Below are 57,671 nucleotides of genomic sequence, written 5' to 3'. Positions count from 1 at the left end.
GGCCTACCAGATCCAGAAGGTGAGCTTCAATACGTAATGAATGCCGTTCGTCAGATCCGTAAAGACCTGAAAGGCGAAGTGCCACTGATTGGTTTCTCTGGTAGCCCATGGACTCTAGCGACATACATGGTTGAAGGTGGAAGCTCTAAAGCATTCACTAAGATCAAGAAGATGATGTACGCAGAACCACAAACGCTGCACCTGCTTCTAGATAAGCTGGCTGACAGTGTTATCGAATACCTGAACGCGCAAATTAAAGCGGGTGCTCAATCGGTAATGGTATTTGATACATGGGGTGGTGTACTGACTCCTCGTGACTACAACCTATTCTCACTGCAATACATGCACAAAATCGTTGATGGCCTAATCCGTGAAAACGAAGGTCGTCGAGTACCGGTTACTCTGTTCACTAAGAACGGTGGCATGTGGCTTGAGTCTATCGCAGCAACAGGTTGTGATGCGGTTGGTCTAGACTGGACTATCAACATCGCAGATGCAAAAGCTCGCATCGGCGACAAAGTTGCTCTGCAAGGTAACATGGATCCTTCAATGCTTTACGCTCAGCCTGAACGTATTCGCGAAGAAGTGGGCAGCATCCTTGAAGGCTTCGGCGACGGTGGTACCGGTCATGTATTTAACCTAGGCCACGGTATCCACTTAGATGTACCGCCAGAGAACGCTGGTGTATTCGTTGACGCTGTTCACGAATTGTCTAAGCCTTACCACAAGTAATTCTGAGTAAGATTATTGAAAGCGCTGTTGGGAAACCAACAGCGCTTTTTTATTGCCTGAAATTGGCATTTGATGGCGGTTTAATCTTGTTGTGTGCAGTTAATTAGGTATTTGGATCATGGTAGGCCAAATGCTCAGAGATGTGTTTCCTGATATAAGGAATGACTTCACTTTCAAACCAAGGGTTCTTCTTGAGCCAGATATTATTGCGTGGCGAAGGGTGGGGTAATGGCAAAAACTCAGGCGCCCACCTTTGCCAATCACGCACGGTTTCGGTCAATGTGCTGGTGGTTTTGTTTGTTAGGTAATGGTTTTGTGCGTACTGGCCAATCAGCAGTGTCATTTGAATATTGGGTAGAGATTGCAGCACTTTGTTGTGCCAAAGCCCCGCGCACTCTTTGCGTGGTGGGAGATCGCCACTTTTCCCTTTCCCCGGATAACAAAACCCCATAGGCACAATCGCGACTTTTTGCTCGTCGTAAAAAGTATCGCTATCTACCCCTAACCATTCTCTTAGTCGTTCACCACTGGCGTCATTCCAAGGTATCGACGACTCATGCACCTTGATACCCGGCGCTTGGCCTATGATCAGCAAGCGCGCGTTTGGATGCGCTTGAATCACCGGGTTGGCACCGTGTGATAGGTGAGGCTCACAAGCTCGGCATTGTCGAATCTCTTTAAGTAACGAAGAGGACATCAGTAACCTTTATCAAAATCGATGACATGATTAAGTGTAAAGCCATCTCGCCACTGTTTGTAATTCTCTGCGAAGATCTCGACTACTTGTCTTGGCTCACTGAGTGCAGCGATGTGTGGAGTGATGGTGACTTGCGGTAGTTTCCAGAAAGGATGTTCCTGAGAGAGGGGTTCACTTTCAAACACATCTAAAAATGCGTGTTCTACCCATCTGTTTTTTATGGCGAGCAACAAGGCTTTATTGTCGATGCTTTCCCCTCGACCGACATTAAACAGCAACACATTAGAGCAGTAACCTAACGTGGTTTGGTTCAACAGCTGATAGGTTTCAGCGGTTGATGGCAAGGTGTTGACCACAATATCGGTCTGCTTAAGGGCAGCCTCTATCTCATTGATGTGGAAAGTCTCTTTAAAGGTTTCTTGTTTGGATGGGATGCCGGTACGGTTGACACCTATGGTATGAATACCAAAAGCCGCCGCGGTTTTTGCCAAATGACTGCCGATTGAACCTGTTCCTAAAATCACCATAGTTTTGTCAGTTAGGCTAGTATAAAGCTGTGGCTGCCAGTTTCGTTGTTGTTGATGCTGGTGGTAATGAGGGAAGTGTCTACAGTGACTGATTGTGTAACCCAATACGTATTCTGCGATAGCCGGACCAAAGATGCCTTTGACGTTGGTTAGCGTATAGTCCTGACGCAGATCTGGCTGAGTGAGTTTATTGATTCCGGCATAGGTACTCTGTACCCAGTCTAGCTCTTTAAACTCGCCGAGGCGCTCTGCGATTAGAGGTGGTGACGCCAAGACAATCTGTGCTGATTTGGGGTTTTGAGTGATTTCTAGGTCGGGTAAATCCTGGTTTAGAATCAGTTGCGTATAGGTATCGTCATGCTCAGTAAGAATATAGAGCTTATTCGTAAAATTGTTCATCGGCTTACCTTTTCCCCCCAGGGTTTATCAAGTACACTTTCGCTGTCTTTTTCTGCAATTATTGAGTGACTATGCTTCAGAATCCACTGCAGGTTCGTCTTGAAAAGTTAGAACCTTGGCAACAAATTACCTTTATGGCGTGTCTATGTGAGCGTATGTACCCTAACTATGCCATGTTTTGTGAGAATACAGAATTTGCGGAAGCTCGAATCTATCGTGATGTTTTGGATAGCATTTGGGAAATCCTGACGGTTAAAACAGCAAAGGTGAACTTTGAGCGTCAACTTGAGAAGGTTGAAGAGCTATTCCCTAGCGGTGATGATTTTGATTTTTATGGTGTTTACCCAGCAATGGACGCATGCCAAGGCCTAGCAACGCTAATTCATGGTCTGCTTGACCGTGAACATATGTTGGAAGCGGTAATTAAAGTGAGTCAACAATCGGTGAAGACGGTTGCTGAGCTTGAGTTTGCTCAAGGCGCTGAAGAAGTGACGAACGAAAACCAGAAAGAAAACGAAGCGGTGTGTGAAGAGTGGGACGTTCAGTGGGCCATTTTCCGACCTCTACGTGAAACGACTGAGCGTGACTTAGAGCTGATCAAAGACCTACGCCACGAACTGCGTGAAGACCCAGTCAGTAACATTGGTGTTGCGCTATAATTCGCAATTGCACCAAGGTACGAATAAAAACAAAGGCTCCCTAGGGAGCCTTTGTTGTATCTGACGGTATCAAATTTAGATTAAGCGTCTTTTTTGTCTTCGTTCTACACTTTGTCTTTTGATGCCTTATCTTTTGATGCGTCGTCGTCATTCGTTGATTTTGCATCTGAAGAGTCGTTGTCTGCTGGAGTTTCTTCCTCGTCCTCGTCATCGCGGTTTTCGATAACACCGTGTGTCTCTTTCCACTTCTCCCAGCGTTGGAACGCCAGTTCTTGCATATCAGTCGTCTTATCCGCTTCATCGACAATCTCTTCGCCCACTAGGTGCTCAAAGATGTCTTCTAGGGTGATGATGCCCTGAATAGTGCCGTATTCGTCCACAACTAAAGACAGTTGCAGGCGGTTTGCCATCATCTGGTCAAAGGCCTTAGCCAAGCCCATGTTGTTCAGCAACACGTGGATAGGGCGCATTACTTCACCCAAAGCTTTCTCACCACAACCGGCTTGCTGCAATCTAAACAGCTCTAAGCGGTGAACAAAACCGATGATGTTGTCACTCTGCTCGCTGTAAACCAGCGGACGTGAGAATGGCGTGTCTTTATGTTGTTCTAGGAACGTATTCACACTCATTTCCGCATCAACACGGAATACCACTGGGCGCGGCGTCATTACCTGAGTCACGGGTACATCTTGAATACCCAGTAGGTTGCTCAGGATTTTTGACTCGCCTTCTGCAAATTCACCGCTCTCTTTTGCCAAAATCGCCATTGCAGATAACTCATCACGCATTTTTGGTGCTTGGTGGCCACGAGCAAGACGTTTGGTGATCTGTTCTGAGAACCATACAAACGGTGTTAGGAAGAACACCATCCAACGAAGCACGCTTGCCGAAGCAGGAGCAAGTTGACGCCAGTAGGTTGCACCAATGGTCTTTGGAACAATCTCAGATAATACCAAGATACCTAGCGTTAGCACGGCAGAGAAGACACCTAACCATTGGCTACCAAAAACGACAGCCGCTTGTGCACCTGCTGTCGCAGCACCGATAGTATGGGCGATGGTGTTGAGCGTTAAAATTGACGCAAGCGGGCGGTCAATATCTGTTTTCAGTTTGTCTAAAGACTCTGCTGCAGGGTGCCCATTTTGTTTTAGTTGAGCAATGTAGCTCGGACTAATACTCAAAAGTACAGCTTCCAAAACAGAACAAATGAAAGAAACTCCAATAGCAATGGAGACGTAAATAGATAGCAGCAGCATGTTTGCCCTTAAATTAAATTGTACGCTTTAGCAGCGATTCAGCGTGGATTATAGTGAAAAAGTAGTGGCTAGGTCATCATTAATTTTGCTCTCAGCCCCTTTTAAACAAGGGCTTGCTTAATAAAATCAGTAACAAATTGTGAGTTATTACTCATATTATGGCTAAAACTACGGCATTAGAGCTAAAGATCGACGACAAACCTTTGCCAGATGGGGCATTTATGTTTTAGAGTGAATTGAATTCAAAAATACAAAGAAGGGAAACCTAAAATGAACAAGACTCAATTAATCGACTTTATTGCTGAAAAAGCGGACCTTTCTAAAGCACAAGCTAAAGCTGCTCTAGAAGCGACTCTTGGCGGTGTTACAGATGCTCTTAAAGATGGCGATCAAGTTCAGCTAATTGGTTTTGGTACTTTTAAAGTAAACCACCGTGCAGCTCGCACTGGTCGTAACCCAAAAACTGGTGATGAGATCCAAATCGCTGCTGCAAATGTTCCAGCATTTGTTGCAGGTAAAGCGCTGAAAGATTCAGTGAAATAATCTAAACTGTACCGAGGTAGTCGTATTCCACCTCGGTACAGGTTTTTATGAAAAAAGCATTTCTTCTCGTTTCACTATTATCTACATTTCTTATTGGCTGTTCTTCAACAAGCCCTCGCAAAAACCTAGAGCAATTTGAAACTCACACTGGCGGCCAAGTCATGGGCGACGCGACGAGTTTCTACTGGGTTACAAACAAGCTAACACAACCTCATACTTCAGCTGACTACGTCACTGTCGGCGATTACGGCTGGTACCAAACTGATTATGCTTGGTCAGAAGGCGTGCTTCGTGAATTCATTCGTGAAGGCGAGCAGCGTAACTCTTCTAATGAGCTGGTTCCCTATCGAGTCCATGTGCGTTTCAATAAGTCAGGCGAAGCTGTGTATCAACAGTATCGTATTGATAGCAAAATCTTACCTATCCAAGCCAAGCAGCTTGAAAACTATCAGAAAGAAGCGACGTCGGTTCTAGAGACCACAACGAAGCAGCATGATGAAGGGCTTAGGCTGATTCAGGGTTACTGGAATGGCAGCTCTTTTAAAACGTGCGCTGGTGGTGAGTTTGATCGCATTGAATTTAACCAGACCTTGCCAGGCTTCGTGATTGACCGATTGGCGTCTGTGGAAAGCTATGCGGCGTTTCTTGGCAGTGATTCACTGGGTAAGATGAGCGTGGAAGAGTTACTGATGCTGGCTGAAGACAGCCATGATTGTGTCGTTAGGCCATCATTGTTGAAAGAATAGCGAGTAATCAAAGGATTGAGAGTATTTGGCCTACTGTAGGCCAAGTGCCTATTTGTCTGTACAAATACAGATTCTTGTGTAAATGAGATAATAAAAGGCGCCTATTGAGGCGCCTTTTTCTGTTATTCACTTGCTGTCATTTGCTTACTGTTATTGGAAAGTAAGCGAGCAACAAGATTGTTTACTGCTCTTGTTCGCGCGCAATCGCACGGTAACCAATATCATTGCGGTGGAACATACCATTCCAGCTAACTTGCTTCGTCAACGCGTAAGCGCGCTCTTGAGCCTCAGAAACCGTATTGCCCAGTGCTGTTGCACAAAGTACACGACCGCCGTTTGTCACAACGTCGCCAGCTTCATTATTTGTCGTACCCGCGTGGAAAACCTTTTGGCCTTCAACTTCGCTTGTTGGTAGTGAAATAACGTCACCTTTTGCGTAGTCAGCAGGGTAACCGCCAGCCGCAAGAACAACACCGATAGAAGCGCGTGGATCCCACTTCGATTCTGCTTCGTCGAGCTTCTCGTCGATAGCCATTAGGCAAAGTTCAACAAGGTCTGACTCCATACGCATCATGATAGGTTGCGTTTCAGGGTCGCCAAAGCGGCAGTTGTATTCGATAACTTTAGGTGTGCCGTCAGCATCGATCATTAGGCCAGCGTAAAGGAAACCTGTGTAAGGTGCGCCTTCTGCGTCCATACCACGTACCGTTGGGTAGATAACTTCCTCAAGGATACGGTTGTGGATTTCTGGAGTTACAACCGGCGCAGGAGAGTAAGCACCCATGCCGCCCGTGTTTGGCCCAGTGTCTTTGTCGCCAACACGTTTGTGATCTTGGCTGGTGGCCATAGGAAGCACGCTAGAGCCGTCAACCATTACGATGAAGCTTGCTTCTTCGCCTTCGAGGAACTCTTCGATAACAACGCGGCTGCCTGCTTCGCCAAAGGCGTTGCCCGCTAGCATGTCTTTGATTGCGTCTTCTGCTTCTTCAAGGGTCATCGCAACGATAACGCCTTTACCTGCCGCAAGACCGTCAGCTTTCACTACGATAGGAGCGCCTTGCTCGCGAACGTAAGCGATAGCTGGCTCAATCTCAGTGAAGTTTGAGTAGTAACCTGTTGGGATATCATGACGAGCTAGGAAGTCTTTAGTGAATGCTTTAGAGCCTTCAAGCTGTGCTGCAGCTTGAGTAGGGCCGAAGATTGGCAAACCTACTTCGCGGAATGCATCAACCACACCGATAACCAATGGTGCTTCAGGGCCCACGATAGTCAGTTCGATTTTTTTATCTTGAGCAAACGCGACTAAACCAGCGATGTCTTCAACGCCGATGTTTACGTTCTCTAGTTTTGGCTCAAGTGCAGTACCTGCGTTACCTGGAGCGATGAATACTGTTTCAACGTTTGGGTTTTGTGCTGCTTTCCAACCTAGTGCATGCTCACGACCGCCAGCACCAATAATCAATACATTCATGTTTTAAACCTTCAATCAAAATTGATAGTAGTAGAACTAAAAAATGTCTGAGCAACACTAAATGATAGTGTTGCTCATCTCGGAGCGCAGCGTTCTCGTTTCCCGTAGCGAAGCGCTCTCGTATCTTTTCTTTCTAGTGGCGGAAGTGACGCATGCCCGTAAAGATCATCGCCATGCCGTGTTCGTCTGCTGCTGCGATAACTTCGTCATCACGCATAGAGCCGCCCGGTTGGATAACACACTTGATGCCAGCCTCTGCAGCCGCATCGATACCGTCACGGAATGGGAAGAATGCATCTGATGCCATCACACAGCCTTCAACCTGTAGACCTTCGTCTGCAGCTTTGATGCCTGCGATTTTCGCAGAGTAAACGCGGCTCATTTGGCCAGCGCCAACACCAATTGTCATGTCGCCTTTCGAGTAAACGATAGCGTTAGATTTAACGTATTTCGCTACTTTCCAGCAGAATAGAGCATCTTTCAATTCTTCAGCTGTAGGTTGGCGCTTAGAAACCACTTTAAGGTCATCTTCAGACACCATGCCTTGGTCGCGGTCTTGAACTAGCAAACCACCGTTAACGCGTTTAACGTCAAAGCCAGTTGTCTTCGTTGTCCACTCACCACACTCAAGTAGGCGAAGGTTTTTCTTAGCCGCTACGATTGCTACTGCTTCAGCAGAAACTGATGGTGCAATGATAACTTCAACGAATTGACGCTCAGTGATAGCCGTTGCTGTTGCAGCGTCTAGCTCACGGTTGAAAGCGATGATGCCGCCAAATGCAGAAGTTGGGTCTGTTTTGAATGCACGGTCGTAAGCTTCTAGGATGTCTTCACCTAGTGCAACACCACATGGGTTAGCGTGCTTAACGATCACACATGCTGGCTGGTCGAACTCTTTCACACACTCAAGTGCTGCGTCGGTGTCAGCGATGTTGTTGTAAGAAAGGGCTTTACCTTGAATCTGGCGAGCTGTAGAAACTGATGCTTCTTCAGGGTTTGCTTCAACGTAGAATGCGGCTGCCTGGTGGCTGTTCTCACCGTAGCGCATGTCTTGCTTTTTCTCGAACTGTTGGTTGAACGTGCGAGGGAATTTGCTCTTGTTTTCAGGAGAAGGTTCGTCACCTTCTTTGTTCTCACCGTAAGATGGAACCATAGTGCCGAAGTAGTTTGCGATCATGCCGTCGTAAGAAGCGGTGTGCTCGAATGCTGCGATAGCGAGGTCGAAGCGAGTCTCTAGTGTTAGAGATTTATCGTTCGTGTCCATTTCAGCGACAACGCGCTCGTAGTCGTGTGCGTTAACAACGATCGTTACGTCTTTGTGGTTTTTCGCTGCAGAGCGAACCATTGTAGGGCCGCCGATGTCGATGTTCTCAACAGCATCAGCAAGGGTACAACCTTCTTTAGCAACGGTTTCTGCGAATGGGTATAGGTTTACAACAACCATATCGATAGGGTTGATACCGTGAGTTTCCATCACGTCATCATCTTGGCCACGACGGCCTAGAACACCACCATGAACTTTTGGGTGCAGAGTCTTAACACGGCCATCCATCATTTCTGGGAAACCAGTGTAGTCAGATACTTCTGTAACAGAGATGCCTTTTTCAGCAAGCAGGCGAGCAGTGCCACCGGTAGATAGGATATCTACACCACGGTTAGCAAGAGCTTGTGCAAATTCAACGATACCAGTTTTGTCTGATACGCTGATTAGAGCGCGGCGAATTGGACGAGCGTTATTCATGCTTCCATCTTCCTCAAATTCATGGGGTTAAAATAAAGATATTTGCCAAAAAAGAACTTGTTTCTATCTTCTTAGCGTGGATTATCTTAGATACCAGTAAGAGATAAAATATTGGCCAGTTTTGGTAAAGACCTTTTGGGTTAGTCTTATGATTAAGCTATAAGATAACCAACTCCAAATTTGATGGCGCAGATTCTAACTAATTTATTACAAAAAAGCTCGCGCAATCGTTTGGCATCTCAAAATTAATTATGAAAAGTGCCATTTCAGCCTGAAAAGTAACGATAAGGTTAATTGTGGAATGGACGAAACAGTAGGAAAAAACATGTTTCAGATCGGTGAATTAGCGAAGCGATGCGGTGTGACAGCCGATACCTTGCGATTTTATGAGAAGAATAACCTGATCGCGCCAGCCAGTCGCAGTGACTCGGGTTATCGCCTATATGATGAAAATAACCAGAAACAGGTGACGTTTATTCTCAAATCTAAAGCGTTGGGGCTGAGTTTGGACGAGATTAAAGAATTGCTTGAGATTCGCCTCGAGGCCACACAGCACAGTTGCGCTGAAGTGAAGTCGATTACCTCAGCAAAATTAGAGATGATTGATGAGAAGATCACTGAGTTAACTAAGATTCGCACCGCACTTAAGAAGATTAATGATGCGTGTTGCGGCCACGTAGACGACGATGCAAGCCATTGTTCGATTCTGGCAGCCTTGGATTCCGCAAACGTCGACAAAGGGCGCTGTTGTCGCACTGGAGAGTAATCAGCCACTATCACGGATCGACAAGCCAAAAAAAAGCCAAACTCAACAATGAGCTTGGCTTTCAATTCAATAAATTACGAAAGAACGATTAGTTCATGCCGTATTTTTTAAGTTTCTTGCGAAGAGTACCGCGGTTAATACCCATCATGGTTGCTGCGCGAGTTTGGTTACCGCGAGTGTACTGCATGATAGTGTCTAGTAGTGGCTGTTCAACTTCAGCTAATACTAATTCGTATAACTCGCTGACTTCTTGACCGTTTAATTGAGCAAGGTAATTTTTCAATGATGCTTTAACTGAGTCACGTAGTGGCTTCTGCGTGATTTGGTCTTGTGATGTAACTGTAGTTACTGTCAATGCTTCTGAAGTCAGATTTTGTTCGAACATATTCGGTCTAGCTCTTCTCGTAATTATGGTGCAACGTTATCAAAAAAACCTTCTAGCGCTTCAAGCTGCAGATCACCTGCTTCGAATGCGTTGAAGGTACGGCGAAACTCACTCGCTTGTTCATGTTCTTTTAGATACCAACCCACATGCTTACGAGCGATGCGAGGGCCTAAAAACTCTCCATAAAATTCATGTAGAGCGTGCACATGACCAAGCATGATGTCTTTCACTTCCGAAATCGGGAGTGGGTCCATCGTGGTGCCGTTTTCCAAATAGTGTAGGATTTCGTTAAAAATCCAAGGACGTCCTTGGGCAGGTCGACCTATCATTAAAGCATCAGCGCCGGTGTACTCCAGCACAAACTTCGCTTTTTCCGGACTATCGATATCACCGTTAGCGATAACCGGAATAGATACTGCTTGTTTCGCTGCTTTAATGTGTTTGTATTCTGCCTCACCTTTGTACATACAAGCGCGAGTTCTTCCATGGAGCGCAAGAGCTTGTATGCCGCAGTCTTCGGCTATTTTCGCGATTTGGACACAGTTTCTATTGTCTGTATCCCAGCCTGTGCGCGTTTTCAACGTTACTGGAACGTCGACAGCATTTACCACCGCTTTCAGAATGTCTTCAATGAGTTCTGGATGCTGCAGTAAGGCTGAGCCCGCAAGCTTCTTATTCACTTTTTTGGCTGGACAACCCATGTTGATATCGATGATTTGCGCACCGTTATCGACATTAAATTGAGCAGCCTCGGCCATAAGCTGTGGATCTGCACCAGCGATTTGTACTGAACGAATGCCCGATTCGCCTTCATGTACCATACGCTGCTGAGACTTTGACGTTTTCCAAACTTTCGGATTGGAGGACATCATTTCACTGACTGCCATCCCCGCCCCGTAGCGAAGACACAACTCACGGAATGGTCTATCCGTTACGCCAGCCATAGGAGCGACGATTAGATTGTTCTTAAGTTGATAATTTCCGATTTTCAAAAATGTCATCACAGTTCTGTACCAGCAAGGGCGCGCATTTTACGCATTTTTTCGCTGCGTGAAAAGACTAATATTTGAGCATTTACAATTTGTTTTTGTAATTTGTTTAAATTTCAGTCAATTAGCGCCCAAAGTCTTGTCTAGCCTTGCTTGCGACCTGAGATTCGACACCATTCTTGTTGTTCGATGATCGGATCAATGTGAAGCTCATCACGATAATAAGTGGCAACATCTTCTGCTTGTGTATCTAAAACACCCGACATCGCAAGTACACCATTTGGCTTAACTAGGCCCTTGATGATGCCAGAAAGGTCGCGTAATGGACCCGCAAGAATGTTGGCAACAACAACGTCTGCTAGCAAACCTTCCGGTTGATCTTGTGGCAAGAACACCTCTAGTTGCTCAGCAACGCCATTGCGTTGTGCGTTGTCTTTTGATGCAAGCAGAGCTTGAGGATCAATGTCGATCCCGATAACTTTTGCTGCGCCTAGTTTGATCGCAGCGATCGCTAGGATGCCTGAGCCACAACCGAAGTCGATCACGGTTTTGCCTGCAAGGTCTAAGCCTTCAAGCCACTCAAGACACAATGCCGTTGTCGGGTGAGTACCTGTACCAAATGCAAGGCCAGGGTCTAGCATTACGTTAACAGCGTCAGGTTCAGGGATATCGCGCCAGCTAGGGCAGATCCATAAACGCTCACCAAACTTCATTGGGTGGAAGTTGTCCATCCATTCACGCTCCCAATCCTTGTCTTCAATTTGCTCTACTTTATGAGCAAAGTCTGCAGGGAACATGTTGCTTGCTTTAATCTGCGCTAGAACGACACCAGTATCAGTCTCAGCGTCGTAAAGCGCGAGAATGTCAGTATCACCCCAAAGGCGAGTTTCGCCTGGCAGAGGCTCAAATACAGGGGTATCTTGTGCATCCAGGAAAGTTACAGAAAGAGCACCAGTCTCTTCCATTAACATGTCGCCGATTTGTTCGGCATTTTCATTGGTAGCATTAAGCTTGATTTGAATCCAAGGCATGGCTGCATCTTCTATATGAGAAAAATTGGATGGCGATTCTAGCAGAAAATATGAGCAAATTCACCAAAACCCCACGGAATATAATGGGGATTAAAGATTGATTTTTTCGGCGGTTCAAAAACAAAAATGCTCACCGAAGTGAGCATTTTGACTGTTCTTAAACGAACGGATTATGACAAACCAAGTTTCTTCTCAAGGTAGTGGATGTTTGCACCACCGTGTTGGAAGTTTTCGTCGTTCATAATAGACAGTTGAAGCTCAGTATTAACGTTAATACCTTCAACAATCATTTCACCCAATGCGTTCTTCATACGAGCGATAGCAACATCACGGTTCTCACCGTAAGTGATCAGCTTACCAATCATTGAATCGTAGTGTGGTGGCACTGTGTAACCCGTGTAGATGTGAGATTCCCAACGTACGCCCATGCCGCCTGGTGCGTGGAAACGTTCAATCTTACCTGGTGAAGGTAGGAAACGAACTGGATCTTCAGCATTGATACGACATTCGATTGAGTGGCCACGCAGCTTAATGTCATCCTGAGTGAATGATAGAGGCTGACCAGCTGCAATACGTAGCTGTTCTTTCACTAGGTCGATACCCGTTACCATTTCAGTAATCGTGTGTTCAACCTGGATACGAGTGTTCATTTCGATGAAGTAGAATTCACCGTTCTCGTATAGGAATTCAAATGTACCTGCACCGCGGTAACCGATCTCAATACATGCACGAGTACAACGTTCGCCAATGTACTTACGCATCTCTTCAGTGATACCTGGAGCTGGCGCTTCTTCCACAACTTTCTGGTGACGACGTTGCATTGAACAGTCACGCTCACCTAGGTGGATAGCATTACCTTGGCCATCTGCAAGCACTTGTACTTCAATGTGACGTGGGTTTTCTAGGAATTTCTCCATGTAAACCATGTCGTTGTTGAAACATGCTTTTGCTTCAGCACGAGTCATCGCGATAGCTTCTGTTAATTCTGCTTCAGAACGAACAACACGCATACCACGACCGCCGCCGCCGCCAGATGCCTTGATGATAACTGGGAAGCCAATGCGTTTAGCGTGCGCTTTGTTTTTTGCTTCGTCGTCGTTAAGAGGGCCGTCAGAACCTGGTACACAAGGTACGCCAGCTTTCTTCATTGACGTGATAGCTGACACTTTGTCACCCATCATGCGAATGGTTTCAGCTTTAGGGCCAACGAAGATAAAGCCACTGCGCTCTACCTGTTCTGCAAAGTCTGCATTTTCAGATAGGAAGCCGTAGCCAGGGTGAACAGCTACTGCACCTGTAACTTCAGCTGCGCTGATGATACGAGGGATGTTTAGGTAGCTATCGATACCACGAGCTGGACCGATACAAATGGTTTCGTCTGCAAGCAGTACGTGCTTAAGGTCACGGTCAGCAGTTGAGTGAACCGCTACCGTTTTAATGCCAAGCTCTTTACATGCACGCAGAATACGTAGTGCAATCTCACCACGGTTCGCGATTACTAATTTATCTAACATAATGAGTGCTCTCTATTATTCGATAATTACTAGAGCTTGGTCGAATTCTACTGGTTGACCGTCTTCAACTAGGATAGCTGTTACAACACCAGATTTATCAGCTTCGATTTGGTTCATCATTTTCATTGCTTCAACGATACATAGCGTTTCGCCAGCAGTTACAGATTGACCAACTTTAACGAATGGTTTTGCGTCTGGGCTTGGAGCGCCGTAGAAAGTACCAACCATTGGAGAAAGAACTTGGTGACCAGCTGGAACTGCAGGAGCTGCTGCTTCTGCTGCTACAGGTGCCGCCGCAGGAGCTGCTGCCGCTACAGGTGCTGGAGCAGCTGCATATTGAACAGGTGCTACAGGTGCAGTGCTGTTACGACTGATTCGTACTGACTCTTCACCTTCAGAGATTTCTAGCTCAGAAATACCAGACTCTTCAACCAATTCGATTAGCTTTTTGATTTTGCGAATATCCATTGTTTCTTTCTCTTTATCTGTTAATTGAACTTACTCTATGACTGAGTAGGTTAGTAATAGTTCGTTGTTTATGTTTACTTTGAGTTGAGCTTGCTGAGCGCAGCGGTCAAAGCAAATTGATAACCTTGGGCACCTAAGCCACAAATCACACCTTCTGCTTTATCAGATAGGTAAGAGTGGTGACGGAATGGTTCACGCGCGTGAACATTCGATAGATGAACCTCAATAAATGGTATGGCAACGCCAAGTAGTGCATCACGCAGTGCCACACTGGTATGTGTAAAGGCTGCTGGGTTGATAATAATAAAATCAACATTTTGATAAGCACTATGGATCGCTTCAATCAGTTCGTACTCACGATTTGACTGTAAGTGAGATAGCTCAACATCGTGTGCTTTCGCTTGCTCGGTCAGTGAGCTAATAATCTGGTCAAGTGTTTGAGAACCGTAGTGTGCGGGCTCTCTAAGGCCTAACAGGTTAAGGTTTGGGCCATTTAAAACTAGAATGCGAAACTTTGTAGACATCGTGGGGCTATCTTCCTTTATCGTGTTTACGAACGTGAATGTTGCCATTTTATTGAAAATTTGCGGTTAATTTCCAGTGAGAAAAACCCAAATTTAAAAATTAGAACCAGATTATAGCTAATTCAGCGCAAATCGCAGCAATTTACTGGTCTAATCTCCTATTGATACAGCTTGGAATTGTTACCAACTTAACAAAAAAGCGTCTTAGCCTTAATTTGGGGCGGGATATTTGAGATCAAGATCAGCCATAAAAAAACCGCCACATAGGTGACGGTTTAGAAAGTGCTGTTTTAAACAGTGATTAGCTGTTGTGATTGGTTGCTTATGCCAGTTCTGCTTTCTCGGCAATCAGCTTATCAACCACGCTTGGGTCGGCCAGTGTCGAGGTATCACCTAGGTTACCTGTATCGCCAGTCGCGATTTTACGCAGGATACGACGCATGATTTTACCCGAACGAGTTTTTGGTAGAGAGTCGGTCCAGTGCAGTACATCTGGCGTTGCAATTGGGCCAATCTCTTTACGTACCCAGTCTTTCACTTCTTTATGAAGCTCTGCGGTTGGGAACTCACCATCATTCAGCGTGATGTAAGCGTAAATCGCTTGGCCTTTAATATCATGAGGGATGCCCACAATCGCGGCTTCTGCAATCTTATCGAACGCGACTAGAGCCGATTCAATCTCAGCAGTACCCATACGGTGACCTGATACGTTAAGTACATCATCGACACGCCCCGTAATCCAGTAGTAACCGTCTTCATCACGACGAGCGCCGTCACTGGTGAAGTACATGCCTTTAAAGGTCGAGAAGTAAGTCTGTTCGAAGCGGTCATGATCGCCATGAACGGTACGCATTTGGCCTGGCCAAGAGTCAAGAATCACTAGGTTGCCGTCTGTTGCACCCTCAATGATGTTACCCATGTTATCAACCAGTGCCGGTTGCACACCGAAGAATGGACGAGTTGCAGAGCCCGGTTTCAGGTCTGTTGCGCCTGGTAGCGGTGCAATCAAGATACCGCCCGTTTCTGTTTGCCACCATGTATCAACAATTGGAGATTGCTCATTACCGATTGTTTTGTAGTACCACTCCCACGCCTCTGGGTTGATAGGTTCACCCACTGAGCCCATGATTCTTAGGCTGTCACGAGAAGTACCTTCAACGGCTTCATTGCCTTTCGCCATCAATGCACGAATAGCCGTTGGCGCCGTATAAAGAATATTAACTTGGTGCTTATCGACCACTTCGCTCATGCGGCTGGTGTTCGGGTAATTTGGCACGCCTTCAAACAGAATCGTTTTTGCGCCATTAGCAAGCGGTCCGTAAACAAGATATGTGTGACCGGTAATCCAACCCACATCGGCTGTACACCAGAAAGTCTCGCCTTCTTGGTAATCGAATACGTATTTGAAGGTCATCGCAGCATAAACAAGGTAGCCACCTGTGGTGTGCATAACGCCTTTCGGTTTACCTGTTGAGCCTGACGTATAAAGGATGAATAGTGGATCTTCTGCGTTCATCTCTTCTGGTGGGCAATCTGCAGATACATTAGCAATAGCATCATGCCACCACACATCGCGATGTTCGTGCCATGCCACATCACCGCCAGTGCGTTTGAATACAACAACCTTCTCGATGTTTTTCACTTCAGGGTTCGTCAGTGCTTCGTCGACATTCTTTTTCAATGGAACCGCGCGGCCGCCACGCACGCCTTCATCGGCAGTGATAACGACTTTAGAATTTGAATCGATAATACGACCAGACAGTGCTTCTGGTGAGAAACCACCAAATACGACTGTGTGAACCGCACCAATACGGGTACATGCCAGCATGGCTACTGCCGCTTCTGGCACCATTGGCATGTATAAACAAACCACATCACCTTTGCGCACGCCTTGCTCTTTTAGAGCATTTGAAAACAGGCACACTTCTTTGTGTAGTTCATTAAAAGTTAGAGTTTTGTCATCAGCCGGGTCATCGCCTTCCCAGATGATAGCGACTTCATCACCGCGCTCAGCAAGGTGGCGGTCGATACAGTTAGCCGAAACGTTAAGCGTGCCATCTTCAAACCAGCGAATATCAATGTGGCCAGGATCGAAAGAGGTGTTTTTGACCTGTGTGAAAGGTTTGATCCAATCAACGATTTTTCCGTGTTCACCCCAAAAGCCTTCAGGGTCAGAAACAGATTGCTGGTACATGGCTAGGTAAGTGTCATTATCCGCGTGTGTGGTTGATTTAATATTTTCTTTTACCGGATAAACGTGGGCTTCACTCATTGCATCTCTCCTTGTGCCTACATTCCTAATGAACTGGCAACTTCCTTTGTGTTCAGTTTCTAGGTCTATTACAGAACCGTCTGTGTGTTATCACTCTCGGCTAGGACGGCGATTTCCACAATTAGACTTTAGGATGAGACGCTGCTTTTCACTTACAAAATAGCGAGTTAAGTTCATTTTTGAGATGTTGCTCTCTATGTGAAGCGCCAGTGGTTGAATTAAGAATAAGAAGAGTTGAAACGGGGCAGGTCACCATGTTTCAGGCGAACAAAGATCAGCGCAGCGGAGATAGCGTCTTGTAATGCATCATGTTTATTGACAGGGATGGGTAAATCGAGCTGGCGACAGATGGCATCGATGCTGAGATCAAAATAGGCATTAGGCAGCTGTCTTTCGAGTTTGTCTTGATAGAGTTGGCTCACTTCGACTAATCGGTTAGGCAGTGGAAATCCAAGCTGTTTTAAACAGGCGCGGTCGAGAATTTTTTTGTCATAGCGGATGTGATAGCCGACTAAAGGACGATTTCCAATGAAGTTCAGTAGCTCGATTAAAGCCTGTTTTTCCTCGATGCCGTGTTTTAGATCTTGATGACGAATGCGGTGGATTTTTATTGAATTGCAATCGAGCGATTGTGGGGCGCGCAATCGGACTTCAAAAGGTTGGCTGGTAATGATCCGGTTACCGATGATCTTGGTTGCGGCAATGGTGACTAATTCAGCCTGATTGGGGTCTAGGCTGGTGGTTTCACAATCGAGCGATACATATTCATGATCAATAGGCGCAGTAAACAGAGGCTGATAGAGAGAGCCTTTGAGCTTGTGATGCCAGTAATAGCGAACCAACCTATTCATCGTTCAATTGCCTAATCCCGTATCTGATAGTGGTAGCCGAGCCATTGCTTGAATTTCTTCACCACGTGCAGGCTATGACGAAGCAGATCCCTGTCTGCTCGCTCCATCAGTTTGACGTTAATTTTGTTGCTGCTGTGCTGTTGAGAAAGCCTTTGGGCTAAGCGCCACTTGAAGAATTGCTTGAGCGCTTCACTGAGATTATCGGCAGTACTTTGCTCAAGCACTTTCTTGCTGACCAGTTGCTCAATGCGTTCGAAGGTGTTGTTTACGGTGACACCATGCTCAAGACAAAGCGCTCTCACACCATGCACGATAGGGAAAATACCACCTTGTTTGATGTCGAGTCCGGACTTGGATTGCTTCACATTACCAAACAGGGTCAGGGGAACCGAGAAGTTCAGAGCAGGGCGGCAGAACTCGGTCAGAATCAATTCTTGTCCGAGCATCAAATCACTGAGGTGCTGTTTGACTGGTTTTAATAACTCTCTATTCCCCGCCACTGCGTGTGCATCTGCCATGATCGCGATATCCATCACGGTGTCTGGCGTGGTTTTTTTTACCCAATGGGTGAGGGTTTGTTTCCACTCTTGTTCTGAATGCACCCATTTCGGATTGTTGACCATCACGTTGCCCGGACACAGTGGGTAACCCAATTGTTGAAGGGTATGAGTGAGGTCGTTCATGGCACTTTGGCATTGATGCCACTCCAAACCATCTTGAATTATTAGCGCGTTGTCTTGATCGGTTTTGAGAATTTGTTCCCCGCGGCCTTCGGACCCCAACACAATTAGGCAGCAATGATTATGCAGTGCCGGTGGGATCACCAACTCAAAAGCCTTCTCTATGATCTGTTCGTTGACCGCAGAAATCAGTTCCATGATAAAGCGTGTGCGAATCCCATTACTGAGCAAGCTCTCGACCAGTTGACGCTGTTTGTTGGACGCCATTGCCAATTCTTCAACGCTGGTGGCGCGCGCAATACGCAAAGTAAGAACGTGGGAGTGTGTGGAGAATGCACTGAGGATCTGTGTCATATCCAACATACCGACCGCATTTTTACCATCACAAACCATCAACCTTTTCACTCGATTTCTGGTCATGGTAATCATGGCATTAAATAAGAAATCGCCTTGGTTCACGTGCATCACCGGAAACGTTGCGATCTCACCGACAGGCGCATCCAGTGGGAAATTATCGAGCATCACAGCATGCAATAAATTGGTTCGAGTGACGATTCCATGCGGTAAGGAACATGATGATCCAAAAGCTTTTGGATCATCATGTTCCAAATGAACTAGGGCCGAGTCTAACCCTTGTTCTTTAAGGGTTTGAGTGACTTGGTTGATCGGTTGGTTTGGTTCAAGTATCAGTGGTGGGTGATAGATAGAGTCATCCACTTTGGTCAATATAAACTCGGCAAGATTCTGTTGCTGCTGGGCGGCTTCTATCAAAGCTTTTCGTGTTGATAGGTTGCTATCAAAGTAGGCAGCGAATTGGCCATTGGCGTGGTAAAGCTCAAGAAAAACATCGGTGGGCAGCAGATAACTTAATGTATCTTCGAGTGCGATATATTGGTGTTTGGTGTGAGGTTCAAACTGGCTGCGGACATCAAAAATATCGTCATTGGCATAGTGTGCGTAAATCTCACCATCACTGCTCGCGCGCTCTTCAACAGCCCCTTTGATCAAAATATGCAGGTGTCGGCTCGGCCTTTCAGCTTCCAGTATCACTTCTTGGGAGCGGTAGTACACCACGTCTAATGAAGAGCGAAGCTTCAACTGTTCGGCGTCGGACAGGCTATCGAAGGGTGGGTGCTGCATATTAAATTTGTCAGGCATAAGCATCACAAGAAGAAATGGGAGTCTTTAATCAGTCTGACAAAATACCAGCGAAGCTCCAGACGACTTTAGTCTAAATGCGAGTGTGGATATTAATGAGCATGAAATCTCTTATTGAAATGCGATACCCAGGCCCATTGAATATGGGAATACTATCCTAGTAATAATTCCCTTTTTCATCGTATGCGAGATAGGCATAATTGGTGCTGCCTTTTTCCGCACACTTTATAGGTCATTTATGTTTAGCCCTTCACCCTATGGCTGGATCTCTCAGTATTTTCTTGGTTTCTTTTTTGCGTATGGCGTGTATTTGCCATTTTGGGCGTTGTGGTTTGAAGACCAAGGCGTGTCTGCTGGTGATATTGGCGTATTGATTGGTATCGGCTTTGCGACTCGTTGTGTGGCCAACTTAGTGATTACGCCGCGTATCCATAAAGTGGAACACTTGATGCCAGCGCTACGCTGTTTGAGTTTCGCTGCGCTGCTGTTTGTCGGTTTCCACTTCTTCACCGGTGGCAGCTTTATACTGATGTTGTTGGCAACGGTACTGTTTAACCTCTGTTGTGGGCCGATCATTCCTCTTTCTGATGCGATGGCTAACCATTACAGTCGTTTGAAAATGCTCGACTACGGCCGAACTCGTCTTTGGGGATCAATTGCCTTTATCGCAGGTTCAACGGTTGTTGGCTATTTGGTGGCACAATTCGGCACTGACATGATTTTGTATACTGCGCTTGCCGGTGTGTTGCTGTCATTAATTCTGGCGATGAGAAATCCTAACGTGATGCCAGTAACGCAATCTGAGCAACAAGCGGCGCGACCAAAACTAGGTGAACTGCTGCGTGAGTCGTCAGTGGTAAAGTTTTTAGCCTTGATGGCGCTGCTGCAAGGTAGTCATGCGGCTTACTACAGTTTTAGTGCGATTTATTGGAAAGAAGCGGGTCACTCAGAAGCTATCATCGGTTACTTGTGGAGTTTAGGTGTTGTTGCTGAAGTGGCCGTATTTGCTCTGAGTAAGCGATTATTCTCAGGCTGGTCACTGCGTACTTTGTTTGTCGTCGCGGCTATTGGGGTGATGGCGCGTTGGGGTATTACCGCATCAACGACAGCGATTTTCGCACTGGTTATGGTGCAGCTACTGCATGGCGTGACCTTTGCCATGGCACACATCGCCGCGATTCAATACATCCAATCTGAAGAACAAAACAAGATGGTTGCGCTACAAGCTCTGTATAACGCGATTCCATTAGGTGCCTTTATTGCACTGATGACCACCTTAAGTGGTTGGGGTTATGAGCTTTGGGGTGCAAATATCTTCTGGGGTATGGCTGCTATGGGTGCACTTGCTCTGTTCATTAAGTTGGATGAAAGAAGTTCAGTGGTTGAGATTAATCAATCAGATTCGGAACAGTCAGAATCTCACAGCAAATGCTGATAATTAGAGTCTAAAGCACAGAATTTAAGCGATGCGATTGAGTTAATCACCCATCCTTAGTTAAATGAAACCTCTCCCTTATGGAGAGGTTTTTTTATGGATGAAAAAAGGGTTTTCAATGCAAGGATGGATAGTAATTCCAGTCTCTTTAGCCTACTTGGGCGTGTTATTTCTGATCGCTTGGTATGGAGACAGGCAGGTTCGTTGGCTATCGCGTTGGCGCCCGTGGATCTATAGCCTTTCGATTGCCGTGTATTGTACCTCTTGGACCTTCTATGGAACGGTCGGGCAGGCGAGTAACAACCCTTGGTCTTTTTTACCCATTTACCTCGCCCCGATTCTAGTCTTTACACTAGGCTGGCGGATCTTGGCGCGGCTGATCCTGATTGCGAAGCGGGAACATATCACCTCCATTGCCGACTTTATCGCGGCTCGTTATGGAAAATCTCAGGGCTTAGCGGTGGCGGTGACGGTTATCGCCGTGGTTGGTATCCTTCCTTATATTGCTCTGCAACTGCGTGGTATTACCATGGGGTTGGATATTGTTGCACCCAACCTAGCGGCTGACTTCGGTTATCAGGACTATCATGTGTCTTGGTTTGTGGTCGGTGCTTTGGCTATTTTCACCATGCTGTTTGGTACAAGACACATTGATAACACAGAGCATCACCGTGGCATGATGATGGCGGTGGCGTTTGAATCCATCGTTAAGCTCGCGGCATTCCTGATCGTTGGCCTATTCATCATGTATCTGGCGATGAGCAGCGACAAGATCGACTTGCTTGATGTGGCGGCTTCCACCTACGAATCACCCAATATTCCGACCTTAATTATTCATACCGTTTTAACCATGTTGGCGATTGTCTGTCTGCCACGCCAGTTCCATACCATGGTGGTAGAGAACGAACGTCCTCAAGACCTGCATACCGCTCGTTGGTTGTTTCCGCTTTACCTGATTTTGATGGGACTGTTCGTGCTGCCAATTGCTTGGGCAGGACAAGGACTACTTACTGGTATGCCAGCGGATACCTATGTGATCAGTGTGCCAATGTCAGAAGGCGCTAATCACATTGCCTTGCTGGCTTTCCTTGGTGGTACGTCTGCGGCAAGTGGCATGGTGATAGTGTCGACCATCGCCTTGGCGATCATGGTGTCGAATGATTTAGTGATGCCATTGTTACTGCGCCGTATGCGCCTAACTCAAAGAACCCATCGACACTTTTCTGGCCTGCTATTGGTGATTCGCCGCGGGCTAATTTTACTGCTGTTACTGGGTGCTTGGCTGTTTTATCAGGCGCTCGATACCATCCATTCACTGTCAGCGATTGGCTTTCTTTCCTTTGCTGCGATTGCTCAATTCGCGCCAGCACTTATTGGTGGTTTGTACTGGCGCCCGGGTAACCGCAAGGGCGTGTATGTCGGCTTAATGGTGGGCTCGTTGATTTGGCTGATTACCTTGATGAGCCAAACCAGCATGTTGGCTGGCGACAGTGACAGTAACCTTTTACTGTGGATTATCACGCCGCCAGAACTGCTCAGTAGCTGGAATATCAGCAGTTCAAACTGGGGCATTGTGCTGAGTATTGTACTTAATACCTTGTGCTATGCCGTGGTTTCGATGACGACTCGCCCAAGCCTAAGTGAGCGCTTACAATCAGCAGCATTTGTTGGCACGCCGCTGCCTGAAAACGAGAATATCAGCCTTTACCAGAACCGAGTGACGGTCGCTGAATTAGAGATGCTGGCGTCGCGTTTTGTAGGCCGTAAGCGTGCCAAAAGTGCCTTACACAGCTATTGGCAACAACACGGTCAGCCGCTGCTTCCTAATCAACAAGCGCCTGCAAGTCTGATTCGACACGCAGAGCGCGTGCTCGCCGGAGTATTCGGTGCTTCGTCTGCTAAGTTAGTACTTACTTCCGCTTTACAGGGAAGAAACATGCAGCTTGAAGAAGTCGCGACCATCGTGGATGAAGCTTCGGAACTGTACGACTTCAGCCGTGGTTTACTGCAAGGCGCGATTGAACATATTGGCCAAGGCATCGCAGTAATCGACAAACAAATGAGGCTGGTGGCGTGGAATCAGCGCTATCTAGAATTGTTTGAGTTCCCGGCTGGTTTGATACAAGTGGGCAGGCCGATCTCCGATGTGATTCGCCATAATGCTCAGCAAGGTTTGTGTGGTCCGGGTGACCCTGAAGATCATGTGCGTCGCCGTGTTTATCATTTGGAGCAAGGCACTCGACATACCTCTTCTCGCATTCGTCCTGATGGTCGAGTGATTGAAGTGCAAGGTAACCCGATGCCAAGTGGTGGCTTTGTGATGAGCTTTACCGACATCACGGTATTCCGACAAGCAGAGCAAGCGCTAAAAGATGCCAACGAAAGTTTGGAATCGAGAGTGCATGAGCGAACTCAAGAACTCGAAAAACTGAACCATCGCTTGGTAAAAGCCACGCAGATTTCGGATCAAGAATCACAATCTAAGAGTCGTTTTCTAGCCGCGGTAAGCCACGATTTGATGCAGCCGCTCAATGCCGCGCGTCTATTTGCTTCGTCACTGTCTGAGGTGGCAAAAGAGCAAGAGGTGAAGCAATTGTCATCTCACATCGAGAGTGCACTTGGCGCCGCAGAAGATTTGATTGGTGACTTGCTGGATATCTCTCGATTGGAGTCCGGAAAGTTAGAAACCAACATTCACGCGATTGCCGTGCATGACGTATTAACCAATTTGAACGCGGAATTTAGCGCTCTAGCGAGACAACAGAAAATTGAGTTTAAGATGATTCCGTCGTCATTGTTCATTCATTCAGACCCTAAGCTGTTGAGGCGTGTGATTCAGAACTTTTTGACCAATGCGTTCCGCTATAACCCGGAAGGGAAAGTGGTACTGGGTGCGAGAAGAGTGAATGGACAGGTTCGAATTGATGTGTGGGATAATGGAACCGGTATCGATGAAGACAAGCAACAAGAAATCTTTGAAGAGTTTACTCGTGGCAGCCAAGTACGAGCCGATCAAGGATTGGGGTTAGGGCTGGCTATCTCGAAAGGTATTGCTCATGTGCTTGGCCATCAAATTTCGATGCGCTCATGGCCGGGGCAAGGCAGTGTCTTTTCCATCACCTTAGCTAGAGCGGAAAAAGTGGCTCCAGTTGTGCAAGCTTCGACGCCAATGGCGACCAGCGACATCGAACATCTCAAGATATTGTGTGTCGATAATGAACGAGAAATCTTAGTCGGTATGGAAAACCTGATCGGACGTTGGGGCTGTGAGGTTAAGACGGCGGTTGATTTGGTCGAAAGCTTGCAGTGCCTAGATGAGGGTTGGCTACCTGATGTGATTTTCTCTGATTACCGTTTAGATAATGGCAGAACGGGTCTCGAAGTCCTGCAGCAGTGTCGCTTGCGCCTTGGAGATTCTTTTGAAGGTGTCATCATCAGTGCCGATAGAACCGATGACATGTTGGCAGCGATAAAGGCCAACAGCTTTAGCTTTATTGCCAAGCCAGTGAAACCACTTAAGTTAAGAGCGGTCTTGAATCGAGTGAGCTAGTTTGGGTTAACAGGCTCGGATTAGTACGTTCGTGAGCGGATAGTGAAAAGGCCTCAGATGAGGCCTTTTTGTCTCTGTTTTTTTTGCGAACGCCGATTCGCTTGTTAATTCAATAACTAACCAGCAATGCCACCTTGTGTCAGTGTGGTTGGATCAAGCAGTTTACTGAGCTCTTCTCGGCTAAGATCGGTTTCTCTTTCTGCGACATCCAGAATTGGTAAGCCTTCTTTGTAAGCTTTCTTGGCAATATCAGCCGCCTTCAAGTAGCCAATCACAGGGTTAAGTGCGGTCACTAGGATTGGGTTCTTTGACAGTGCCAAATCGAGATTGTCTTGGCGTACCGTGAAGGTCGCGATGGCTTTGTCCGCTAAAGCGACTGAGCTGTTTGCCAATAACTCAATATTTTCCAACACGTTATGAGCAATCACTGGCAGCATCACATTAAGTTGGAAGTTACCTGATTGTCCGGCTACGGTAATGGTGGTGTCGTTGCCAATGACTTGCGCCGCCGCCATAGCTGCAGCTTCAGGAATCACAGGATTTACCTTGCCAGGCATGATCGATGAGCCTGGTTGTAGAGCCTGTAATTCAATTTCCCCTAAGCCAGCCAACGGCCCAGAGTTCATCCAGCGAAGATCGTTTGAGATCTTCATGATCGCAACTGCTGCCGTTTTGAGCTGACCTGACAGCGCAACGATCGCGTCTTGACTGCTGAGGCTAAAAAAGAAGTTTTCACTCGAGCTAAAACTGATCTTTGTCGATTGAGACAGGTTACTCGCAAACTTATCGGCAAAGCGTGGGTCAGCATTGATCCCTGTTCCAACCGCAGTACCACCTTGTGCTAAAGCCTTGATAGCGGGCAGGGTGTTCTCTATTGCTTGCTTAGCGTGTTCTATCTGAAATTTCCAACCACCTAGCTCTTGAGCAAAGGTCATTGGCATCGCATCCATTAGATGAGTGCGGCCGGTCTTCACGACCTCCGCAAGTTCCTGTTGTTTGATGGTGAGTGCTTCAGAAAGGTGAGTTAATGCAGGTAATAGCTTATTTTCAGCCATCAAAGCAACGCTCACTTGAATTGCGGTTGGCACCACATCGTTACTGCTTTGGCCCATGTTGACGTGATCATTGGGGTTCACGTCGCCTTGCAAGCTTCTTGAGGCAAGCGTAGCAATCACTTCATTGGCATTCATGTTGGAACTGGTACCTGAACCGGTTTGGTAGACATCGATAGGGAATTGATCGAGGTGTTTACCCTCAATGATCTCTTGGCTGGCTTCGGCTATCGCGTTGGCAATATCACCTTCCAGTAGACCTAACTGAGCATTGGTATCTGCCGCTGCCTGTTTAATTAACGCCAGTGCTTGAATAAAACTGGTCGGCATCTTGTGAGAGCTAAACGCGAAGTTATACGCTGCACGCTGAGTTTGTGCTTGGTATAGCGCATCGGCAGGGACTTTCACTTCGCCCATGCTGTCTTTTTCAATCCGAAATTGTAGGGTCATGTTCTATCCTTGTTAGCCAAGTGGGGCTTGGACTTGTTGTAGTGTTTGGCTGAGATTCAAAAAACGCGCTTGGCCTTGAGGTTGCTGGCAGTAGTGGCGCTTCAAATAAAATAGTGGTGAGTGAATAGAGTCTAGGCAGATATGACGAAAGGCGAAACTGCGCTGAGGAGACTCAATCGCTTCAATCAAATGAAAGAAAACTTGGCGTAGATACAGCTCGCACAACAAGATGTTTTCTTGAGCGGCATGCTTTTCATAGTAAGCCGAAAGCGTCAGTGCACACTCGATATACTCTCGAATTACAAACGGCTCATGGCCTTGAACTTGTTCTAATGAAGCAAAGCGATCCTGTGCTTTGTAAAATCTCGAATAGAGAACCTGCTGCTCTTTCATCATCATCTGCATCTCTTTATTGGATGTTAATGATAATTATTATCAAATAAAATTTTAAAAACAACCCTTTGTTTATCTTTTTATAAAGTGAGCAGAAAAAGAAAAAGCCGATACACGAAGTATCGGCTTTCTGGAGTCAGTACCTAATCCCTACAATGTAAGTACTGATTCATTTTTTGCTAAACATCTTTGTTTAATGGTCGTGCTTAGTGGTCGTGAGCTTCACCTGCACCTTTCGGGTAACGGATGTTCTCAACCATATCTTGTACATCTTGTGGTACTTCAGCAGTTACTTTGTTTACAGCAATCGATACTACGAAGTTTAGACACATACCTAGCGTACCGATGCCTTCTGGGCTGATACCAAACCACCAGTTTTCAGGTGTGCTTGCTGCTGGGTTAATGAACTTGAAGTAGATGATGTAGCTTGCTGTGAAGGCAATACCTGACAACATACCTGCAATTGCGCCTTCCTTGTTCATCTTCTTGTAGAAGATACCTAGGATAATCGCTGGGAAGAAGGATGCTGCGGCTAAGCCGAAGGCAAACGCTACTACCTGTGCTACAAAGCCTGGTGGGTTAATACCTAAGTAACCGGCACCGACAATCGCGACCATGGCTGCCAGACGAGCGGCTAACAGCTCCTGCTTGTCGGTCATGTTTGGTCTGAAGCCTTTCTTCAACAAGTCATGTGAAATCGACGTTGAGATGACCAATAGTAGACCCGCGGCTGTTGATAGTGCGGCTGCTAGGCCACCGGCTGCAAGCAGTGCTACAACCCAGTTTGGTAGTTTCGCTAGCTCTGGAGAAGCCAGTACGATGATGTCACGGTTAATCTTCATCTCGTTGCGCTCATCGCCCGAGTAGAACATTTTGCCATCGCCGTTCTTATCTTCCCAACCTACTAGGCCAGTGCTTTCCCAGTTTTTGTACCAGCTTGGTGCGTCCGCTGCAGCGACACCTTGCATGTCAGGGCCGTTGATTGTTTCGATCATGTTTACACGAGCGAATGCTGCAACGCCTGGTGCTGTTGTGTATAGCAATGAGATGAACAGTAGTGCCCAACCCGCTGAGATACGAGCATCACGTACTTTTGGTACCGTGAAGAAACGAATGATTACGTGTGGAAGACCCGCAGTACCGACCATTAGAGCCGCACAGATGAAGAATACATCTACCATGCTCTTGTTACCTTCGGTATAGGCGGTAAATCCGAGTTCTTCGGTCAGTCCATCCAGTTTATCAAGAAGGTAAACATCTGTGCCTGATAGCGTAGAGCCCATACCAACTTGTGGAAGTGGGTTACCTGTCATCATGATTGAGGTAAAGATTGCTGGAACAAGGAAGGCGAAAATGAGGACACAGAATTGAGCTACCTGCGTATAAGTGATGCCTTTCATGCCACCTAGTACTGCGTAGAAGAACACAATACCCATACCAATGATGATGCCTAGGTTAATATCAACTTCTAGGAAACGAGAGAATACAACGCCCACACCACGCATCTGGCCTGCAACGTACGTAAACGATACGAAGATTGCACAGAATACCGCTACCATACGTGCCGTTTTCGAGTAGTAACGCTCACCGATGAAATCAGGAACCGTAAACTGACCGAACTTACGTAGGTAAGGTGCTAAACATAGCGCAAGTAGTACATAACCACCTGTCCAACCCATTAGGTAAACCGCACCGTCGTAACCAACGAATGAGATGATACCTGCCATTGAGATGAATGATGCTGCCGACATCCAGTCAGCAGCGGTCGCCATGCCGTTTGCTACTGGGTGTACACCACCGCCAGCAACGTAGAACTCACTAGTAGACCCTGCACGAGCCCAGATTGCGATGCCGATATATACCGCGAAAGTAATACCGACGAGAATAAACGTCCAAGTTTGAATATCCATGTTCTAGCCTCTAGTCTTCCTGTACGTTGTATTTTTTGTCGAGCGCATTCATGCGGACAACGTAAATAAATATCAGCGCCACGAAGGTGTATATCGAACCTTGCTGAGCGAACCAAAATCCTAGCTTGAACCCGCCAAACTGAACGGTATTGAGGGCATCCACAAATAAGATGCCAGCGCCGTAAGACACCGCAAACCAGACCGCGAGCAGTGTTCCCATAATTCCCAAGTTTTCCTTCCAGTAGGCTTGAGCATGTTCCGTAGATTCGAACGCCATTGCCTTCTCCTTTATTCCGTTTTCGTAGAAACTGTTTTTGTGAAACCGTTTTGTAAAATAGCGTGTTAACGTAATGTTACGATTTAGAATGTAGCAAGGATAAGTCAAGGGATCTGTGCAACTTTAGTCGGGATGGTATTAGCGCTAATGTACTGAAATATGGGAGCTAGGAGACATAACCATAGAAAAATGTGATGTTACAATGTTGTTAAATTAGCCAAAGGTCTAACAAAAAGGGATGAATTAGACTGCGAGTCATAAAATTTAACAACTAAATGACCGAGAAACGGTATTTAGCCCTGCGTATGACACGAAGGGAAACATAAGTTTGTTATAGTAACTAAAGCACTTTCATCGACCGTGCCATGCTTAGCGGCAGAAGATCAACATGCTTATATCTTGAGTTTTATTCTTTGGGGGAACGAATTGGACGCAATAACTATCAACCACTTATTTTTAACTGGTGCGGTGCTCATCGCCATCAGTGTGCTTTTCTCACAAGTGTCCTCACGATTGGGCGTTCCTATTCTTTTGATCTTTTTGTTCGTTGGTATGTTAGCGGGTGAAGATGGACCCGGTAATATTCATTTCGATGATTACTCACTGACCTACTTGGTGAGTAACCTTGCGCTTGCCGTGATTCTGTTGGATGGCGGTATGCGAACCAAGGTGGCGAGCTTCAAGGTCGCTTTCTGGCCTTCGCTCTCGCTGGCGACGATAGGTGTCGCATGTACAGCAACCTTAACCGGATTAATGGCGGCTTGGCTGTTTGACTTGTCATTAATGCAGGGCATCTTGGTCGGGGCGATTGTTGGTTCAACCGATGCGGCAGCGGTATTCTCTTTGCTGAAAGGACAGAGTCTCAATGAGCGTGTTGGTTCAACCCTAGAGATCGAATCGGGCACTAACGACCCAATGGCGGTCTTCCTGACGGTGACCTTAATTGCGCTGTTAGGTAACCCTGACGCTGAGATGGGGATGAACTTCCTACTGCAAAGTTTTGCGATGCAGTTTGGTATCGGTACTCTTGTTGGTATTGGCGGCGGCTGGGTTCTATGGAGCTTAATCAATCGAGTACAATTGGCTGATGGCCTTTATTCCATTCTGGTACTCAGTGGGGGCGTGGCTCTGTTTGCGCTCTCTAACATGCTTGGCGGCAGCGGCATCTTATCGATTTACCTAGTGGGCTTGTTCATTGGTAATCGTCCGACGCGCTCGCGACACTCGATTCTTAATGTTCTTGATGGCATGACGTGGCTAAGCCAGATCGTGATGTTCTTGGTATTGGGTTTATTGGTGACGCCATCAACGTTGATGGACATTGCTCTGCCTGCGCTGGCACTGGCCTTCGGTATGATTTTGTTTGCTCGTCCGCTGTCGGTTTGGTTGGGTTTGCTGCCGTTCAGAAGCTTTACCACCAAGGAACGTTGGTTTGTTTCTTGGGTCGGTCTACGCGGCGCGGTACCGATCATTCTGGCGGTGTTCCCGATGATGGCTGGCCTGCCTAATGCTCAGCTTTACTTCAACATCGCGTTCTTCGTGGTTATGGTGTCGCTGATTGTTCAAGGCGGCAGCTTGATGAAAGTCGCGAGATTGGCTCAAGTGACGCTACCTCCAACGCCGACACCGATTTCTCGTACCGGTATGGAGATTTATCCGACCAGTGAGTGGGAGATGTTTGTTTACAAATTGAAAGACGAGAAGTGGTGTGTCGGCGAGCCGCTTAAACGCTTATCTATGCCAGAAGGGACGCGCATTGCGGCAGTGTTTCGACAAGATGCCATGCTTCACCCATCAGGCAGCACCGTGTTAGAGGCGAACGATATCTTATGTGTGCTTGGTCAAGACAAAGATTTGGACAGCTTAAGTTCGTTGTTCAGTGAGGCGCCTCTAGCAGAAGAGGCGGCACGATTCTTTGGTGACTTCTTCTTGGATGTTGAGCTATCAGTTGCGGCAGTGAGTGATTGTTATGGTATTGAACTTGGCTCGGAAGAAGAGCGAGAAATGACGCTAAAACAATTGGTTGCTCAAGAGCTTGGCGCACACTCTGTATTGGGTGATAGCTTTGAGTGGCATGACATCACTTGGGTGGTTGCAGAGATAGATGATCATAAAGTCGTCAGGTTGGGTTTATGTTTACCTAAGACGACTTTAGAAGAGGATATCAGTGAAGCTTAATTGTGGACTTCTTGTAGCAAGATAACCGCTTGAGTACGATTTTTCACATCCAGTTTACGGAAGATGGCCGTCATATGTGCTTTGATGGTCGCTTCCGAAACATTCAATTCATACGCGATTTGCTTGTTAAGCAAGCCGTCAGAAAGCATCCCTAATACCTTGTATTGCTGAGGCGTCAGTGTGGAAATCTTTTCTGCAAGGTCGCTACACGCTGCATTATTGGTGATAAGCCCTTCAGGGAAGAACGGGTCGCCATTCAGCACTTGATTCAGTGCACTCACCAACTCACGCATATCACTCGACTTAGGAATAAAGCCAAACGCACCGTGGCTCTTCACCTGAGTGACCACGCTGGCATCTTCACTGGCAGAAACCACCACAATCGGTAGATCTGGGTATTCAGCGCGCAGTTGAATTAAGCCTGACATGCCATTGGCGCCCGGCATTTTCAGATCGAGCAGTAATAGATCCGGCTCGCCTTCTTTCTTTAGCAGAGTCAGTAAGGCATCGAGAGAATCGGCCTCAAGCAGGTTCGCACCACTGATCGCCATATGAACTGACTGAAACAGGGCGTTGCGAAAGAGAGGGTGGTCATCAGCAATGATGATGGTATAGGTCGAGTCCATGACGTTCATACTTTTAACAATTTAGTTAATATTTATTATCATCCTGATTGAGTATGTGGACAATATCTATGCATTAAAAGTCTGAACCATATCGACTTTTATCCCCGGAATAAGAAAGCGTTACTCTGAATAGCAAAAAAGCCGCACTGCCATCTCGTTACGGAGGGGCGGTGCGGCTTTCGATTCGGCTTATATTTTAGTGAATATTGCCGTTATAGCTGGTGGTTTTGCATGTGTTTTAAGAATACATCAGCAGGCATAAAACCGGTTACACGAGCATTTGGAACATGGTTACCCTCGCCATCCCAGAACTCAATCGTCGGTAAGCCAAGTACCTGTAATTGTTTAAGCAGTTCAATGTCTTGAGGCATGTTTCTCGTTACATCGGCTTGTAGCAGTACAAAGTCAGAAAGCTTGTTTTCCACATCAGCTTGATGGAAGGTGTACTTCTCGAACTCTTTACACGCCACACACCAATCGGCGTAGAAGTCGAGCATCACAGGCTTACCGAGTTTCTTCGCTTCGATGAGCTGGATTTCTAGCTCTTCAACCGTGTTGATGCGTGCAAATTGGATGTGCTGTTGTTCTACCGTTACGCTCTTCTCCGCAAACCAATAGTTCAATGCAGGCTGTGCCGAAGCAAACAAGCCAAGCATCGCGATGATGCCTACCGCACTCTGCTTCCAGCCGCCGAATGGCAGTGCATTCTTGCTATGGTACAGCCAACCAAAGGCGATGAAGCCAAGGCCAGACCAAAGCACGGTTGCCCACAATTCAGGAATGATGCGCTCTAGCAGGAAGATAGGTGCTGCCAGCAAGATAAAGCCGAATACGATCTTCACCTTGTCCATCCAGCTGCCCGCTTTAGGCAATAGCTTATTACCAAATACCGCAACTAAAATCAGCGGAATACCCATACCCATGGCTAATGCATACAGAGCAATCGCACCGGTAAATAGGTCGCCACTCTGAGCCACATACAGCAGCGCGCCTGACAATGGCGCCGTGGTACAAGGTGAACACACCAAGCCAGAGATAGCGCCCATTGCGAATACGCCCAAGGTATTGCCACCTTGCTGCTTATTGCTTTGATTGTTGAGCCAAGTTTGAATGCTGCTTGGCAGTTGCAGGTTATAAACGCCAAACATCGACATTGCCAACGCCACGAACAGAACACTCAGCGCGATCAGCACGTAAGGGTGCTGCATAGCGGCTTGGAACTGCATGCCTGCTGAAGCAACCACTAAACCTAATAAGGTGTAGGTTAACGCCATGCCTTGCACGTAAATAAAGGACAGCATCAGCGCGCGACCTTGGCTGAGTTTGCCACCACCTAAAACGATACCCGTTAGAATCGGATACATAGGCAGCACACACGGCGTAAAGGCTAAACCAACACCGAGTGCTAAGAATAATAGAGGGGTCCACCAACTGTCACCGAGCTTATCGGCTAAGCCTGCTTCTTTTGAAACAGGGGCATTTGGCTGTTGAGTCGTGTTACTTACAACGTCTGCTTTCGGAGATGTTGGTTGCGTAGAAACATCGGTTTCGTTGCCAGCAGAAGATGAAGCTTGTGAGTCACTACCTTGCGAACTAGCAGAACCTGTTGCTGTGAAAGGTTCAATGTCGATGATACGAGTCTCTGGTGGGTAGCAGAACCCTGCGTCCGCACAGCCTTGATACTTAACGATCAGCTGTGAGCCATCTTGGTAACTCTGCAGAGGAACTTGCACGAATAACGGCTGAGTATAAATGCTCACCTCACCGAAGAATTCATCTTGGTGCGGCTTACCATCTTCTAATTCAACATTACCGATAGCGAGATTTTGCCCGGTGAACGAGAGGCTATGTTGATAGAGGTAGTAGCCCTCTTTTACTTGCCAGTCGAGAAGGACTTTGTCGTCTTGCTGGTAGTAATTGAAAGGGAAAGCTTGGTCTACAGGGACAAAACCATTGTTATTGCCTCCGAAGCTTGGCTCGGCGTTGTCGTTCCCAAATAGCGCCCACGCAGGCTGGGTGAATAGGGAAACACAAACAAAAAGTAATGTGGCAAGTCGTCGCATACTATTTAGTCATCAAAATGGAGTTGAAGGTATCTTAACTCAATCAGACCGTAATAGTTTGCTATTAGTTTCATCGGCAAACAAATATCCCCTAAGGCGGGATAGCGATTTTATTGGGTAATCGAGTGGGGAGCTGCAATTCAACTTGAGTGACTTGCCTTTGTAAAAGAGACATTTAAGCTACACCCAAGCGTGCTTTTACTACTTGTTCGCAAGCATCAATATTCATCGTATCTTTTGGAATGATGAGCACAGTATCATTGCCGCCAACGGTGCCGATAATCTCAGTGTGTGGGTCGATATCAACTAATCTTGCGACTAGTTGTGCACAACCTGGATGAGTTTTTACGATGACCATCGCTTGGTTATGAGTGATGAATTCGATTTGCGATGAGATGGATGCATCGACACGAACCGGTGCACTTTCAACCGTGATGCAGTAAACCTTTTTACCGCAAGCATTCTGAATTTTGACAACACCAAGCTGTGACAAAATACGAGAGACGGTCGATTGGCTGATACCTGTATAGCCAATATCGACAAGTTTCTCTCGCAGTTGATTTTGGGTCGAGAAGCTTTGTTGTTGTAGTAAGCGTTTGCACGCTTCAGTCAGTGTTTTATCTTCAGCTGAATACAAGCAACCGTGCTCAGTGATTGGGTTCATGAACAACTCCTTAAGGTCAACATGTGGTTATCGCTTGTCCATAGCGCCGAGCGTACTCCCAAAGCCGTAGAGTACGATTGTTAAATAGGGCTTACCGATGAATCCCGAAATAAAGAGGGAAGGTATGCGTGATGTATGATCGTCTATCCATTGAGTCTACCACTAAAGGATAGTTATCTTTTTGAAGGGGATCACCAAATAAAATTCTAGTTAATTGCTTTTATTTTGGAGTTTTATTCTTTTGTTAAATGGATATTTATTCCAAGTTTGGCATAAATATCCATCGGTATTAGGGTGCTTTGGAGACCGTGATAATGGCGCTAAGGGTTAGCGAATTTCACTCATGATCTCGCGAGAGAATACTTTTTCACAGTAGTGACATTTTAGCTGCACGTTTTCCTGTTTTAGCTGCACTTTAAAGCTGCTTTCGACTGGCTCACCGTGCGAAATACAGTTGCTATTCGGGCAAGAGTAGACACTGTTGATTTGGTCTGGCAGCACTAATGTTAGCTTGTTCACCACCTTGTACTCTTCAATCTGATTGACCGTCGCTTGCGGGGCGTACAGAGCCAATTGGTTGGCTTGTTCCTTGGTCAGAAAGATGTTCTCAATCTTGATTAGGTCTTTGTTGCCGAGTGCTGATGATGGCAGGTTTAACCCCATAGTGATGCGCTGTTCTGTTTTATGCAGCTTGAACAGTTTGAGAATTTTAATCCCAAGATGAGCAGGGATGTGGTCAATGACGCTGCCATTACGGATCGCTTCTACTTGTAGCTGAGTTTGTTTAACCATGACTGTATCTCCTGCTTATAAAGTGTCGTTTAGAACTAGGGCTAATAAAGCTTCACGTGCATACACACCGTTTTCAGCTTGTTCGAAGTAGTAAGCGTGTGGCGTTTTATCGACGTCAGTTGTGATTTCGTCGACACGTGGCAGTGGGTGAAGCACCTTCATGTTTTGGCGAGCGTCTTTCAGCGTATCGGCCGTCAGAATGTAAGCCGATTTCATGTGCGCGTATTCTGACGCATCAAAGCGCTCTTTCTGTACGCGAGTCATGTACAGAACATCCAGCTCAGGCACCACTTCTTCAATGCTGCTGTGGGTGCTGTATTGGATCCCCATCTCTTCCAGTTCTTCACAGATGTAATCAGGCATCGCTAACACTTCTGGCGCAATAAAGAAGAAACGTACGTTATTGAATTTTGATAGTGCTTGCGTCAATGAGTGTACGGTGCGGCCATATTTTAGGTCACCAACGAATGCCACATTGAGGTTGTCGAGCGTGCCTTGCGTTTCGTAAATCGAGAATAGATCCAACAAGGTCTGCGTTGGGTGCTGATTGGCACCATCGCCACCATTCACAATTGGCACACCGTTAGAGAACTCAGAGGCTAAACGTGCTGCGCCTTCTTGTGGATGACGCATCACAAAGGCATCAACGTAAGAAGAGATAACTTGCACCGAATCGGCAAGTGTTTCGCCTTTTTTCGCCAATGACGTGTTACCGCCATTATCAAAACCGATGACAGTGCCACCTAGGCGTTGAACTGCGGTTTCAAATGAAAGGCGAGTTCGAGTTGAAGGCTCAAAGAAGCAGCTCGCAACCACCTTATTTTTCAGCAGCTCTGGGTTTGGCTCTGCTTTGAGTCTTGCTGCAGTATCGACGATAAGCTCCAGTTCATCACGAGAGAGCTCTGGAATGGAGATGATGTGCTTGTTAAATAACGAATGCGCCATAACGGGTCTTCCTTTTTCTATGCATACAGTCAAATTGCGGACAAAAAAAAGCCCCCTAAAAATAGGAGGCTTCGAAACGATCAATAGAGCAAAATAAAAATGACACTAACGCCACTCTTTGGCGTGTAGTTTGACAATTATGTGCGACAGAACTGCGGTTCATTTTTTGCTCTCTTTAGACAAATTGCGGAGGATTATACTCAGATAAAAAGGCCATGCAATACTTTCTGTAAAGTATTCATTTAATGGATTTTTATGCGAAATCACGTCCGTTTGTAGCTTCCATTTAAGCCTTTGTCGGAACTGCGAATCTCAGGGTTTTTCAGGTAATAATCTTTTTTAGTACATGAAAAAAAATGCGGGTTTTATCCAAGGTCAAAATCCCAAGAACGCCACCCGCATTTCCCTGTTATTGCACTTAACTTGTCAATGTCTTGCGAACAAGTGAGTGCTTAACTTTTTAACTTCGTAACTTTTTAATTTATTAGCTGCCTAGTGTCGCAACCATGACTGCTTTGATGGTGTGCATGCGGTTTTCTGCTTCATCGAATACGATTGAGTATTCAGACTCAACTACCTCATCTGTCACTTCTACGCCATCTTTAAGTTGCGGATATTCAGCAGCAAGTTGCTTACCGACTGTTGTATCTTCGCCGTGGAAAGCCGGTAGGCAGTGCATGAATTTCACATGTGGGTTGCCTGTTGCTTTGATCATTTCCATGTTCACTTGGTAAGGCATCATTAGGTTGATACGCTCAGCCCATGCTTCTTTCGCTTCGCCCATGGATACCCAAACGTCGGTGTATAGGAAGTCACAACCCTGCACGCCTTCTTGAACATCTTCTGTTAGCGTGATTTTGCCGCCAGTGTGTTCTGCGATTTCACGACATTGAGCTAGTAGCTCTTCTTGTGGCCAGAATTGCTTTGGAGCTACAAGGCGGATGTCCATACCCATTTTCGCAGCGCCAACCATCAGAGAGTTGCCCATGTTGTTACGAGCATCGCCTAGATAAGCAAAGCTGATTTCATGCAGTTGTTTACCACGGCCGTATTCCGTCATGGTTAGGAAGTCAGCCAAGATTTGAGTTGGGTGGAATTCGTCAGTCAGACCATTCCATACAGGTACACCAGCGTAAGCGCCTAGTTCTTCAACGATCTCTTGACCGAAGCCGCGGTATTCAATGCCATCGTACATACGGCCAAGAACGCGAGCGGTATCTTTCATAGATTCTTTGTGGCCAATTTGAGAGCCAGATGGACCTAAGTAAGACACGCGAGCACCTTGGTCGAATGCCGCGACTTCGAATGCACAGCGAGTACGAGTTGAGGTTTTCTCAAAGATAAGTGCAATGTTTTTGCCAGTCAGTGTCGGCTGTTCGTAACCGTTGTACTTCGCTTTTTTTAGCTCCATAGAAAGATCTAACAAGTGTTGAATTTCGCGTGGAGTGAAATCTAGTAGTTTTAGGAAGTTACGATTGCGTAGGTTAAAAGCCATGATGTATTCCTTCTTAGATTTAGGCGCTTTCCTGTTACAGGGAAAGAAAATTCAAGAAAGCGCGATTCAATTTTTGTGTATTAATTTCAGTTCAAACGGTGATTCAGTTTTCTCGCAAGGCTTGAAAAGCTACGCGAGTAGATTAATCTTTGGTGATGTTGGTGCCCGCCAAGCCTTGCAGGATTTGCAAACCATCTTCGAGTGCACCAATACCGACGACTTTGCCGCCTTGCTGAATGAATTCGCACGATGCTTCAATTTTTGGTCCCATAGAGCCTGCATCAAATTCGAATTTCGCCAGTTCACTTGGTGTGGTGCTGCGCAGTGCGTGTTGAGTCGGTTTGCCCCAATCAAGGTAAACAGCGTCCGCGTCGGTCAAAATAAGCAGTGCATCCGCATCCAGTTGTTTCGCTAAGAAAGCCGCTGACATGTCTTTGTCGATAACCGCTTCAACACCCACTAATTTGCCGTTCTCTTTTTTCACTGGGATGCCACCGCCGCCAGTACAAATCACTAGGTGGCCTGCATCGATAAGTTGGGTGATCGCTTCGTGCTCAACAATGCCAGTAGGGCGTGGGCTTGGCACAACGCGACGGAAGTGTTGGCCGTCTGGTTTGACGATCCAGTGGAATTTCTCCGCCAATTCACGCGCTTCCGCTTCTTCGTAGATCGGGCCAATCGGCTTCGTTGGATCGGCGAATGCAGGATCGTTTGGATCAACGGTCATTTGCGTCAACATGCACGAGATGTTGCGGTTAGGTAGATAGTTCTTGAACTCTTGCATCAGCATGTAGCCGATCATGCCTTGAGTCTCACTGCCCAATACATCTAGCGGATACGGGTTTACTTTTTTGTATTCCAAACCTTGCAGAGCCAGTAAACCAACTTGTGGGCCATTACCATGTACTAGAACCACGTTGTACACTTTCGCGATTTCAGAGATGGTTTTAACCGCTGTTTCAATATTACGGCGTTGAACATCGGCTTCTAACGGCTCACCGCGACGAAGTAAGGCATTACCGCCGAGTGCAACAACAACAGTTTGCTTAGTCATAATTGTGTTCTCTCATTTTGGCCAAGCTGAGATTATTTAAGATCATTCAAATTGGCCGTTTTCGTCTTAGTGATTAGATACCATCACGCTCAATTGGGCAGCTCATGCAGCGTGCGCCACCGCGACCGCGGCCAAGTTCATCTCCAGGGATAGGAAGAACTGTGATGCCTGCTTTATCGTATTTTTCATTGGTGTAGGTGTTGCCTTCGTAGCCAATCACAACGCCAGGTTTAACCGTTAGAACGTTGTTTGCATCGTTCCACTGCTCACGTTCTGCATGGAAGTTGTCACCACCGGTCGTGATTAGGTTTAGCTTGTCTACGCCAAGTGCTTTTTCGATAGCTGTTACGAAGTAGCCTTCTTCTTTCACTTTCACTGCGCCAGACTCATCACCAGTTAGGTTCCAGCACTGTACGTCTTTACTCACCACTTCAGGGTAAACAGAGAACGTATCTTCGTTCATGTGCGTCATAACGGTGTCTAAGTGCATGCAAGAGCGGTGTTTTGGTAGCTGCATTGCGATAACTTGTTTCGCTTGACCGTGTTTGAATAGGCTAGATGCTAAGTGCTCAACACCTTGTGCTGTTGTACGCTCAGACATACCGATAAGAACCGTACCGCGACCGATTACAAGAACGTCACCGCCTTCAATCGTTGAGTTGTCGTAGCTGATGTTTTCTTCATCGCCGAAGTACTTAATGAAGTCTTGGCCAGCAAATGTTGGGTGCCAGCGGTAAATAGCGCGAACGTGGTTGGTTTCACGTTGACGAGCAGGTTTCGCCATCGGGTTGATGGATACGCCACCGTATACCCAGCAAGATGTGTCACGAGTAAATAGGTGGTTTGGTAGCGGTTCGATAATGAAGTCGGTTGGTGCGTGCATGCCTTGCATCATTGAAGATGATTTCATTGGCATCTCAGCGTAAGACAGACCACCCGTTAGGATTTTTGCTAGTTCTAGGTTTGGTAAGTCGCCCAAGTAGCAGCGCACATCGTTAGCAAAGGTTTTGCCTAAGCGGTAATCAGAAACTTGATGATTCAAAAGCCAATCTTTCGCTTCTGGCACTGCTAGCGTGTCTGCTAGTAGGTCAGTAAGAAGAAGAACTTCAACACCTTGATCACGCAGCGTTTGAGTAAATGCGTCATGCTCTTTACCAGCACGTTCAACAGCCAGTACGTCATCAAATAGTAAATCGTGACAGTTAGAGGGTGTTAGGTGAGTCAGTGCGCGTCTTGGACGGTGAACTAGAACGCGGCGTAATTGACCTATTTCAGAACCTACATAGAACTTACTCATGATCGTCTCTCTCTTATATATTTGAATTACTTTTATCGCTAAGAGTAATTATTTATTTTCAGTTGAGAAGAATGAATTATTTATTCATATCTCTTGTCTGGAATTAATATTACGCCTGCTAGTCAGGTATTCTTAGAGATCTATCACAAATCGTTTTTTATCCCGCAGCCCTTTAAAATTAAGGGTTTTAACAAACTTTATGCACTTTCAGTTATGAATAATACATTCTAAATAGTTAGCAGTTAGGGAACTTTATGCACGCTTTTTTGACGAAACTTACTAGAATCTAATTTACGAGGGATTATATGCAGAATAGTTTTATTGATAAGAGTGTACTTAGCTTGGAAGTATGCAGTGTTTTTATTTAGATATTTAATTTTGGATGTGGAATTAATTGTTTATTAACAAAGTAAATGCGAATAAAGCTGTTGCGATCACATTTTAAAATCGGCTGTTTAAGTGTGTTTTTTGATAGAAAAGGGCATTAATCCTCGTCTGTTTATTAGGCTATTAATTACTTTAAATATAATTAACGCTAATAAGTGACTAACTATTTGTTTAAACATCATGGTTGAAAATAGAGTGTTATTTCATCAAGAAAATTAGATGTTTAAAAGTAGGATTGATTCTTCTATTGCGAGTGCTTTGAGTTTAGTTGAGCTTGGCTACGAACAGAAGAACCTTGAATATCGCGTGTATGGCTTTGAGGAGCTGTTTCAGTGGCAGAGGGTTACATTGAGAGGGAACAATAAAAAAGCCGCTGTGAGAAGCGGCTTTGGATGAGAAAGGAGTGAAGTGCTGTTAGTTAGATCAGCGCACCAATACTCAGTACAACAATGCAGAACACCATCAATATACCGACTAGTGGCATCACCCATTTAACCCAGCGCACGTAAGGGACACGAGCAATCGCCAAACCACCCATCACCACCGCGGAGGTTGGGGTGATTAGGTTCACCAAGCCAGATGCAGATTGGTACGCAGTGATAACCAAGTCACGACCTACGCCAGCAAAGTCGGCCAGTGGTGCCATGATTGGCATGGTCAGTACCGCTAAGCCAGAGGTCGATGGCACTAAGAACGACAGTAGAATCTCTAAGAAGAACATCACGTTAATGAAGATAACCGAAGAAAGCCCCGTTACCATCTGTTCTGCTGAGAAGAGAATGGTATCGGTGATCATACCGCGGTCCATCACCACTACGATACCACGTGCAATACCTATGATGAGCGCAACGCCAAGTAGGTCGCGGGCACCATCAATGAAGCTGGTGGTAAACTCTTCTTCGCTCATGCGAGCCACAATACCAACGATGATGGTTGCTGCTAAGAACATCGCTGAGATCTCAGCCATCCACCATCCAGCAACGGATACACCATAAATCATTACAGCGAACGAGCCACCAAAAATGGTCAGAATCAGTTTGCGAGTCGCGGTGAATTCAAGTTTTTCGCCGCTCGCATTACCTAAGAAGTGCGCTTTGTTCTCTTCGTATTTGTCGTAGACAATTGATGTTGTTGGATCGGCTTGAACCATTCTTGCGTAACGCATTACGTAGGCAACACAAATACCCCAACCAATAATCAACATCGCAATGCGCAACACGATACCGTCTGTAAATGGAATACCAGAGGCGTTGGCAGCGATCACGGTTGCGAATGGGTTAATCGTTGAACCCAGCACCCCAATACCTGCACCAAGCAGTACGGTCGCAGCGGCAACAAGAGGGTCAAAGCGAGCTGCCATCATTACCGGCACTAGTAATGTATAGAAGGGCAGTGATTCTTCCGCCATGCCGTAGACGGTACCACCTGCGGCAAATAGCGCCATCAGTATTGGTATCATCAACTCTTCTCGCCCTTCTAAGCGGGCGGTGACGCGCTCGATACCGGCATCAATGGCACCCGTTTTGGTTACTAGCCCTAAGAAGCCACCAATGATTAAGATGAACAGCGAAACGTCGATAGCCGCCGCTTCATAGCTATTGTGGTCATAGAAGCCGTCAATAGGCGCGAGCAGTACATCAATCACGCCTTGAGGGTTACCTTCTACCGCTTGATAGGTTCCGGTTACGGGTACTTCTCGGCCTAGCTCTTCATTCATTGCACGGTCGTATTGGCCTGCTGGAACAATCCAGGTAAGCAGTGCGACGAACGCAATCAGAATAAATAGAATGGTGTAGGCAGAAGGGAATTTAAAGTTGGCAAAGAAGCCGCCCTTTTTTTTCTCGCTTGGTATCGTTTGAGTTGTCATGGCTATCTCCTTACATCATCTTAAATAGAAGTGATGTGAATTAGCGACTAATGATTTATAGATTGTAAATACACGGACACTTATAAAGCACTCAACGATATAAAGTTGCTGACTTTAAATTAAGGTTGTTTTTATATTTACTAATCCAAATGAAGTTAGATTTAATTTAGCTGCGGTTATTTTATTCCTTACTCCGGTATTTAAGTTTGGTGCTGTTCACAAAAATAATGGCTAATAAAAGGGCTAAAAAATGGCAGAAAATCGTCAAGGTTTTTTGGTTAGTTAGCTTGGATTAATATTCGTTGTGGATTAACTGGAAGTGGAAGGAGATTGATTTGGTAGGTGTTGTTTATGATTAGGCAGAATAATCTTGGAATTTTATTCAAACTTTATTTTTAGGCGGTTTTTAAAGTTTATAATGGTTATTTGATGCGTATCAAATAACACATTGAGCAGAAAACAAAAAAGGAAGCCGAAGCTTCCTTTTAAATGTTCAATCACCAGCGAATGTTAGATAAACAGACCGCCGAATGCGAAGCCGAGTGCTACCGCAGTACTGATTGTTACCACACCTGGAATGAAGAATGGGTGGTTGAATACGTAGTTACCGATACGCGTTGAGCCTGTGTCATCCATCTCAACCGCTGCTAGTAGCGTAGGGTAAGTTGGAAGTACGAACAGCGCACTTACCGCAGCAAAAGAAGCAACGGCTGTTAGTGGTGCTACGCCAATCGCTAGTGCTGCAGGCATCAGTGCAACTGTTGTTGCGCCTTGAGAGTAAAGCAGCATAGAAGCGAAGAACAGAACAAGAGCCAGCATCCATGGGTAGTCAGCCAGTAGAGCGCCTGCTACGTCTTTGATTTCAGCAACGTGTGCGTTTACAAACGTTGAACCTAACCAAGCCACACCAAGTACACATACACATGCCGTCATACCAGAACGGAACGTTGGTGCTGAAGAAATCTTCGCTGCATCAATCTTAGTGAACATCACGATAGCCGCTGCTGCTGCCAGCATTACAGACATGATCGCTTCGTTACGACCTAGCGCCGGGTTTTCAATTAGGCCAACAGAGCTAGAGATAGCCGCTGCGTAACAAACCACGAAACCAATTGCAGCTAGGAAGATGTACGTTGCTTTCTTCGCTGTAGGTAGAATTTCGCGTTTCTCTTCTGTTGCTAGCTTGATTAGACCTTTCTCTAGACGTTCTTGATAAACAGGATCGTCTTTCAATTCGCTACCCATGTAGTTAGCAACAACCGCACCAACCATACAAGCGATGAAGGTTGTTGGGATACAAACCATCAATAGCGTTAGGTAATCAACACCAAATGGTGCCAACATTGCTGCGAAAGCCACAACTGCAGCCGAGATTGGCGAAGCTGTGATAGCAATTTGAGAAGCGACAACTGCGATAGACAGTGGACGAGAAGGACGAACACCTTGGCCTTTCGCTACTTCTGCAATAACAGGAAGCGTAGAGAATGCTGTGTGACCAGTACCCGCCATTAATGTCATTACAAAGGTCACAATCGGCGCGTAAAAGGTGATGCGTTCAGGGTGTTTACGCAAAAAGTTTTCGGCAATTTGTACCAACCAGTCCATACCGCCAGCAACTTGCATTGCAGCAATTGCGGTGATAACTGACATGATGATCAAGATTACGTCGATCGGGATGAAAGATTGGCTTGTTGGAACGCCAAGAATAAGTGAAAGGGCAATAACACCAGCACCACCGGCAAAACCAATACCGATACCGCCAATTCTGGCCCCCAAAAAGATAAAGAGCAGGACGACAAACAGTTCTACTGCAATCATAAGTAACACCTCATTTAGATTTTATTATGTGAACATTCGCCGCTGGAATGTTCACATAATAGTTCTATGGTTTAGATTCAATTTGGCAAAAGCGCAACCAACGGAAATCCACAAAATAATCATGGTTAACCGTATTGGAGCCTAAAAAAGGGCTCCGTTTGGAACCCTTTCTCGCTAACTTTATTCGTAGCGCTTCGCTTTATACTGAGGATGCATCAAATTTTCAACAGAGAAAATGTCATCAAGTTCTTCTTCGGTTAATAAACCGCGCTCTAGAACCACATCACGAACGCTCTTACCTGTCTCAGCACAGATCTTACCAACAATGTCACCCTCGTGGTGGCCAATGTATGGGTTTAGGTAAGTGACGATACCGATAGAGTTAAATACGTGTGATTCACATACTTCTTTGTTCACCGTAATGCCGTCTACACACTTGTCGCGTAGGTTCACACAAGCGTTTGTTAGGATGTCTAGAGACTCAAACATGCTTTGTGCAATAACAGGTTCCATTACGTTCAGTTGAAGTTGACCACCTTCCGCAGCGAAAGAAACCGTGTTGTCGTTACCTAGAACTTTGAAGCAAACTTGGTTTACTACTTCAGGTACAACTGGGTTTACTTTAGCAGGCATGATTGAAGAACCTGCTTGCAGTTCAGGTAGGTTTAGCTCGTTCAAACCAGTACGTGGACCTGAAGAAAGTAGACGCAAGTCGTTACAGATCTTAGATAGCTTAACTGCTAGACGCTTAAGTGCGCCGTGCGTCATTACGTATGCGCCACAGTCAGACGTTGCTTCGATTAAATCTTCAGCCGCTACACACTCTAGGCCTGTTACTTCTGCTAGGTGTTTCACTGCTAGGCCTTGGTAACCCGGTGCTGCGTTCAGACCTGTACCGATAGCCGTTGCGCCTAGGTTTACTTCAAGCAGTAGTTTTGAAGTGTATTCTAGGTTTTTGATTTCTTCATTGATGGTTACAGCCCAAGCGTGGAACTCTTGGCCAACCGTCATTGGAACTGCGTCTTGAAGCTGAGTACGACCCATCTTCAAAATCGTGTTGAATTCTTGGCTCTTAAGCTCGAATGCACCTTTTAGGTATTCGATCGCATCAATCAGTTTACGAACGCTGTTGTAAACAGAGATACGGAAGCCAGTTGGGTAAGCACAGTTTGTAGATTGGCTGCGGTTTACATGGTCGTTCGGGTTGATGAACTCGTATTGACCTTTTTCTTTGCCCATAAGTTCAAGAGCCACGTTCGCAACAACTTCGTTTGCGTTCATGTTTACAGAAGTACCAGCACCACCTTGGAAAACGTCCGATGGGAACTGATCCATGCACTTACCCGTGTCTAGAATTAGGTCACAAGCTTGGATGATGTATTTAGCCACTTCGCTTGGAATTACACCTAACTCTTTGTTTGCTAAAGCCGCCGCTTTCTTAGTCATCACCATACCGCGAACGAATTCAGGTACATCTGAGATCGTTACATTTGAGATGTTGAAGTTTTCAACTGCGCGTAGAGTGTGGATGCCGTAGTAAGCATCAGCCGGAACATGACGTTGACCTAATAGATCTTCTTCGAGACGAGTAGCTTGAGGAGCTTCAACTTGAGCTTCTGATTGAGTAGCCATAACAGGATCCTTAGAGAATTATTCTGATTATATAGTTAGTTATTAGCCTATTCTGTGTGCAAATACTCCGTTCGCTAGAATATTGGGCTGATAAATCCGTCCTGACTTATGTGGCACATGATACTGTACTTAGCGCATAAAAATATTAAGTGGATCACCTTTTTCGGTTTTGTTTCGTCAATATTTTGCAAAGTTATTCTTGGTCAATAAACACGCTTATTTACAGGATAAATTTGAGATTGTTAGGGCTTTCAGCGTAAACTGCAAGTAACAAAGGAGGGCGTGTGTTTCCTATCTTATTATTACTATTTATCTTCGTACCCATCATTGAGATTGGGCTATTTATTCAAGTTGGTGGCTTCTTAGGATTGTGGCCAACTATAGCGTTGGTTCTGATCACTGCATTTGTGGGTGCATCGCTGGTTCGTAGCCAAGGCATTCAGACACTTATGTCTGTGCAAGGTCGTTTGCAACAAGGCGAAATGCCAGCACAACAGATTCTTGAAGGCGTGATGCTTGCAGTTGCCGGTGTATTGCTGCTGACTCCGGGTTTTATGACGGACGCACTCGGTATGTTGGTATTATTGCCAGCACCAAGAGCGATGATTGCCAAGAAAATGATGGAAAAAATGGTGGTGACCAACATGTCTGGTGGTTTCCATGCCGGTGGACAAGCTGGTTTTGGCCAGAGCCCATTTGGACAAGACCCATTCAATCGCGATCCATCTGACCAATCAAAAGACGGCAACACCTTTGAAGGTGAGTTTGAGAAGAAAGACGACGACAACGATCGTAACCGCTTAAACTAATTAATTTTTTCTCTCTTTATATAGAGGGAAAACAGAAAAGGCTCTTACCTTTATCCTTCGCAGAAAGTGATAATGGTAAGAGCCTTTTTTATTGTCTTTCGCTAGCTGTTACTTACTGTTTACTATCGATAACAGATAAAAGATAAGCTTGAGTGTTCGGTTATACCGCGCCTTCAAAGCCCATTTGTCGCCATGCTTCAAAAGCAATGATTGCCACTGCGTTAGACAGGTTGAGGCTGCGTGCGTCTGGCATCATTGGAATACGAATACGTTGCTCCATTGGCATGCTTTCAATGAACTCAGCAGGCAGGCCGCGAGTCTCAGGGCCAAACATCAGCACATCGCCTTGTTGGAATTTCGCATCAACGTGGTGGCCTGTCGTTTTTGTGGTGCAAGCAAAGATGCGGAAATCACCCTCACGTTCATTCTCTAGATACTCAAGGAAAGCTTCTAGGTTCTTGTGACGCTTAACTCGCGCAAGGTCATGGTAATCCAATCCAGCACGACGAACCTTCTTCTCTTCAAAATCAAAGCCAAGCGGTTCAATCAGGTGCAGATTTGCGCCGCAGTTAGCACATAGGCGGATGATGTTACCCGTATTGGGTGCAATTTCTGGTTCGTATAGAGCGATATCAAACATGTTGGTTCACAAGAGTAATCAAAGATAGCCCGAGTATACGGTGGCAAGCTGAGTGAGTACAGTTCGCCACCGTCACCATTCGCTTACGCTTGGTTCGTTAGTGCTTGCGCGTAGTTTTCAGATACGGCATTCCAATTCACCACATTCCACCATGCATTGATGTAATCAGGACGACGGTTTTGGTAGCTGATGTAGTAGGCGTGTTCCCAAACATCGAGCGCGAGAATCGGTTCGCCATCACTCGCCACGGTATCCATCCACGGATTATCTTGGTTCGAGGTTGAGATGATCTTCAGCTGCCCTTGCTCTACCACTAGCCAAGCAAAGCCGGAGCCAAAGGTATTGATCGCCGCTTGGGCGAACTGATCTTGGAATGTCTCGAAATCACCGAAGGTACTCTTGATAGCCTCACCAAGCTCGCCCGTAGGTTCACCACCACCGTCTTGCGACATGCAATTCCAATACAAGATGTGATTGTAGTAGCCACCACCATTGTTACGCACGTCAGGGCTGTGCTGAGATATGTTGGCAAAGATCTCGGTCAGAGATTGCTGTTCTAGCTCGCTGCCAGACACCGCCGCAACAAACTTATCGTAGTAGGTTCTATGGTGCTTGCTGTAATGCACTTCCATTGTCTTAGCGTCAATGTAAGGCTCTAGGGCATCGTAAGCGTAGGGTAAAGCAGGGAAAGTGTGCGACATGGTAAATCCTCCTTAATTAGAGGATTTACCATAATGATAATAACAATCATTATCAACTGTGATCTTTGTGGGGGTATTACACCGGTAAGATAGGCAGCGTGATTTCGAGTTGTAATCCACCGAGCTGGCTGCGGGTTGCGGTGATGGTTCCGCTGTGTTGGCGAATCGCACTTTCAGTAATGGTTAATCCAAGCCCTGTGCCGCCAGAGTTTCTGTCACGCGCTGTTGAGACACGGTAGAAAGGTCTGAAGATAGAATCGAGTTCATCCTCTGGAACACCATCACCATTATCATTGACGCAAATTGTTAGCTGATCTTGAACCACATGGAACTGTACATCCACTTGGTCTTTACCGTAGTAGATGGCATTGCGTGTAATGTTGTCTAGCGCACTCATCAGCAGTTTAGGGTTCCCCGAAATAGAGCGTTCTGGGATCTCCGAGAACGTCAGTTGTTTGCCCATCTGTTCGGCTTCAAACTCTGCGTCTTTTAAGATCTCTTCCCATAGGCTCGAGATAGGCTGAACCTCACGAGTAATATGGCTGTCGACCTGCATACGAGATAGCGTTAGCAGCTCACTGATCATCTGTTCCAAACGCTGTGCTTCGGTATCAATGCGTTCTAACTCTTGGCTCTCGCCTTGTTTACGAATCGCCAGTGCATTGGCCATGCGAAGACGTGTCAGTGGCGAGCGGAGCTCGTGTGAGATATCAGAGAGCAGGCGTTGTTGCCCCGAAATCATCTGGTTTACCGCTTCTACCATCTGGTTAAAGCTTTCACCAGCTTGTCTGAACTCTGAAGTACCTTTTTCGAGTGTTGGATCGACCTCGAATTGACCTTTCGCCACGCGTTGTGCCGCGCGTTCTAGCCTGCGAGCGGGTTGACTCAGTGCCCAAGCTAACCAAAGTAATAGCGGGGTACTCGCCAACATCACGGCAAGCAATAGCTGCAGAGGTCTATCAAACAGGCGCAGTAAGAATGGCGGTGGTTGGTTCCACTTCACTCCGGCATACATCAGCAACTCTTCACCAGCGAGAGTAATTGGCACTGGCCCTGCGACCATGTAGTGTCCGTACAGTTTTTGTTTCGGCACTTCAGGGTTATCTATCGAGGTAACAAAGTTACGAATCGCCTTTAGCTTATAGTCTGAATGCCTTTTCGAGGTAAGGACTGCGCCCTCAAGATCGGTCAGGTAGATGCGAGCTCTAGAATCCTTGCGGCTGCGTGGTGCCTCCAGTTGGAAGACAATCTTGCCCAGATTAGGTTCTTTGGCGTAGCGTTTCTCTGTGATTTTAGCGATACGCTCGAGTTTATCGAGGTGATCTGCGGGCACATCTCGCGCGACTCGAGGGTCTAAATGGGGAAGTGACAGCACCGACAAAAGCACCAGTAACATGGTGAACCAAAAGATAGCAAAGATACGTCCATATAAGCTGGTGATTTTAGGTATACGCATTAATCTTCCTCTACCAATAAGTAGCCACGGCCTCGTAAGGTTTTGATGCGTGATTTGCCGTCAGTGCGCTCAGGAATCTTCTTACGTAGATTAGAGATGTGCATGTCTATCGCGCGGTCAAACGCTGCGAGCCTTTTACCCAGCACATCCAAACTCAATGCTTCTTTGGTGATCACTTGCCCTGGGTTTTGGATAAGGTGACTCAGTAGGGCGAACTCGGTTGTGGTGAGGTCGATGAGCTCCCCATTGCAGTAGGCTTCTTGTTTGCCAGGGAAGACTTCGATGTCTTGATATTGAACTCTATCACTGGCCGCCTTAGGTGCGGTGTTGGTTTGAGTACGACGCAAGATAGCTCGAATACGAGCTAACAACTCTCGGTCACTGAAAGGTTTAGGCAGGTAATCATCCGCGCCAAGTTCAAGACCAATCACACGGTCGATCTCTTCGCCTTTTGCGGTCAGCATCAGCACTGGTGTTTCCCAATTTTCTCTCAGTTTCTTTAGTGTTTCCATGCCATTAAGACGCGGCATCATCACATCCAAAAGAATCAGGTCAATCTCATCATTGATAGCTTCCAGCCCTGCATAGCCATCATTGGCTTCGGAAACAGTGAAGCCCTCAAAGCTCAGAATGTCTTTGAGTAAGCTGGTTAACTCGGTGTCGTCATCAATAAGAAGAATGTTCGCCATTGGGAAGCCTTAATCGGTTATCTACTATTTACAGGTTAATAATACTGCTAATTATTCGTCAACTTTCACTCTTTACGATTCTTTACGCTTTCTAAACGTCACTTTACGAGGGAAAGACTAATCTATATCTAAGCGCTGAGAAACAGACGCAACACATGACTTATTATACCGAATTGAGGCAACAATTATGAAAATGACTAAGAAACTTGTACTAGCAGCTGCGGCACTTCCACTAATGTTAGGTACAGCAAGCGCGTATGCTTACGGTGGTGGTGATAAAGGTGACCACAAAGGTATGCACGACAAGTGTGGCGGTTTCGATAAAAAAGTAATGCGCCAACTAGACCTAACCGACGCTCAAAAAGAACAGTTAAAAGAGATGCGTGAAGCAGACCGTGCTGAGATGAAAGCAAAGCGCGGTGCAAACAAAACGGCAAAAATGGCGCAAATGAAAGCGCATCACGAAAAGGTTCAAGCATTGGTACTTGCTGACAACTTTGACGAAGCAGCAGCAAACGACCTAGCAAGCCAAATGGTTGAGAAGCAAACTGAGCGTCGCGTAGCAATGCTTAAGAAGCAACACGAAATGATGAGCGTACTAACGGCTGAGCAAAAGACTCAACTGAAAGAAATCCAACAAGAGCGCATGACTAAGTGTGCTGACAAAATGGAAAAACGCATGAACAAAGACAAGTAATTCATTGCTTGAAAAATCAGCGTTGAATGAAAGTGTTTAGAAAGAAGCGGCCGAGTGCCGCTTTTTTTGATCCTTAAAAATGAATGTTTTACATCATAGCTGTCATATTCAATTGGTTGTTTGCAGGTTATACTTTGTGCTATCAGTCACTTTATAGCCAAGTTATGAAACAAGAATACGCACGTTTAGTTACGCTCGCCGCTTGGGCAGCCACAACCATCGCCACTATTTTATTGATAGTGAAAGTCGCAGCTTGGTGGGTGACAGGTTCCGTGAGTCTGCTGGCTTCCGTCGTGGATTCAATGCTGGATATCGCGGCCTCTGTCGTTAACCTTATCGTGGTTCGTTACTCTCTGCAGCCTGCCGACAAAGAGCACACCTTTGGTCATGGTAAGGCTGAATCTCTAGCTGCATTAGCGCAGGCAATGTTTATTTCAGGCTCTGCATGTTTCCTTATTCTCAATGGTATTGAGCGCTTCTTCCGACCTCATGAACTGAATTCTCCAGAGATTGGTATCTATGTCAGCTTATTTGCGATGGTGATGACCTTCGGTTTGGTTCGATTCCAAAAGCATGTGGTCAACAAAACAGGCAGCCAAGCTATTGCGGCCGACTCTCTGCACTATCAATCAGACCTTTATATGAACGCCGCGATTATGCTGGCACTGGCATTGAGTTGGCTTGGGCTTGGCCAAGCGGACTCTGTATTTGCGGTGGGTATAGGTATCTACATTCTGTACAGCGCTTATCAAATGGCGATGGAAGCGGTTCAGTCTCTGCTTGATCATAAGCTGCCAGATGATGAGCTGAAACAGATTAAAGAGACATCATTGAGCGTGGAAGGCGTGTTGGGTGTGCATCAATTACGAACACGTCGTTCGGGGCCAATTCGCTTCATTCAACTGCATCTAGAATTGGAAGATAATATCCCACTTATTGAAGCGCATCGCATTTCTGACGAAGTAGAGGCTAAGCTTATCTCCGTGTTCCCTGATGCTGATGTATTAATTCACCAAGACCCGTATTCGGTCGTATTTGGACCAGAGAAGCAGCAGAAATTCCACTCGTGGTAATGCGTGCTAAAGATCAGCGGGCAAATGGTAAGTGGGTGGCTTTTGAACTAAAGTGAGTAAAAATTACTAACTGTTAGGTGATTCAAAAACCACCTTAGTAACAATTAATGTTGATTCTGATGTGAATCAACAAAGTTATTGAGTAAAACTGTAATACTCTTACAGAAGTAGAAATGTTACATAATTTTACGCGATTTGAGTGCTATTCCTGTTGAGGAAATGTAACATAACGCACAAATATAGATTTAAAATCTTGTTGATATACAATCAGCAAGAACAAGAATTGAATAATAGATTCCCAAAAATCGAGGGTGAGCATGATTAAGAAGATCGGTGTTTTGACCAGTGGTGGTGACGCTCCAGGTATGAACGCAGCAGTTCGCGGCGTTGTTCGTACTGCGTTATCAGTTGGCATTGAAGTTTACGGTATTTACGATGGCTACCAAGGCCTTGTTGAAGACCGTATCGAAAAGCTTGACCGTTCAAGCGTATCTGACGTGATCAACCGTGGTGGTACTTTCTTAGGTTCTGCACGTTTCCCTGAATTTAAAGACGTTGCTGTTCGTGAGAAAGGCATTGAGAACCTTAAGAAGCACGGTATCGAAGCACTTGTTGTTATCGGTGGTGACGGTTCTTACATGGGTGCTAAGAAGCTGACTGAAATGGGTTACCCATGTATCGGTCTTCCAGGCACAATCGATAACGATATCGCGGGTACTGACTACACAATCGGTTACCTAACAGCGCTTAACACTGTTATTGATTCAATTGACCGTCTACGTGACACGTCTTCTTCTCACCAACGTATTTCTATTGTTGAAATCATGGGCCGTCACTGTGGTGACCTTACGCTTATGTCAGCAATCGCGGGTGGTTGTGAGTACATCATTACTCCAGAGACTGGCCTAGATAAAGAACAGCTTATCAGCAACATCCAAGATGGTATTGCGAAAGGTAAGAAGCACGCAATCATCGCTCTAACTGAGCTAATGATGGATGCTAACGAACTGGCTAAAGAGATCGAATCTTCAACAGGTCGTGAAACTCGTGCAACGGTTCTTGGTCACATCCAACGTGGTGGTCGTCCTACTGCATTTGACCGTGTATTGGCTTCTCGTATGGGTAACTACGCTGTTCACCTTCTTCAAGAAGGTCACGGTGGTCGTTGTGTTGGTATCGAGAAAGAAGAACTTGTTCACCACGACATCATCGATTGTATCGAGAACATGCAGAACCCAGACCGTTCTGAGCTGTTCCGCGTTGCAGAAGAGTTGTTCTAAGCCACGCTTAGCGTTCGCTTAAAGAATTTAAAAACCGCTGATTATTCAGCGGTTTTTTTGTGCCTGCCGTTTGGGTTTCAGAAACGACAGGTAATAAAAAAGGCCAACCTAAGTTGACCTTTCATCTAATCTAAACGGTGAGGTTTAAATTAAGCTTTTGCTTCAGCTGCTGCTTCAGCTGCTGCTTTAGCGATAGCTGCGAAGCTTTTCGCGTCTAGAGCTGCGCCGCCAACTAGAGCACCGTCGATGTCTGGTTGTGCGAAGTAAGCTGCTGCGTTTTCTGGCTTAACAGAACCGCCGTATTGGATAACAACTTTCTTAGCAACTTCTTCAGATTTCTCTGCGATGTGTGCACGGATTTGAGCGTGGATGCGTTGTGCATCTTCAGCTGTAGCTGCTTTACCAGTACCGATAGCCCAGATTGGTTCGTAAGCGATGATAGCGCCTTCAAGAGCTTCAACACCTTGAGTGTTGATAACAGCGTCAAGTTGACGAGCACATACTGCAACAGTTTCGCCTGCTTCGTTTTGTGCTTCAGATTCACCGATACAAAGAACTGGAGTTAGGCCGTTCTCTTTTAGGAATGCGAATTTCTTAGCTACGAACTCATCTGATTCGTTGTGGTATTCACGACGCTCAGAGTGACCGATGATGATGTGAGATGCGCCGAACTCTTTAAGCATTGCTGGAGACATGTCGCCAGTGAATGCACCGCTGTTGTTTAGGTCAGAGTTTTGAGCACCTAGGATGATCGCGCTGCCCGCTTCAGTAAGCGTACGCTCTGCTAGATCAACGAAAAGTGCTGGTGGAGCAACTGCTACGTCTACGCCTGTTACGCCTTCAAGTTCAGCGTTAAGACCGTTTAGTAGATCAACAACCATTTCTTTGCTGCCGTTTAGTTTCCAGTTACCCATAACTACAGGATGACGCATAGGAATATCTCCAAAGTATTTAAATAAATCGAATGTAAAAAAGTAAACTTTATTACGAAATAATATAACAGATTAATATCAACAGATCATGACTGTGGTCATGACTTTCTTGGATCTTACTCAATGGTCAGAGTAGATTTTGAGCATATATCAGTGATCCGGCAGACAGAATAATAGCTAACTTCTCGGATTTTTCATCGTTAGTTGTTATTAAGGGACAAACGATTGCGTTAACAACAGGAAGTAACAATGCCGAATCTAGTTCTAGAGTACTCCAATTCAGTGGATGAGCGAGTAAATATCCAAGGCTTACTGGAAGATCTCCACCAAGTCGCTCTCACATGTGGCTTGTTTGATGTGCCATCAGTGAAATCTCGTTCACTGCGTTGCCATAATTGGTTGGTCGGTGATGAGGAAGATAGTGTAGACTTTATTCATATCAGCTTTGAGTTACTTTCGGGACGAACGGAAGAGCAAAAGCGAGAATTGTCACGATCGTTAATGCAGATCCTGCAAGAACAAGCGAGTCATGTAAGAAGCTTAACGGTGAATATTCGTGATATGGATAAAAGTTGCTTTCAAAAAGTAATAAACTAACCATTGCTGCTGACTTTTAGCGGCGTATAAATTTGAGTATTTAAGATGTCGATGAAAGAATTACTGCTCTCTTTCAAGGGGAGAATTGGTCGTAAGACTTACTGGATTTGGAATGTTTTCTACTACATAGCGATTACCGGTTTTGCTTCAGGTATCTCTGTGTTGTTCCCTGCTTACTCTTATATCCTGCTACCAATCATCCTATTGATGCTTGTGATCCCAGACCTTGCGGTAACCGCTAAGCGCTGGCACGACCGCAATAAGTCTAATTACTGGCTACTATTGAATGTGCCATTAGTATTGGGTCGTTTAGCTTCGCCAATGGTTGCAACGACGACAGAGCCGGTATCGCCAATTCATATGGCGGCAACCGTCGCGGCATTAGTGTGTGGTTTCTGGATTCTGATTGAGTGTGGTTTGTTGAAAGGTACAGAAGGCCGTAATGACTACGGCGAAGACCCATGTAAATATTGAACAGCGAACCAATAAGAAGGGGGCATTACGCTCCCTTTTTCTTTTTAGTGCTTTGCTAATTTCAGTACATTTTAGGTTCGGTATTCGGCTTAAAAGGCACGACATTTTCAGGCAGAGATTCTTCAAAGCCGCAGCGCCCTTCGAGTGCATCTTGGAACTTACAGACCTGACAGCGCAGCTCTTGCATGAGTACGACATTGGCGTGGTGTGGGTTTTTACAACGGCTAACCACTAAGTCGATGTGACTTTGCTGCGCACGAAGTCGGTCTTGCATCACGTCTGAAGCCGAACAAATCATCTGTTCGCACATCTCGTGTTTGAATTGATTGAATGCTTTCGGGTCGCTTTTCGCGAGTTGGACAAGTTCATCAAAGGGTGGCAGTTTTTGAGCGGGTTGTGGATGCGCCATCATTCCTTCCTTAGCATTAAGCGTGTTTCATATGCTCTAAGCTTAAGAAAGAAATCTGTACAAATTTTAATCTATTTGTATTTTCTCAATATTGAGACGGTATTAGCCGATTACCTTTGCAATCAAAGGGCGGGTGTTAAGGTGTAAGTGCAGCGTCGTTCGCCAGCAATGATGTGCTCTGTACGGCTCACGTGACACTCATCTTTTAGTAACTCAGTAAACACGTTGAGCTCAGATTGGCACAGGCTAGGGCAGCGAGTTGCAGCCTTACAGATAGGGCAGTGGTTCTCAATCAAGATGTAGTGATCATCATGTTCTTGAAGCTCAGCCATGTAGCCTTCGTCTTCACGAAGCTGGGTGAGTTTTTTAAGCTTGCTGATGAGTGAATCACAGCCAGACAGCGCAGTTTGATACTGCTTAAGAGTGTGTTGTTCACGCTCGGCAGCAACCTTAGCCAGCCCTTCTTTACCAAATAGATTCTCGACAGCATCAATCACTTGAATGGTGAGTTCACCATGTCGGTCTGAAAATTGGTTATGACCTTGTTGAGTCAGGGACCAGTGGCGAGTCGGGCGACCCACTTTCACTTTCACATCATGAAACGCAAGAATACCGTCATCTTCCAGGCTTTGCAGATGTTGCCTTGCCCCCATTGTCGTCATGCCAAATTCTTCTGACAGTTGTTTCGCGGTTACCGCGCCTTGACGCTTAATGGTCTGTAAGATTCTGTCGCTTGTTTTCATACTATCCCTACCTAATGAACCTTACTATTATGAGGCAAGGTGTTTATAAAGCAAACCATTTACTATATTGATGATAATTTACTCTATAGATAGTGTTTTACTCTATTGGCTGCCATGGTCAGATTCTGGTGCGCTAATAAAACAAAAGGCTGATACTAGGTATCAGCCTTGGAATATTCTGTTTCACCGAATTTAGGCTTACAGGATATGACCTACTACTTCTGGATCTTTACGCTCTAGGTAGTGGATAGATTTGATGCGGCGAATTGTACGGCAGCGGCCACGGATAAGCAGGGTTTCTGTGGTTGCGATATTACCTTGACGAGAAATACCTTCTAGCAAGTCACCCTTAGTGATGCCTGTTGCTGAGAATACAACGTTGTCGCTGCGTGCCATGTCTTCCATCTTCAATACGATACCCGCCGTTACGCCCATTTCTGCGCAGCGCTCAAGTTCAAGTTCACCGTGCTTGCGGTTCTCTTCTGTGTCGCCTTTCACTTCGTGGCGAGGTAGAAGACGACCGTGCATGTCGCCGTCGAGTGCGCGAATTACCGCCGCCGAGACCACACCTTCAGGTGCGCCGCCGATGCAGTACATGACGTCTACTTCACTGTCTGGCATACAGGTTAAGATAGAAGCCGCAACATCACCGTCTGGCACAGCAAATACACGAACGCCCATTGCTTGCATGTCGGCGATGACTTGATCATGACGAGGCTTAGCAAGCGTGGTTACGACTAGAGTATCAAGTGTTTTACCTAGTGCTTTAGCGATGTTTTCTAGGTTTTCTGTTAGTGGCAGTTCTAGGTCAATCACGCCTTTAGCGCCAGGGCCAACAACCAACTTTTCCATGTACATATCAGGCGCTTTAAGGAAGCTGCCTTTTTCGCCCGCAGCCAATACAGCCAATGCATTTGATTGGCCCATTGCTGTCATGCGTGTCCCTTCAATTGGGTCAACTGCGATGTCGACAGCGTCGCCGCCCACACCTACGTTTTCGCCGATGTATAGCATAGGTGCATCATCGATTTCACCTTCGCCGATAACAATCTCACCGCTAATTTCGGTTTTGTTTAATAGGCTACGCATTACTTCTACAGCAGCGCCATCTGCAGCGTTTTTATCGCCACGGCCAAGCCACTTGTAACCAGCTAGTGCTGCACCTTCTGTGACACGAGAGAATGACATTGCTAAATCGCGTTTCATGCGGACTCCAAAATTTTCAAAGGGGGAATAGAAATTTCGCGGCGAATTTTACCATATCCAAAAGGAAACGTTTGCCTTTTTGTTTTTTGGAGATTGCTCTCGATCAATTCGCAGTGGAAAACAGTTATTATTCATCAAAATAATCGGTTTGCCGTTGTGGCGGTAATCGTTCACGTCAATATTCGGTAAAAAGTGCTGTTTTTTTCATCGAATGGCGCAAAATATCGAATATATTGAGTGTTTATCCTTGCTCTGCTGAGTAGAATGGAGAAATAAGTGGAGTGAACCTTCACCATCAAACGGATAACTTAAAGGTAGGCCAGAATGTCTTTTGAAGTACTAGAGCAGCTAGAAGCAAAAATTCAAACAGCAGTAGATACAATTGCACTTCTTCAAATGGAAGTGGAAGAGCTTAAAGAAGAGAAACAAGCACTAGCAACAGAAGCTGGTGAGCTTAAAGCAAGCCGTCACGAGCTAGAGCAAAAAACTCAGCAAATGCAGGAAGAGCATTCAGCATGGCAAGATCGCATCCGTAACCTTCTTGGTAAAATGGATGAAGTAGAGTAATCGACTCTTCAGATTTAAAAAAACGCCCGCTACTCAGTAGCGGGCGTTTTTGTTGTGCGCCGAGCATGGCGTTGATCTAGGAGGTGAAAGTCCTCTACGGGCTC

The 57,671-nt window shown here is 46.0% G+C and carries 52 protein-coding genes (1 of these 52 running past the window's edge); 15 read left to right on the top strand and 37 right to left on the bottom strand.

Annotation, left to right across the window (positions count from 1 at the left end; all coding sequences use genetic code 11):
- Positions 1-732: the 3' portion of a uroporphyrinogen decarboxylase gene (gene hemE / locus AB6E52_RS11345; protein WP_017060530.1), read on the top strand. Its footprint begins 336 nt before the window's first position; the window shows 732 of its 1,068 coding nt (coding positions 337-1,068); its start codon lies off the left edge, out of view; its stop codon occupies positions 730-732.
- Between the two features lie 103 nt (positions 733-835).
- Here hemE and AB6E52_RS11340 read toward each other — a convergent pair whose 3' ends face one another.
- Both AB6E52_RS11340 and AB6E52_RS11335 read right to left on the bottom strand, forming a co-directional pair.
- Positions 836-1,429: a uracil-DNA glycosylase family protein gene (locus tag AB6E52_RS11340; RefSeq protein WP_102320313.1), complete on the bottom strand. Its 594-nt coding sequence runs from the start codon at positions 1,427-1,429 to the stop codon at positions 836-838.
- The gene (locus AB6E52_RS11335; protein WP_102320312.1) at positions 1,429-2,355 is read right to left on the bottom strand and encodes a D-2-hydroxyacid dehydrogenase; all 927 of its coding nucleotides are present in this window, start codon (positions 2,353-2,355) and stop codon (positions 1,429-1,431) included. Before AB6E52_RS11335 ends, AB6E52_RS11340 begins: the two co-directional genes overlap by 1 nt.
- 71 nt (positions 2,356-2,426) lie before the next feature.
- Here AB6E52_RS11335 and AB6E52_RS11330 point away from each other — a divergent pair, with 71 nt between their 5' ends.
- Positions 2,427-3,014 (top strand): YjaG family protein, encoded by a 588-nt coding sequence (locus AB6E52_RS11330; protein WP_017062699.1) that lies wholly within the window; start codon positions 2,427-2,429, stop codon positions 3,012-3,014.
- A gap of 104 nt (positions 3,015-3,118) precedes the next feature.
- Here AB6E52_RS11330 and AB6E52_RS11325 read toward each other — a convergent pair whose 3' ends face one another.
- On the bottom strand, positions 3,119-4,270 hold the full coding sequence (locus AB6E52_RS11325) for a CNNM domain-containing protein (protein WP_017062700.1): 1,152 nt from the start codon (positions 4,268-4,270) through the stop codon (positions 3,119-3,121).
- Between the two features lie 270 nt (positions 4,271-4,540).
- Here AB6E52_RS11325 and hupA point away from each other — a divergent pair, with 270 nt between their 5' ends.
- Both hupA and AB6E52_RS11315 read left to right on the top strand, forming a co-directional pair.
- Positions 4,541-4,813 carry a nucleoid-associated protein HU-alpha gene (hupA, locus tag AB6E52_RS11320; protein ID WP_004729753.1) on the top strand — a complete coding sequence of 91 codons (273 nt, stop codon included), beginning with the start codon at positions 4,541-4,543 and terminating at the stop codon, positions 4,811-4,813.
- A gap of 47 nt (positions 4,814-4,860) precedes the next feature.
- Positions 4,861-5,559 carry a DUF1481 domain-containing protein gene (locus AB6E52_RS11315; RefSeq protein WP_017063655.1) on the top strand — a complete coding sequence of 233 codons (699 nt, stop codon included), beginning with the start codon at positions 4,861-4,863 and terminating at the stop codon, positions 5,557-5,559.
- 181 nt (positions 5,560-5,740) lie between these two features.
- Here AB6E52_RS11315 and purD read toward each other — a convergent pair whose 3' ends face one another.
- Positions 5,741-7,030, bottom strand: a complete 1,290-nt coding sequence (gene purD, locus AB6E52_RS11310; RefSeq protein WP_017062702.1) for a phosphoribosylamine--glycine ligase — start codon at positions 7,028-7,030, stop codon at positions 5,741-5,743.
- A 133-nt stretch (positions 7,031-7,163) separates the two neighbouring features.
- Positions 7,164-8,771 (bottom strand): bifunctional phosphoribosylaminoimidazolecarboxamide formyltransferase/IMP cyclohydrolase, encoded by a 1,608-nt coding sequence (gene purH, locus AB6E52_RS11305; RefSeq protein WP_017062703.1) that lies wholly within the window; start codon positions 8,769-8,771, stop codon positions 7,164-7,166.
- A gap of 325 nt (positions 8,772-9,096) precedes the next feature.
- Here purH and zntR point away from each other — a divergent pair, with 325 nt between their 5' ends.
- Complete coding sequence (gene zntR / locus AB6E52_RS11300) at positions 9,097-9,537, top strand: Zn(2+)-responsive transcriptional regulator (RefSeq protein ID WP_017062704.1); 441 nt, start codon at positions 9,097-9,099, stop codon at positions 9,535-9,537.
- 88 nt (positions 9,538-9,625) lie between these two features.
- On the opposite strand, the gene fis is transcribed toward zntR, so the two are convergent.
- The 9 genes from fis to AB6E52_RS11255 all read right to left on the bottom strand — a co-directional run bounded on the left by fis (position 9,626) and on the right by AB6E52_RS11255 (position 19,415).
- Positions 9,626-9,922, bottom strand: a complete 297-nt coding sequence (fis, locus tag AB6E52_RS11295) for a DNA-binding transcriptional regulator Fis (protein WP_004729744.1) — start codon at positions 9,920-9,922, stop codon at positions 9,626-9,628.
- 23 nt (positions 9,923-9,945) lie between these two features.
- Positions 9,946-10,914: a tRNA dihydrouridine synthase DusB gene (gene dusB, locus AB6E52_RS11290; RefSeq protein ID WP_032546269.1), complete on the bottom strand. Its 969-nt coding sequence runs from the start codon at positions 10,912-10,914 to the stop codon at positions 9,946-9,948.
- Between the two features lie 140 nt (positions 10,915-11,054).
- Positions 11,055-11,942, bottom strand: coding sequence for a 50S ribosomal protein L11 methyltransferase (gene prmA, locus AB6E52_RS11285; RefSeq protein ID WP_017055901.1), 888 nt, complete (start codon positions 11,940-11,942; stop codon positions 11,055-11,057).
- A 170-nt stretch (positions 11,943-12,112) separates the two neighbouring features.
- Positions 12,113-13,456 (bottom strand): acetyl-CoA carboxylase biotin carboxylase subunit, encoded by a 1,344-nt coding sequence (gene accC / locus AB6E52_RS11280; protein WP_102320311.1) that lies wholly within the window; start codon positions 13,454-13,456, stop codon positions 12,113-12,115.
- Positions 13,457-13,471: 15 nt separating this feature from the next.
- Complete coding sequence (accB, locus tag AB6E52_RS11275; protein ID WP_017062707.1) at positions 13,472-13,924, bottom strand: acetyl-CoA carboxylase biotin carboxyl carrier protein; 453 nt, start codon at positions 13,922-13,924, stop codon at positions 13,472-13,474.
- 74 nt (positions 13,925-13,998) lie between these two features.
- The gene (gene aroQ / locus AB6E52_RS11270) at positions 13,999-14,448 is read right to left on the bottom strand and encodes a type II 3-dehydroquinate dehydratase (RefSeq protein ID WP_010435475.1); all 450 of its coding nucleotides are present in this window, start codon (positions 14,446-14,448) and stop codon (positions 13,999-14,001) included.
- Positions 14,449-14,770: 322 nt separating this feature from the next.
- Positions 14,771-16,720, bottom strand: coding sequence for an acetate--CoA ligase (gene acs / locus AB6E52_RS11265; RefSeq protein ID WP_009844693.1), 1,950 nt, complete (start codon positions 16,718-16,720; stop codon positions 14,771-14,773).
- 218 nt (positions 16,721-16,938) lie between these two features.
- On the bottom strand, positions 16,939-17,571 hold the full coding sequence (locus AB6E52_RS11260; protein WP_102320310.1) for a 3'-5' exonuclease: 633 nt from the start codon (positions 17,569-17,571) through the stop codon (positions 16,939-16,941).
- Between the two features lie 11 nt (positions 17,572-17,582).
- Positions 17,583-19,415 carry a DUF294 nucleotidyltransferase-like domain-containing protein gene (locus AB6E52_RS11255; RefSeq protein ID WP_102320309.1) on the bottom strand — a complete coding sequence of 611 codons (1,833 nt, stop codon included), beginning with the start codon at positions 19,413-19,415 and terminating at the stop codon, positions 17,583-17,585.
- Positions 19,416-19,647: 232 nt separating this feature from the next.
- Between AB6E52_RS11255 and AB6E52_RS11250 the strand changes: the two genes are divergently transcribed.
- Complete coding sequence (locus AB6E52_RS11250; protein ID WP_017062710.1) at positions 19,648-20,844, top strand: 3-phenylpropionate MFS transporter; 1,197 nt, start codon at positions 19,648-19,650, stop codon at positions 20,842-20,844.
- A gap of 118 nt (positions 20,845-20,962) precedes the next feature.
- Complete coding sequence (locus tag AB6E52_RS11245) at positions 20,963-24,394, top strand: PAS domain-containing hybrid sensor histidine kinase/response regulator (protein WP_102320316.1); 3,432 nt, start codon at positions 20,963-20,965, stop codon at positions 24,392-24,394.
- 116 nt (positions 24,395-24,510) lie between these two features.
- Here the strand turns inward: AB6E52_RS11245 and AB6E52_RS11240 are convergent, their stop codons facing one another.
- The 4 genes from AB6E52_RS11240 to AB6E52_RS11225 all read right to left on the bottom strand — a co-directional run bounded on the left by AB6E52_RS11240 (position 24,511) and on the right by AB6E52_RS11225 (position 28,476).
- Positions 24,511-25,896, bottom strand: coding sequence for a lyase family protein (locus tag AB6E52_RS11240; RefSeq protein WP_102320308.1), 1,386 nt, complete (start codon positions 25,894-25,896; stop codon positions 24,511-24,513).
- Between the two features lie 12 nt (positions 25,897-25,908).
- Positions 25,909-26,295: a hypothetical protein gene (locus AB6E52_RS11235; protein WP_017062714.1), complete on the bottom strand. Its 387-nt coding sequence runs from the start codon at positions 26,293-26,295 to the stop codon at positions 25,909-25,911.
- A 200-nt stretch (positions 26,296-26,495) separates the two neighbouring features.
- On the bottom strand, positions 26,496-28,199 hold the full coding sequence (locus AB6E52_RS11230; RefSeq protein WP_017062715.1) for a sodium:solute symporter family protein: 1,704 nt from the start codon (positions 28,197-28,199) through the stop codon (positions 26,496-26,498).
- Positions 28,200-28,209: 10 nt separating this feature from the next.
- Positions 28,210-28,476, bottom strand: coding sequence for a DUF4212 domain-containing protein (locus AB6E52_RS11225; protein ID WP_010435433.1), 267 nt, complete (start codon positions 28,474-28,476; stop codon positions 28,210-28,212).
- A gap of 426 nt (positions 28,477-28,902) precedes the next feature.
- Here AB6E52_RS11225 and AB6E52_RS11220 point away from each other — a divergent pair, with 426 nt between their 5' ends.
- A complete protein-coding gene (locus tag AB6E52_RS11220; protein WP_102320315.1) occupies positions 28,903-30,654 on the top strand; it encodes a potassium/proton antiporter in 1,752 nt (583 codons plus the stop codon).
- Here the strand turns inward: AB6E52_RS11220 and AB6E52_RS11215 are convergent.
- The 11 genes from AB6E52_RS11215 to aspA all read right to left on the bottom strand — a co-directional run bounded on the left by AB6E52_RS11215 (position 30,651) and on the right by aspA (position 45,294).
- Positions 30,651-31,280, bottom strand: coding sequence for a response regulator transcription factor (locus tag AB6E52_RS11215; protein ID WP_017062717.1), 630 nt, complete (start codon positions 31,278-31,280; stop codon positions 30,651-30,653). The two genes, AB6E52_RS11220 and AB6E52_RS11215, sit on opposite strands and share 4 nt — an antisense overlap.
- Positions 31,281-31,492: 212 nt before the next feature.
- Positions 31,493-33,343, bottom strand: coding sequence for a protein-disulfide reductase DsbD (locus AB6E52_RS11210; RefSeq protein WP_102320307.1), 1,851 nt, complete (start codon positions 33,341-33,343; stop codon positions 31,493-31,495).
- 175 nt (positions 33,344-33,518) lie between these two features.
- A complete protein-coding gene (locus AB6E52_RS11205) occupies positions 33,519-34,007 on the bottom strand; it encodes an arginine repressor (RefSeq protein ID WP_102320306.1) in 489 nt (162 codons plus the stop codon).
- A gap of 327 nt (positions 34,008-34,334) precedes the next feature.
- Positions 34,335-34,799, bottom strand: a complete 465-nt coding sequence (gene pyrI / locus AB6E52_RS11200; protein ID WP_059021942.1) for an aspartate carbamoyltransferase regulatory subunit — start codon at positions 34,797-34,799, stop codon at positions 34,335-34,337.
- A 15-nt stretch (positions 34,800-34,814) separates the two neighbouring features.
- Positions 34,815-35,744: an aspartate carbamoyltransferase gene (pyrB, locus tag AB6E52_RS11195; protein ID WP_004729720.1), complete on the bottom strand. Its 930-nt coding sequence runs from the start codon at positions 35,742-35,744 to the stop codon at positions 34,815-34,817.
- A 484-nt stretch (positions 35,745-36,228) separates the two neighbouring features.
- The gene (locus AB6E52_RS11190; protein WP_017063666.1) at positions 36,229-37,239 is read right to left on the bottom strand and encodes an ornithine carbamoyltransferase; all 1,011 of its coding nucleotides are present in this window, start codon (positions 37,237-37,239) and stop codon (positions 36,229-36,231) included.
- A 142-nt stretch (positions 37,240-37,381) separates the two neighbouring features.
- The gene (arcC, locus tag AB6E52_RS11185) at positions 37,382-38,293 is read right to left on the bottom strand and encodes a carbamate kinase (protein WP_017062723.1); all 912 of its coding nucleotides are present in this window, start codon (positions 38,291-38,293) and stop codon (positions 37,382-37,384) included.
- A 73-nt stretch (positions 38,294-38,366) separates the two neighbouring features.
- Positions 38,367-39,590 carry an arginine deiminase gene (gene arcA, locus AB6E52_RS11180; protein ID WP_017062724.1) on the bottom strand — a complete coding sequence of 408 codons (1,224 nt, stop codon included), beginning with the start codon at positions 39,588-39,590 and terminating at the stop codon, positions 38,367-38,369.
- Positions 39,591-40,395: 805 nt separating this feature from the next.
- On the bottom strand, positions 40,396-41,844 hold the full coding sequence (locus AB6E52_RS11175; RefSeq protein ID WP_017062726.1) for a YfcC family protein: 1,449 nt from the start codon (positions 41,842-41,844) through the stop codon (positions 40,396-40,398).
- A 510-nt stretch (positions 41,845-42,354) separates the two neighbouring features.
- Positions 42,355-43,662, bottom strand: a complete 1,308-nt coding sequence (locus AB6E52_RS11170; protein ID WP_017061168.1) for an anaerobic C4-dicarboxylate transporter — start codon at positions 43,660-43,662, stop codon at positions 42,355-42,357.
- A gap of 180 nt (positions 43,663-43,842) precedes the next feature.
- The gene (gene aspA / locus AB6E52_RS11165) at positions 43,843-45,294 is read right to left on the bottom strand and encodes an aspartate ammonia-lyase (RefSeq protein WP_019821539.1); all 1,452 of its coding nucleotides are present in this window, start codon (positions 45,292-45,294) and stop codon (positions 43,843-43,845) included.
- 284 nt (positions 45,295-45,578) lie between these two features.
- On the opposite strand from aspA, the gene AB6E52_RS11160 reads away from it, so the two are divergent.
- A complete protein-coding gene (locus tag AB6E52_RS11160) occupies positions 45,579-46,103 on the top strand; it encodes an FxsA family protein (RefSeq protein ID WP_012604974.1) in 525 nt (174 codons plus the stop codon).
- A gap of 160 nt (positions 46,104-46,263) precedes the next feature.
- Here the strand turns inward: AB6E52_RS11160 and trmL are convergent, their stop codons facing one another.
- The 4 genes from trmL to AB6E52_RS11140 form a co-directional block, all read right to left on the bottom strand.
- A complete protein-coding gene (gene trmL / locus AB6E52_RS11155) occupies positions 46,264-46,743 on the bottom strand; it encodes a tRNA (uridine(34)/cytosine(34)/5-carboxymethylaminomethyluridine(34)-2'-O)-methyltransferase TrmL (protein ID WP_009844716.1) in 480 nt (159 codons plus the stop codon).
- An 83-nt stretch (positions 46,744-46,826) separates the two neighbouring features.
- Positions 46,827-47,444 (bottom strand): superoxide dismutase, encoded by a 618-nt coding sequence (locus AB6E52_RS11150; protein ID WP_102320305.1) that lies wholly within the window; start codon positions 47,442-47,444, stop codon positions 46,827-46,829.
- A gap of 76 nt (positions 47,445-47,520) precedes the next feature.
- A complete protein-coding gene (gene cpxA / locus AB6E52_RS11145; RefSeq protein WP_017071178.1) occupies positions 47,521-48,900 on the bottom strand; it encodes an envelope stress sensor histidine kinase CpxA in 1,380 nt (459 codons plus the stop codon).
- Positions 48,900-49,589, bottom strand: coding sequence for a response regulator (locus tag AB6E52_RS11140; RefSeq protein WP_017061163.1), 690 nt, complete (start codon positions 49,587-49,589; stop codon positions 48,900-48,902). The genes cpxA and AB6E52_RS11140 overlap by 1 nt, the downstream gene beginning before the upstream one ends.
- Positions 49,590-49,776: 187 nt before the next feature.
- Between AB6E52_RS11140 and AB6E52_RS11135 the strand changes: the two genes are divergently transcribed.
- The 3 genes from AB6E52_RS11135 to pfkA all read left to right on the top strand — a co-directional run bounded on the left by AB6E52_RS11135 (position 49,777) and on the right by pfkA (position 52,639).
- On the top strand, positions 49,777-50,286 hold the full coding sequence (locus AB6E52_RS11135) for a CpxP family protein (RefSeq protein WP_102320304.1): 510 nt from the start codon (positions 49,777-49,779) through the stop codon (positions 50,284-50,286).
- A 164-nt stretch (positions 50,287-50,450) separates the two neighbouring features.
- Positions 50,451-51,359, top strand: a complete 909-nt coding sequence (fieF, locus tag AB6E52_RS11130) for a CDF family cation-efflux transporter FieF (RefSeq protein WP_102320314.1) — start codon at positions 50,451-50,453, stop codon at positions 51,357-51,359.
- Between the two features lie 317 nt (positions 51,360-51,676).
- Positions 51,677-52,639 (top strand): 6-phosphofructokinase, encoded by a 963-nt coding sequence (gene pfkA / locus AB6E52_RS11125; protein WP_017061160.1) that lies wholly within the window; start codon positions 51,677-51,679, stop codon positions 52,637-52,639.
- A gap of 149 nt (positions 52,640-52,788) precedes the next feature.
- On the opposite strand, the gene tpiA is transcribed toward pfkA, so the two are convergent.
- Entirely contained in the window at positions 52,789-53,571 is a 783-nt protein-coding gene (gene tpiA, locus AB6E52_RS11120; RefSeq protein ID WP_372134400.1) for a triose-phosphate isomerase, read from the bottom strand.
- Between the two features lie 249 nt (positions 53,572-53,820).
- Between tpiA and AB6E52_RS11115 the strand changes: the two genes are divergently transcribed.
- Together AB6E52_RS11115 and AB6E52_RS11110 are read left to right on the top strand one after the other, a co-directional pair.
- Positions 53,821-54,168 carry a 5-carboxymethyl-2-hydroxymuconate Delta-isomerase gene (locus AB6E52_RS11115; protein WP_017061157.1) on the top strand — a complete coding sequence of 116 codons (348 nt, stop codon included), beginning with the start codon at positions 53,821-53,823 and terminating at the stop codon, positions 54,166-54,168.
- Positions 54,169-54,213: 45 nt separating this feature from the next.
- On the top strand, positions 54,214-54,642 hold the full coding sequence (locus AB6E52_RS11110; RefSeq protein ID WP_017063673.1) for a DUF805 domain-containing protein: 429 nt from the start codon (positions 54,214-54,216) through the stop codon (positions 54,640-54,642).
- Between the two features lie 61 nt (positions 54,643-54,703).
- On the opposite strand, the gene AB6E52_RS11105 is transcribed toward AB6E52_RS11110, so the two are convergent.
- From AB6E52_RS11105 to glpX, 3 genes are all read right to left on the bottom strand, one after another.
- Positions 54,704-55,051, bottom strand: coding sequence for a DUF3135 domain-containing protein (locus tag AB6E52_RS11105; RefSeq protein ID WP_017061155.1), 348 nt, complete (start codon positions 55,049-55,051; stop codon positions 54,704-54,706).
- Between the two features lie 122 nt (positions 55,052-55,173).
- Complete coding sequence (locus AB6E52_RS11100) at positions 55,174-55,794, bottom strand: metalloregulator ArsR/SmtB family transcription factor (protein WP_017063674.1); 621 nt, start codon at positions 55,792-55,794, stop codon at positions 55,174-55,176.
- 198 nt (positions 55,795-55,992) lie between these two features.
- A complete protein-coding gene (glpX, locus tag AB6E52_RS11095; protein WP_017061153.1) occupies positions 55,993-57,000 on the bottom strand; it encodes a class II fructose-bisphosphatase in 1,008 nt (335 codons plus the stop codon).
- Between the two features lie 324 nt (positions 57,001-57,324).
- Here glpX and zapB point away from each other — a divergent pair, with 324 nt between their 5' ends.
- Entirely contained in the window at positions 57,325-57,567 is a 243-nt protein-coding gene (gene zapB / locus AB6E52_RS11090) for a cell division protein ZapB (RefSeq protein ID WP_008219652.1), read from the top strand.
- The last annotated feature ends 104 nt before the right edge of the window (positions 57,568-57,671 follow it).

Origin of the sequence: Vibrio sp. 10N.247.311.13, assembly GCF_041467595.1 — a bacterium.
Taxonomy (GTDB): Bacteria; Pseudomonadota; Gammaproteobacteria; order Enterobacterales; family Vibrionaceae; genus Vibrio; species Vibrio crassostreae_C.
Note: the sequence above shows the minus strand (reverse complement) of the source record. Positions and strands in the feature narration are given on the sequence as shown.

Coding starts and splice junctions, on each gene's coding strand:
- purD (WP_017062702.1), bottom strand. CDS start 7,030: ATGAATGTATTGATTATTGGTGCTGGCGGTCGTGAGCATGCACTAGGT.
- AB6E52_RS11170 (WP_017061168.1), bottom strand. CDS start 43,662: ATGATTGCAGTAGAACTGTTTGTCGTCCTGCTCTTTATCTTTTTGGGG.
- AB6E52_RS11255 (WP_102320309.1), bottom strand. CDS start 19,415: ATGCTTATGCCTGACAAATTTAATATGCAGCACCCACCCTTCGATAGC.
- zapB (WP_008219652.1), top strand. CDS start 57,325: ATGTCTTTTGAAGTACTAGAGCAGCTAGAAGCAAAAATTCAAACAGCA.
- AB6E52_RS11315 (WP_017063655.1), top strand. CDS start 4,861: ATGAAAAAAGCATTTCTTCTCGTTTCACTATTATCTACATTTCTTATT.
- AB6E52_RS11250 (WP_017062710.1), top strand. CDS start 19,648: ATGTTTAGCCCTTCACCCTATGGCTGGATCTCTCAGTATTTTCTTGGT.
- fieF (WP_102320314.1), top strand. CDS start 50,451: ATGAAACAAGAATACGCACGTTTAGTTACGCTCGCCGCTTGGGCAGCC.
- pyrB (WP_004729720.1), bottom strand. CDS start 35,744: ATGGCGCATTCGTTATTTAACAAGCACATCATCTCCATTCCAGAGCTC.
- cpxA (WP_017071178.1), bottom strand. CDS start 48,900: ATGCGTATACCTAAAATCACCAGCTTATATGGACGTATCTTTGCTATC.
- acs (WP_009844693.1), bottom strand. CDS start 16,720: ATGAGTGAAGCCCACGTTTATCCGGTAAAAGAAAATATTAAATCAACC.
- hupA (WP_004729753.1), top strand. CDS start 4,541: ATGAACAAGACTCAATTAATCGACTTTATTGCTGAAAAAGCGGACCTT.
- fis (WP_004729744.1), bottom strand. CDS start 9,922: ATGTTCGAACAAAATCTGACTTCAGAAGCATTGACAGTAACTACAGTT.
- AB6E52_RS11190 (WP_017063666.1), bottom strand. CDS start 37,239: ATGGCTTTTAACCTACGCAATCGTAACTTCCTAAAACTACTAGATTTC.
- aspA (WP_019821539.1), bottom strand. CDS start 45,294: ATGGCTACTCAATCAGAAGCTCAAGTTGAAGCTCCTCAAGCTACTCGT.
- AB6E52_RS11230 (WP_017062715.1), bottom strand. CDS start 28,199: ATGGATATTCAAACTTGGACGTTTATTCTCGTCGGTATTACTTTCGCG.
- AB6E52_RS11140 (WP_017061163.1), bottom strand. CDS start 49,589: ATGGCGAACATTCTTCTTATTGATGACGACACCGAGTTAACCAGCTTA.
- aroQ (WP_010435475.1), bottom strand. CDS start 14,448: ATGTCTACAAAGTTTCGCATTCTAGTTTTAAATGGCCCAAACCTTAAC.
- AB6E52_RS11240 (WP_102320308.1), bottom strand. CDS start 25,896: ATGACCCTACAATTTCGGATTGAAAAAGACAGCATGGGCGAAGTGAAA.
- AB6E52_RS11110 (WP_017063673.1), top strand. CDS start 54,214: ATGTCGATGAAAGAATTACTGCTCTCTTTCAAGGGGAGAATTGGTCGT.
- AB6E52_RS11175 (WP_017062726.1), bottom strand. CDS start 41,844: ATGACAACTCAAACGATACCAAGCGAGAAAAAAAAGGGCGGCTTCTTT.
- accC (WP_102320311.1), bottom strand. CDS start 13,456: ATGTTAGATAAATTAGTAATCGCGAACCGTGGTGAGATTGCACTACGT.
- AB6E52_RS11340 (WP_102320313.1), bottom strand. CDS start 1,429: ATGTCCTCTTCGTTACTTAAAGAGATTCGACAATGCCGAGCTTGTGAG.
- AB6E52_RS11210 (WP_102320307.1), bottom strand. CDS start 33,343: ATGCGACGACTTGCCACATTACTTTTTGTTTGTGTTTCCCTATTCACC.
- purH (WP_017062703.1), bottom strand. CDS start 8,771: ATGAATAACGCTCGTCCAATTCGCCGCGCTCTAATCAGCGTATCAGAC.
- AB6E52_RS11235 (WP_017062714.1), bottom strand. CDS start 26,295: ATGATGATGAAAGAGCAGCAGGTTCTCTATTCGAGATTTTACAAAGCA.
- pyrI (WP_059021942.1), bottom strand. CDS start 34,799: ATGGTTAAACAAACTCAGCTACAAGTAGAAGCGATCCGTAATGGCAGC.
- zntR (WP_017062704.1), top strand. CDS start 9,097: ATGTTTCAGATCGGTGAATTAGCGAAGCGATGCGGTGTGACAGCCGAT.
- trmL (WP_009844716.1), bottom strand. CDS start 46,743: ATGTTTGATATCGCTCTATACGAACCAGAAATTGCACCCAATACGGGT.
- AB6E52_RS11245 (WP_102320316.1), top strand. CDS start 20,963: ATGCAAGGATGGATAGTAATTCCAGTCTCTTTAGCCTACTTGGGCGTG.
- AB6E52_RS11330 (WP_017062699.1), top strand. CDS start 2,427: ATGCTTCAGAATCCACTGCAGGTTCGTCTTGAAAAGTTAGAACCTTGG.
- AB6E52_RS11135 (WP_102320304.1), top strand. CDS start 49,777: ATGAAAATGACTAAGAAACTTGTACTAGCAGCTGCGGCACTTCCACTA.
- AB6E52_RS11100 (WP_017063674.1), bottom strand. CDS start 55,794: ATGAAAACAAGCGACAGAATCTTACAGACCATTAAGCGTCAAGGCGCG.
- AB6E52_RS11325 (WP_017062700.1), bottom strand. CDS start 4,270: ATGCTGCTGCTATCTATTTACGTCTCCATTGCTATTGGAGTTTCTTTC.
- AB6E52_RS11105 (WP_017061155.1), bottom strand. CDS start 55,051: ATGGCGCATCCACAACCCGCTCAAAAACTGCCACCCTTTGATGAACTT.
- tpiA (WP_372134400.1), bottom strand. CDS start 53,571: ATGCGTCATCCTGTAGTTATGGGTAACTGGAAACTAAACGGCAGCAAA.
- AB6E52_RS11225 (WP_010435433.1), bottom strand. CDS start 28,476: ATGGCGTTCGAATCTACGGAACATGCTCAAGCCTACTGGAAGGAAAAC.
- pfkA (WP_017061160.1), top strand. CDS start 51,677: ATGATTAAGAAGATCGGTGTTTTGACCAGTGGTGGTGACGCTCCAGGT.
- AB6E52_RS11205 (WP_102320306.1), bottom strand. CDS start 34,007: ATGAACCCAATCACTGAGCACGGTTGCTTGTATTCAGCTGAAGATAAA.
- AB6E52_RS11150 (WP_102320305.1), bottom strand. CDS start 47,444: ATGTCGCACACTTTCCCTGCTTTACCCTACGCTTACGATGCCCTAGAG.
- AB6E52_RS11115 (WP_017061157.1), top strand. CDS start 53,821: ATGCCGAATCTAGTTCTAGAGTACTCCAATTCAGTGGATGAGCGAGTA.
- arcA (WP_017062724.1), bottom strand. CDS start 39,590: ATGAGTAAGTTCTATGTAGGTTCTGAAATAGGTCAATTACGCCGCGTT.
- prmA (WP_017055901.1), bottom strand. CDS start 11,942: ATGCCTTGGATTCAAATCAAGCTTAATGCTACCAATGAAAATGCCGAA.
- AB6E52_RS11215 (WP_017062717.1), bottom strand. CDS start 31,280: ATGGACTCGACCTATACCATCATCATTGCTGATGACCACCCTCTCTTT.
- AB6E52_RS11260 (WP_102320310.1), bottom strand. CDS start 17,571: ATGAATAGGTTGGTTCGCTATTACTGGCATCACAAGCTCAAAGGCTCT.
- accB (WP_017062707.1), bottom strand. CDS start 13,924: ATGGATATTCGCAAAATCAAAAAGCTAATCGAATTGGTTGAAGAGTCT.
- glpX (WP_017061153.1), bottom strand. CDS start 57,000: ATGAAACGCGATTTAGCAATGTCATTCTCTCGTGTCACAGAAGGTGCA.
- arcC (WP_017062723.1), bottom strand. CDS start 38,293: ATGACTAAGCAAACTGTTGTTGTTGCACTCGGCGGTAATGCCTTACTT.
- AB6E52_RS11335 (WP_102320312.1), bottom strand. CDS start 2,355: ATGAACAATTTTACGAATAAGCTCTATATTCTTACTGAGCATGACGAT.